Consider the following 52,071-nt stretch of genomic DNA (forward strand, 5'->3'; position numbering starts at 1 on the left):
GCAGGTCAATCTGGGCAGCCTCTACGTGAATGACTTCAACCGCTTTGGCCGCACCTACCAGGTGGTCGCGCAGGCGGAGGAGCAGTTCCGCGATGAGGCCGGCGACATCACGCGGCTGAAAACACGCAACGCCGCCGGTGAAATGGTGCCCATCGGCTCGCTGGTGAAAGTGAAGGAGGGTTTTGGCCCGGACCGCGTCACGCACTACAACGGCTACCTCGCCGCCGACCTCAATGGCGCACCGCTGCCGCCGCTGAGCTCCGGCCAGGCGGAGGAGCTCATTGCCGGTCTTGCGAAGGATGGTTTGCCGGGCGGCTTCGAGTTTGAGTGGACGGATCTCACGTATCAAAAAATCATCGCGGGAAACACCGCCATCTACATCTACCCGCTGTGCATCCTGCTGGTCTTCATGGTGCTGGCCGCGCAGTATGAGAGTCTGCGCCTGCCGCTCGCGATCATTCTCATCGTGCCGCTCTGCCTGCTGTTTGCGCTGGCCGGCGTGATGATCACAGGAGGGGACAACAACATCTTCACGCAGATCGGCTTCATCGTGCTCATCGGACTGGCGTGTAAAAACGCCATCCTCATCGTGGAATTTGCGAAGGAGAAGTTTGACCATGGCCTGAGCCCGCTGGAGGCGGCCATCGAATCCTGCCGCCTGCGCCTGCGCCCGATTTTGATGACCTCCATCGCCTTCATCGCGGGCGTGTATCCGCTCGTGGTCTCCACGGGTGCGGGCGCGGAAATGCGCCGCGCCATGGGCACCGCCGTGTTTGCCGGCATGATCGGCGTGACTTTCCTCGGCCTGTTCTTCACGCCGGTGTTCTATGTGCTGGTGATGCTGGGCTACAAGAAAAAGAAGGCCGAGCCCGCCGCTGAGCTGCCCGTCTCCGCCCTGCCAGCCCCCCACTGATTCACGCCATGCGCCCTCTCATCTCATCCCTCCTTCTCCTGGCGACGAGCGCCGTCGCCCAGGTCGGCCCCGACTATGTGCGTCCGGAAACAGTGACGCCGCCGAGCTACAAATCCGCCGTGAACTGGCGCGAGGCGCGCCCGCTGGACACGCTGCCCAAGGGCGCGTGGTGGCGCGTGTTTGGCGATGCAAAACTGAACGCGCTCATGGAGCGCGCCACCGCGCACAACCAGACGCTGAAGGCGGCGATCGCACGGTTTGACACGGCACGCGCAGGCACGGGCATCGCGCGCGCCGCATTCTTTCCCACGGCCGATGTGAACGCCGCGCTGACCACGCAGCGGACTTCGCCAAACATGCCCAGCGCCTTTCCGCTGAACGGCCTGCATTATGTGGGGCCGAGCTACAATGTGCCGCTCGATTTTAGCTGGGAGCTGGACCTGTGGGGCAAGATCCGCCGTCAGAATGAAAGCGCGCGCGCCGATGCCGCCGCGGCGGCGAACGTGATGCAGAACGTGCTGCTGGGCATGCATGCGGACGTGGCCACGAACTACTTCCGCATCCGCGCTCTCGATGGCGAGCTGGCCACCGTGCGTGCCGCCGTGGGCTGGCGCAGGCAGGCGCTGGGCATCGCGCAGGCGCGTGTGAAAGCCGGAGCCGGCAGCGAGCTGGAGCAGGCGCAGGCGGAAACCGAAGTGGCCTCCGCCGAGGCGGAAGTCAGCGCCTTGCAAAATCAGCGCGACCAGCTTGAAAACGCCATCGCCCTGCTGACGGGTACGAACCCCAGCGCCTTCAAGCTCGGTGGGAATGCCAGCATGCTGCCACCGCCGCCGGGCGTGCCTGCCGGAGTGCCCACCGACCTGCTGGAGCGCCGCCCTGACGTGGCTGCCGCCGAGCGCACGCTGGCCTCCACCACGGCGCAGATCGGTGTGACCAAGGCAAACTTCTTCCCCAGCATCCGCCTCACAGGACGCGCGGGTTACCTGAGCGGTGATGTGGCCAATCTGTTTGAGGGCAACAGCCTGAACTGGAACATCGGCCCCAGCATCAGCGTGCCGGTCTTTGCCGGCGGCAAGAACCGCGCCTACATGGAAAAGGCGCGCGCCGCGCACGATGAAGCGCTGGCGAACTACCGGCAGGCCATTCTGGTGTCATTCAACGACGTGGAAAACGCGCTGGCCGCGCTGCGCAATCTCAGTGCGCAGTCGGAGGCGCAGCACCGCGCCCGCGACAGCGCGCAGGAGGCCGCGAAGATCGCCCACGCACGCTATGAAGCTGGCACCAGTCCGTATCTCAATGTGATCGAAGCGAACCGCTCGCTGCTGCTGACGGAGCGCGCCTGCGCCACGCTCGCCGGGCAGCGATTGATCGCCAGTGTGAGCCTGATCAAAGCGCTGGGAGGAGGGTGGGATCAAAGCCTGCCGGTGACGGTGCCTGTCACGACGCCCGATCCTGAAGCCATGGGCTCCACCGCGCCGAAGAAAGGCTTCTTCACCAAGGTGAAGGGGTGGTTTAAGAAGGGGTGACAAGGAGTGGGGGTCTCTGACCCCCACTGAATCCGGAACCGGGGTCAGAGACCCCGGCGCCTTGGGGCGCTGGGACGTTCAACTTTCCTCCAACTTCCGGTACAACTTCTCCATCGCCGCCGCGCTGCGGCACGCAATAGCCGCCTGCGCGAGGATGCTTGCCACATCCAGGCGGGAGATTTTCACGCCCTGCTGAATTTTCTCCCAAGGCGTCGAGCGCATCTTCGCCACGGTTTGGATGCCGAGCAGGAGCGGCAGGGCGGTGGCGTAGCGGAGCTTGGCGTGGGTGACGTGCTGCACGTAGCGCAGGCCGCATTCCAGGTGCTCGGTGCAGGTTTGCAGCCAGAGGCTCCACTCGGTCTGGATGTCCGCGGGCTGGCAGGGCAGGTAGCAGCGGCCATCGCGGGTGTCTTCGCCGATGTCGCGCAGGATGTTGATGAGCTGCAGGCCCTTGCCCATGCGTGCGCCCCATTCCTTCATCTGCTCCGTGGTCACCGAGGGATCGAGCGAGCCGGGGAGCTCGGTGGCGCAGAGCTGCGTCCAGAATTCGCCGACACATCCTGCCACGAGCCAGGTGTACTCATTGAGCTCCTTTTCACTGGCGAGGCTGCGCAGGCGGCCGTCTGCGGGGAAGCGGCGGATGTCCAGCATCTGGCCGTCGATAATATGCTCCAGCACGCTCTGAATGGCGGCGAGGGGGACGGGCGGCATGGTGCGCAGCCAGGCGATGCCGTCGGCGAATTTTTCCATGAGGCGGCGCTCCGCGTGATCGCTCTGCTGCGTGCAGAACTGGGTGAGGAGGGTGGAGGCCAGGCTCTGCACATCGCCGCTGCCGCGCACCAGGGCGCGGTAGCGCTCGAGGCAGTCCAGCCGCACCACCGGGCTGACCATGGCGGTGTCGGCGATGGTGTCCGCCGTGCGGGCGAGCAGGTAGGCCAGGGAGATGGGTTCGCGCAGCTCTTTGGGCAGCGCCTTCAGCGTGAGATAAAAGGAGCGCGAGACCGACGCCAGCAACTGGCCGCCGAGTTCGCGCTCGTGGTGGGTTTCATCAGACATGGAAAGGGGGATTCTAGATTCTAGATGCTAGATTCTAGATGCTGGATGCCGGAGCAAGCATTCTCTGCTAATCTCAGGGAATCCAGTATCCAGCCGCCAGCATCCAGCCCGTGAAGCATCTTTACGTCCATATTCCTTTCTGCCACCGCATCTGCCCCTACTGCAGCTTTCACAAGCACACGCCGGGCGGCACGGACATGACGGCGTTTGTGGATGCGCTGCTGAAGGAGGTGGAAAAGCAGCCGCTGCGGCCGCAGACGATCTTTTTTGGCGGCGGCACACCTACGATGCTCAGTGAAAAGCACATGGAACGCCTGCTGCAGGGGCTGCGGCAGCGCGTGGACATGACGGAGATGGTGGAGTTCACCATGGAGGCGAATCCGCGCAACATCACCGCCTCAAAGGCAGACATCATGCGAGACCTTGGCGTGACTCGCGTCAGCCTGGGTATTCAGTCCTGGGACAATGCCACGCTGAAAACCCTGGGGCGCGATCATACTTATCGCCAGGCCCAGGAAACCTGGGGCGTTCTGTGTGAAGCCCGCTTCCCGAGTTTGAACATCGACCTGATGTTTTCCATTCCCGGACAGAGTCTCGAAGTCTGGCGTGAAACGCTGGAGTACACTCTTTCGTCGCGGCCCGATCACATCTCAGCCTACAATCTCAACTACGAGGAGGACACGGATTTCTTCCGCCGTCTGAAAACAGGCGAGTTCCGTCTCGATGAAGATCGCGACGCGGATTTCTTCCATCTTGCGATCGACATGATGGAAGCGGAAGGCTTCGAGCATTACGAAATCTCGAATTACGCCATGCCCGGCTTCCGCTCCGTGCACAACGAGGCCTACTGGATGGGCGAAGACTACCTCGGCATCGGCCCGGGGGCTTTTTCCACGGTGAATGGCAGGCGCTGGCACAATGTGAAGGACACGCCGCGCTACATGACAATGACGCTGGCGGGCGAGGACACGGCTACGGAAAGCGAGGAGATCACGCCCGACAAACGCCGCACCGAGCGCTTCGGTCTGGAGCTGCGCACCGCGCGCGGCCTGCCGCTGGATTTGATCGCTCCTGAGTCACGCCGGATGCTCGACACCCTGCGTGACCAGGGCCTGCTGACCTGCGATGAAAGCCATGTGCGGCTGACCCGTGCAGGGAAGCCGCTGGTGGACCCCATCGCTGTGGCGCTGATGGGCTGAAATCAGCGTGGTACGCGCATGCCGGACTGCACGGCGGTGATGATCATGGCAAAAAAGGCCACAAACCCAATGATGACCAGGCAAATGCCGATGATGGTCATGATGCCGCTGAACTTCCAGAAGCGGCGCTGCTCCGCCAGCGCGGCATCGAGATCGACCGTGGCGTGGGAACCGATCAACTGCCCGATCCTGTTGGCGTAGTTCCACAGTTTCAGGGCCGGGTAGATCGTGAGGAGCGCAAACACGCCCAGATAGATCGCCTGGCCCAGCATGATCTGCGTCATGAATTTGGGATTGCTCGCGAACATTGGATTGTCTGCGATGCCAGGACTGTTGAGGAATTCGGGGCTGCTAAACACGCCGGAAGTCGCCATCAAGGCAGTGGAGGCGCTGAAAAATCCGAGCAGTCCAAATGCGATCCACATGATCACGGACATGAAGCGGATCCAGGGCTTGGTGCCGGCGAGCTGGGCGATGGTGCTGGCAGCAACGGTGTCCGCGCCGCCGCCCGTGGAGGCACCGTACAAATTGGCGGCGGGAGTCGAGTAGGGATTGGCGGGAGATTCCATGGCGTGGGGGGAGGGGTGGATGGGTGCGGCGGTCATCGCCAGCATTGATAAATCCTACGAAAATAATTCGTGAGTTGTCAAAGCTAAACGGAACCGCTTCATTGTGCGGCAATGGCAGCGGCGCGCGCGGACACTTTGCAATCAGTCGAACTCGCAGACGGTGTGGAGATTCAGCTCCGCGTGGCGGGCCCGGCGGTGCGCAGCATGGCCTTCGCGATCGATCTGCTCATCCGCGTCGGCATTTACTTTGCGGTGGGATTCGGCATGTCCCTGCTGCTGCCCGGGCTGATCGGTCCGGAGATGACCTCCGGACTGCTGCTGCTGTTCGTGTTTTTGATGGAGTGGTTTTACAATGTGTTTTTTGAAGCGGGCGCGAAGGGCGCGACGCCGGGGCAGCGCTCCATGAAACTGCGGGTGATGAGCGTGACGGGAGGGCCGGTGTCCCTGGCGCAGGCGGTGATGCGGAATTTTTTGCGCGTGGTGGACTTCATGCCGTTCTCCTACCTCTGCGGCATCACCTGCATGCTGTTTACCAGGCGGTTTCAGCGCCTGGGGGATCTGGTGGCCAACACCGTGGTGACCTACGCCGACGCTCCCCCGGTCTTCACCCACGAGGTGGAGGTGCGGGCCGAGCGGCGCGTGCCGGCGCAGACGCTGACGCGGGAGGAGCAGGCGGCGCTGCTGCAGTTTCTGGAGCGCGCGCCACTGTGGGCGGATGAGCGGCGGATCGAGCTTTCCACTTTGGCGCAGCCGCTGACGGAGGCGGCGGGCCAGGAAGGGCTGCGGCGCCTGTGCGGCATGGCGCTGTGGCTGCGGGACCCGGAAGACAAAGGCGGGCAGCCGCCGGCGCTGAAAGGAGCGCGGATATTCACCTCATGACACCGTCGCAGTTTGAAAAGCAGATCGAGCCGCGGTGGCAGAAGCTGGAGAAGCTGCTGGATGAAGCGGAGAAGCGGGCGCCCTCGAACGCGGTGGAGGATTTGCCGGCCACCTTCCGCCAGGTGTGCCATGATCTGAGCGTGGCGCAGCACCGCATGGCCCCGCAGCGGCTGACGCAGCGGCTCAATGCGCTGGCCATCCGCGGCTACCGCATGCTGGAGCGCCGCAGCGCCGGGGGCTGGGAGACGTTTGTGCGCCTGTTTCTGGTGGAGTTCCCGCAGGCGGTGCGGGCGGAGTGGAAGCTTTTCTGGTTGTGCACGGCGCTGTTTTATCTTCCGGCTTTCCTCATCGCCGCCATCACGCCTTCTCATCCGGAATGGGCCATGGCGCTGCTGGGGCCGGACGGCATGGGGCAGATGGAGAGCCAGTACGGGGAGGCCAGCAAGCCCTCCGACTATGTGCGGGAGAACTTTGGCTCCGGCTTCAGGGCGTTTTGCTTTTACATCCTGAACAATGTGAGCATCGACTTCAGAACCTTCGCCGGGGGCATTCTTGGAGGGGTGGGGTCGCTGCTGGTGCTGCTGTTCAATTCCTTCCACTTTGGCGCGGCGTTTGGGTATGTGCATTACTCCGGCAATCCGCTGACGCTGTACACCTGGGCCGTCGCGCATGGGGCGCCGGAGTTTACCGGCATCGTGATCTCCGCGATGGCGGGCATGCGCGTGGGCTGGTCGGTGCTGCGCCCTGGCAGGCTGGAGCGGCGCGCGGCGCTGGTGCTGGCCGGACGCAGGGCGATGCCCCTGCTGATCGGCGCGGCGGTGCTGACCAGCATCGCGGCGGTGCTGGAGGGGTTCTGGTCGCCGATGGATCTGCCGCCCACGATCAAGTTCGCCACCGGCGGGCTGTGCTGGGTGGCGGTGGCGGCGTTTCTGATGTTCAGCGGAAGGAGGCAGACGGATGCGGCTTGAGGACATCACCGTCACGCTGCGGCCGCGCCAGCCGTGGGAGGCCGCGGACCTGGGCTGCGCCGTGGTGCGGCGGGATTTTGGCGGCATCCTGGCGCTGTGGGCCTGCACGGTGGTGCCGCTGTGGGTGCTGGTGGCGGTGCTGCTGCGCGCCACGCCCGGGTGGATCCCGTGGATCGTCATCTGGCTGAAGCCTCTCTATGACCGTGTGCCGCTGTTTTTTCTGAGCCGTGCCGCCTTTGGTGTGAGGCCCACTTTTTTGGAGACGTGGAAGCAGTGGCCGCGGCTGTGGCTCAGCAACTGCCTGCCGGCGCTGTTCTGGCGGCGGCTCTCCTTCATCCGCAGCTTTGCCCTGCCTTCGCAGATGCTGGAGGGGCTGCGCGGCGGCGCGGTGAAGAGGCGCATCCGCACGCTGGCGATGGATGGCGGCGGCTCCGGCTCCTGGATGACCTTTGCCTTCGCCAATCTCGAACTGGCAGCCTGGTGCGGACTCGTGTGGGGCACCTACAGCCTGCTGCCGGAGTCCGCCCAGCCGGACTGGGCCGGATTTTTTCGCTCCTTTGATTTCGAGACCTCGATTCCGAATGGTTTCCTCTGGCATGTCGTGGTGTGCCAGATGATCGTGGTCACGCTGGTGGAGCCCTTTTATGTGGGCGCCGGTTTTGCGCTGTATCTGAACTGCCGCACGCGCATCGAAGGCTGGGATGTGGAGCTGGTGTTCCGGCGTCTGGCCGCGCGCCTGACCTCCGCCGCGGCGGCGCTGGCCGCCGCGCTGCTCATCATGTCCGGGGCCGCGTCTCCGGTGCAGGCTGCGGAGAGAGACCCAGCGAAAGTGGTGCGTGAGCTGCTCAATGAACCTGAGTTTGAGATTTACAAGGCTCCCAGCCGGGAATGGGTGTGGGATGAGCCCAAAGAAAAGGAGAAAAAGCCGGATGACGGCTCCCGGAAGGGGTCAGACACGGGCACGGACCTGTTCACCCTCTTTGGATTGCTGCTGCGCTGGGTGCTGGTGGGCGGGCTGGCAGCGTGGCTGGGCGTCTATCTGTGGAAGAACCGCCATCTCTTCATCTCGCGCGGTGTCAGCAGGGCGCCGGTGCGCGCGCCGAAGGTTCTGATGGGCATGAACATCACGCCGGAGAGCCTGCCGGACGACATCGTGAGCGCCGCGCGCGCCGCGTGGGCGGCGGGAGATCTCAAAGAGGCGCTCAGCCTGCTGTACCGCGGGTCCTTGTCCTGGCTGGTGAACCGCCGGCGGGTGCCGATCGCGGACAGTGACACGGAGGAGGACTGCCTGACGCAGGTGCTGCAGGCGGGAGAGAAAGCGGAGGCCGATTACTTCCGCCAGCTCACCGGGGCCTGGGTGCAGGCGGCGTATGCGCTGATGCCGGTGTCGAATGATGAAATGGGCGCGCTGTGCGACCGCTGGCCCTTTGTGGAGAAAGGAGGCGCGGCATGACGCGGCACCTGCTTCGCGGATTGATGGCGCTGGCTGCTGCGCTGACCCTGTGCGGCTGCGGCGACAGCGGCCACTGGGAGAACGTGGAAAAAACCACCGGCTACAAAGGCAAGGCGCGGGTGAACCCTTTTCTCGCGGCGGAGCGCCTGCTCAAGGAGCTGGGGCACCAAACCCGTGTCTCGAAGGCGCTGACGAAAATGCCGGCGTATGACGGGGTGATTTTCACCTCCGGGGAAGGCGGGCTGCCTGAAGGGCGGGCGAAACAACTGCTGCGCTGGGTCTTCAGCGGCGGACATCTCATCTACTGCCTGGACGGCACCCGGCCCTACAACGACTTTGAGACGCCGTTTGGCTCCTACATCTCCGCCCTGTTTCTGGAAGAAGAGAAAGACCCGGTGCTGCAGCAGCTCGGCATCGGGCTGCAGAAACGGCTGGGGGATGAGGAGGCTTTCGAAAAACTGGAAGGGTTCCATGGCGAGGAAGCGGATGCGAAGTCCGGAGCCGGCCCGAAAGACGCGAAAGAAAAGAAAAGGATCAAAGGAAACGAGGAGTGGCTGGAGTCCGAGGAGGAGGTGAACTGGAATGGCAGGACCTACCAGCTCAGCCTCGGCGGCTTCCAGCGCATGGTGCTGAAGCGCAAGCTGCGGCCGGGGGAATTTTCCGCGGGCTCCAAAAACGACTCCCTGGCGCTGCATCTGCAGCATGGCATGGGCAGAGTCACGCTGCTGGCGCATGCGCGGCCTTTCCGCAATCACTGGATCGGCGAGATGGACCATGCGGACTGGCTGGCGGCGCTCGTGGGTGAGTACGGCTCCAGGGAGGTGCTGTTTGTCTCCACCGCCACGGGCAGTTTCATGGGGCTGCTCTGGCAGCATGGCTGGATGGCGGTCGTCACGCTGGCGGTCTGCCTGCTGTTCTGGCTGTGGCAGCAGATGCCGCGCTTCGGGCCGCTGGCGGAGGTGGAGCTGGACTCCACGCGGCATTTTGCCAGCCACATTGGCGCGCTGGGGGAGTTTTTCTGGCGCATGCGGCGCGGCCCGCTGCTGGTGAATGCGGCGCGCGATGCCGTGTGGGAGCGCGTGCGGGAGCGGCTCCGCCCGCTGGATGACGGCAGCCGGCAGATGAGCGACCACCTCGCAGAGGAGATCGCCCGCCGCAGCGGCCTGCCGGCCAAAAGAGTCGCCGCCGCGCTGGATGTGGCGCCACCGGACAGCGCGCACAACTTCGTCCTTCTCATGCGCGATCTCCAGGCCATCCGGCGCGCCCTTTAAATCTCCTTTTCCATCCTCATCTCCATGAACCCGATCCTTCCCGAACCAGACGTTTCCAGCCTCTACACGCCGCCGCCTCCGCCGCAGCCCGACAGCGGTTTCGCGCCGCCGACGGTGCCGCGGAGCACGGAGATCTTCCGCCAGATCCGCGCCGCGGTGAGCCAGGTGTTTGTGGGTCAGGAGGAGGTGCTGTACCAGGTGCTGGCCGCTTTGCTGGCTGGCGGGCACGTGCTGCTGGAAGGCAAGCCTGGGCTGGGCAAGACGCACCTCGTGCTGGCGCTGTCCCACACCTTTGGCGGCAGCTTCCGCCGCATTCAGTTCACGCCGGACCTCATGCCCTCGGACGTGTGCGGCCACACCTTGTTTGACATGAGCAGCAGCACCTTCCGCGTGCGCCGCGGCCCGGTGTTTGCCAATCTGCTGCTGGCGGATGAAATCAACCGCGCGCCGGCCAAGACGCAGTCCGCGCTGCTGGAAGTCATGCAGGAAACGCAGGTGACGATCGACGGCGAAACCCACGCGCTGGCGCCGCCCTTCATGACCTTTGCCACGCAAAACCCCATCGAGCAGGAGGGCACCTATCCACTGCCAGAAGCGCAGCTCGACCGCTTCCTGCTCAAGGTGCTCATCGACTATCCGGATGTGGCCAACGAGACGTGGGTGGTGAAGGCGGTGTCCTCGCGTGCCGCAGGGGGCGGGCTTTCCACGGAGGCGGTGCCGCAGGTGTGCACGCCGCAGGACATCCTGGCCGCGCAGGAGGAGGCCGCCGCCGTGCAGGCGGTGGAGCAGGTGGTGGACTATGCGGTGAAAATCGTCCGCGCCACGCGCCAGCACAGCGCCATCTCCCTCGGAGCCGGAACGCGCGGGGCCATCAGCCTGGTGCGCGTGGCCAAATCCTACGCGCTGCTGGAGGGGCGCAGCTACATCACCCCGGCGGATGTGAAGCGCGCCGTGCTGCCGGTGCTGCGGCACCGCGTGCAGCTCGCGCCGGAAATCGCCATCAGCGGGCAGAGCGTGGATGACATGCTCAACTCGCTGATCAAGACCATCGAGGCACCCCGCGTCTGATTTTTTTTCATGCGCCCCACCGCTCTGCTGCTCCGACTGCTCATCGCCTGGTTCATCCTGGCGGTGGCGGCCTGTCTGTGGGACAGCTTCATCGTGGTGTGGCAGTCTGCGGGCGGCCTGCTGCTGCTGGTGCTGGGGGTGGATGCGCTCACCCTTCCGCGCCGCGGGCGCATCACCGCCCAGCGCTCGCTGCCGGGGCGCTTTGCGCTGGGCGTGGAGTCCTCCGTGACGCTGACGGTGACGCACACGGCCCGGCGCAGGCTGACGCTGGAGGTGTTTGACGGCATCCCGACGGCGGCGGAGGCCGAGGGGCTGCCGCACCGCGTCAGCATTCCCGCGGGCGAATATGCCGCGATCTCATATCAGGCGCGCTTTGTGCGCCGCGGGCAGCATGTGTTCACGGCTGCGCATGTGCTGGTCCACTCGGCCTTCGGGCTGTGGAGGCGGCTGCATTTCGTGGCGGGAGAGAGCCAGACGCGCGCCTATCCCAACTATGAGCCGGTGGTGCGGTTTGCGCTGCTGGCCATGGCGAACCGCGTGGAGCAGATGGGCATCGTCAAACGCCGCCGCATGGGCGCTTCGCTGGATTTTCATCAATTGCGGGACTACCAGGACGGCGATGTGCTCTCCCGCATCGACTGGAAGGCCACCTCCCGGCGCTCATCCCTTGTGAGCCGTGACTTTGAGGAGACGCGCAACCAGACCATCCTGCTGGTGCCGGACTGCGGCCGGCGCATGCGGGCGCTGGACGGCGGGCTCAGCCAGTTTGACCACTGCCTCAACGCCATGCTGCTCATCTCCTTCATCGCCCTGCGGCAGGGGGATGAGGTGGGCGTGGCGGGGTTTGGCGGCGTGCAGCGCTGGCTGCCGCCGGTGAAGGGGGCGCACAGCATGCCGAAGCTGCTCAACCACCTCTACAACTACGAGGCCAGCAGCGAGCCCAGCGACTTCATCGAGGCGGCGGAACGCGTGATGACGCTGCAGCGCCGGCGCGCGCTGGTGATCCTGCTGACGAATCTGCGCAGCGAAGACGGCAGCACCCTGGCCTCGGCCGTGGCCGCCATGCAGCGTCGGCATCTGGTGCTCACCGCGACCTTGCGTGAGCAGGAGCTGGAGCAGCGCGCGGCGGCGCCGATCGACCACCTGCACGATGCGCTGCAATACGGTGCGCTGACGCATTACTTTGGCGAACGCCGGCAGCTGCTGGAGTCGCTGCGCGCGCGCCGGGTGCTGACAGTGGATGAGTCCGCGCAGATGCTGCCGGTGGCGCTGGCGAACAAATACCTGGATGTGAAGGCGGGCGGTCTGCTCTGAGGCAGAGAGGGGCCCAAAGCTCTCATCCGCAGGCGCTAAGCCGGGCATTTAACCCTTGTGGCGGTTTTTGCCACGCGTAGCGTTATTTGCGACAAATTTGTCGTGCCGGAGAATGCCGCATGTTGAGCGCCTCTCCATCCTGGTCGTTGCTGTACCCGCAGGCGGATCAGCGCGCACACAGCGCGGAGCTGGCCGACGCCATGCAGCGTGTCTGCGACAGCGGCAGCTACATTCTGGGCGTGGAAGTGGCGGCGTTTGAGAGGGAGTATGCCGCATTTCTTGGCGCGGCGGAGGTCGTGGGCGTAGCGAGCGGGACGGACGCAATCGAGCTGATGCTGCGGGCGCTGGAGATCGGGGCTGGCAGCAGGGTGGTGGTGCCTGCCTTTGCGCCCTCCGCCGTGGCGGCGGGGGTGACGCGCAGCGGCGCGGAGCCGGTGTTTGCTGACATTGAGCGCGACACGTTTACTCTCTGCCCTGCGTCATTGGATGCCCTGCTGCGCTCCCCGCGTGGTTACGGGGTGAAGGCGGCGGTGGTCGTGCATCTGTATGGGCATCCGGCGGACTGGGCCGGCCTGCAGCGGGTGGCGGATGAGCATGGCATCGTGCTGCTGGAGGACTGCGCGCAGGCGCACGGCGCGCGGTGGCATGGGCGGATGGTGGGAACGCTGGGGCGGGCGGTGGCGTTCAGCTTCTACCCCACGAAAAATCTGGCGGCTCTGGGAGACGCGGGCGCGGTGGCCACCAATGATGCGGTGCTGGCGGAGCGGCTGCGGATGATCCGGCAGTACGGCTGGCGGCAGCGGCATGTGAGCGAATGCGCCGGCGTGAACAGCCGGATGGACGAGCTGCAGGCGGCGGTGCTGCGGGTGAAGCTGGGCGCGCTGCGCGCAAACATTGAGCAACGGAGAAAGCTGGCGGCGCAGTATGACGCGCGGCTGGGAGGGAGCAGGGTGGTGACGGCGCCGCGGGTGCGGAAAGGCTGCGAGCATGCCTATCATCAGTATGTGGTCCGCGCCGAACGGCGGGACGCGCTGATGAAGCACCTGCAGCAGGAGCAGATTCCGGCGGCGGTGCACTACCCGCTGCCTCTGCACCGGCAGCCGGCGTTTGGCGGCAGCCAGGATTCGCTGCTGGAGTCAGAGCGCGCCGCGGAGATGGTGATCTCACTGCCGCTGCACCCCTACATGTCTGAAGACGCGGTGGAGACGGTGTGTGAAGCGATGGAAAGGTTTGGCCATGCGTGAGGCGGAGTACGATCTGATGCGCGCGGTGGAGGACCGCCACTGGTGGCATGCGGTGCTGCGCAGCCTGGTGCAGCACGCGCTGGAGGGCAGGCTGCCGCCGCACGGGCGGCTGCTGGACGCGGGATGCGGGACCGGCGGGATGCTGGAGTTTTTGCGGGGGATGAAGAGGGAGCTGGAAGTGGCGGGCATCGACGCCGCGGAGCAGGCGGTGCGGCACTGCCACCAGCGCGGGCTGCACGCGGTGCAGATGGGCTCGGTGGAGGCGCTGCCGTTTGCGGATGCCGCCTTTGACGCGGTGCTCAGCCTGGATGTGCTCTACCATGCGGGCGTCAGTGAAGAGCGGGCGCTGGCGCAGATGGCGCGGGTGCTGCGGCCGGACGGCCTGCTGGTGCTGAACCTGCCCGCCTTTGCCGGACTGCGGGGCGCCCATGATGCGGCGGTATGCGGAGCGCGGCGCTATGCCGTGGGGGAGGTGCGCGCGCTGCTGGACCGCTCCGGCTTTGTGCCGGAGACCATTCACTACTGGAACGCGTGGCTGTTTCTGCCGCTGCTGGTGTGGCGGCGTCTGAGCCGGCTGAAGACCAGCCGGAGCGCGGCGGCGTCTGACCTGGAGCTGACTCCTGCCTGGATGAACCGGCTGCTGGCGGACATCGGCCGTGTGGATGCGGGGATGTGCCGGCAGTTCCGCCCGCCCTTTGGTTCGTCAGTCTTTGCCGTGGCGCGGAAAGTGGGACATCAAGGGGAAGGGAGGCCGTATGACCGCTACTGACGCCGCTCCTGAGCTGAGCTTTGTGGTGCCCCTGTACAACACCGGGGAAGGACTGCGCCCGCTGCTGGATGCCTTCCGCGCGCTTTCCCTGCCGGAAAAGTGGGAGCTGGTGCTGGTGGATGACGGCAGCACGGACGGTACCTTTGCAAAGGCGGCGCAGATGATGGCGGACTTTCCCATGCCGGTGACGCTGGTGGAGCTGGCGCGGAATTTCGGCGAGCATGCGGCTGTGCTGGAGGGCTACCGCCGTGCGCGGGGCGAATGGGTGGTGAACCTGGACGACGACCTGCAAAATCCCCCCGGCGAGGCGGTGCGGCTGCTGCGGCACCTGCGTGAATCCGGGGCGGAGGTGGTGTACTCGCGCTACCTGGAAAAGCAGCACCCGTGGGCGCGCAACGTGGCGAGCTGGCTGGCGAACCGCTGCGCGGGTTTCCTGCTGGGAAAACCACGGGGACTTTACCTCTCCAGCTTCCGGGCGCTGCGGCGATCCCTGATCGACCGCATCGTGCTCTATCGCGGGCCCTATCCCTACATTGACGGCCTGATCCTGGGCGCCACCAACCGCATCGCCACGCTGGAGGTGGACCATGTGGAGCGCCGCGGGGGGCAGAGCGGGTACACGCCGCGCAAGCTGGTACGCCTGGCGATGAACCTGCTGTTTGACTTCAGCATCATGCCGCTGCGCCTGGCCAGCGTGCTGGGCTGCCTGCTCTGCGGGCTGGGAGTCGTGGTGCTGGCGGAGGTGGTGCTGGAAACCGTCCTCGTGGGGCAGCGGCAGCTCGGCTGGGGATCGCTGATGGGAGCGCTGGCGGTCTTCAGCGGCGCGCAACTGCTGATGCTGGGGCTCATCGGCGAATATGTCGGGCGTGCTTTCATGACGGTCTCCGGCAAGCCGCAGTCCCTGGTGCGCACCCTGATGACCCATGAACAACCTCTTTCCGCATGATCCACGAAACCACCATCGAAGACTGCACCGTGCAGGGCGTGCGCCTGTTTGAGATGCGCCATGTGGTGGACCGCGTGCGCGGGGACCTGACGGCGCTGGAGTTCACGCGGGACCTGCCCTTTGTGCCGCAGCGCATCTTCATGACCTACGGCATCCCCTCTGAATGCACGCGGGGGGAGCATGCGCACCGCCAGTGCGCGCAGTTTCTGGTCTGCGTGCACGGGCAGTGCCACCTCGGCGTGGACGACGGGAAAAACCGCGAGGAGTTCTGCCTGAACCGCCCGACGCACGGCGTGCTGGTCCCGCCCATGGTCTGGGCGCGGGAGCACCTGCATTCCGCGGATTCCGTGCTGCTGGTGCTGGCCTCCCACCCCTACGAGGCGGGGGATTACATTCGTGATTACAGTGAGTTTCTGGGTATAGTGAAAGGATGGAAGAAGACGTCATGACTCCCGCCACTCTCAGTGACCCATTCCCGCCGGAGACGCAGAATGCGTGGCAGGTACTCTGGGCAAGACTCACAAACGCCATGCGCGCCCAGCCGGCGCTGATGACAGCGCTGGTGACTTTGCTCATGACCTTGGCCATCGGCTGGATGGACCACATCACGGGTTTTGAAGTGACGTTTTTTGTCTTTTACGGCGTGCCCATTTTCCTGGCGGTGTGGTGGGCGGGCTCGCGGACGGGGCTGACCATCGCGGTGATATCCGGCCTGGTCTGGTGGCTGGCGAACATGAGCACCACGCCCTATGAGACCCAGCTCGGCTATGCCTGGGCGCTGGCAAACCGGACGGTGTACCTCTGCGTGATGGTGTTTGCCGTGGCCGCGCTGCGCAACAAGCAGGAGGCGGATGCGGCGCGCATCCAGATGCTGGAGGAGCGCAGGCAGCTCGAGAAGGACATTGTGAGCGTCAGCGAACATGAGCAGCAGCGCATCGGCCAGGATCTGCACGACGGCATCTGCCAGCAGCTCGCGGCCATCGGCTGCGCCGTGCGCGTTCTTTCCGAGGACCTGCAGGCGCAGGGGTTGCAGTCCGCGCATGACGCCAGCCTGATCGAAGGCTCCATCCAGCAGGTGGTCATGGAGGCGCGCGACCTGGCGCGCGGCATCTTTCCCGTCCATGTGGACCGCAGCGGCCTGGCGGCGGCGCTGGAGGACCTGGGAAAGATGATGAGCCGCCTCACGGGCATCTCCATCGTGGTGAGCGACTGCGTGGACGTGCCGCTGGACGCGCCGGAGGTCTCGATGCACCTCTACCGCATCGTCCAGGAGGCCGTGGCCAATGCGGTGAAGCACAGCGGAGCGACCAAGATCACCATCGCGATGAAACTCGCGGACGACATGCTGGAGCTGCGTGTGGAGGACAATGGCAGGGGAATGCCGCCCACCACGCGCCTGAGGGCCGACGGCATGGGCCTGCGCACGATGAACTACCGCGCGCAGGCACTGCAGGCCAGCCTTTCGATCGAACCACGGCCCCAGGGCGGAACCCAGGTGAACTGCCGGGTGCCTCTGGAACAGCTTACCCCCCCCAACGACCATGAAGAAAAATGAAATGAAAACTGCAAACGGCTACAAGGTGCTCCTGGTGGAGGACCATCCCATGTTCCGCGAACACCTGGGCCAGCTCATTGACCGCGACCTCGGCATGTCCATCTGCGGAGAGGCCGACAACATCCGTGACGCCATGCGGCTGATCCTGGAGACCAAGCCCGACATTGCGATCGTGGACATCACGCTGCACGGCTCCAGCGGGCTGGAGCTGCTGAAGGACATCAAGGCGCAGGGGCTGGACCTCAATGTGCTGGTGCTCTCCATGCACGACGAGGAGCTGTATGCGGAGCGGGCGCTGCGCGCGGGCGCGAAGGGCTACATCACGAAAAACGAAGCCTCCGCCGAAGTCATCGAGGCCATCCGCTGCGTGATGAAAGGGGACGTGTACGCCAGCCGGCAGATGACGGCCAAGCTGCTGGAGCGCATGACGCAAAAGCGCGGCAACAGCGAGCTGGCGGGAATGGAAACGCTGGCGGACCGGGAGCTGGAGGTGTTTCAGATGCTGGGCCGCGGCAAGAGCACGCGGGAGATCGCGCAGACGCTCAACCTGGGGGAATCGACGGTGGAAACCTACCGCGCCCGAATCAAGGAGAAGCTGCAGCTTCGCAGCGCCGCGGAATTGTATCTGCGCGCCGGACAGTGGGTGAGGGATCACGGAGCTTGAAGTTGGTAATTGCTTTAGGCTGTGTAGGGTGAGACACCACAGGGGGTGTCACTTGCTGAAAAGGAGCGTTTCAAGGCAAAGTACGGTTTCAAAAAAAGAAACCCAGCACCCCCGGCACTATGTCCAAACGCAGCCACAACAAACGCTCCAAGGGCAGACACGCGACAAGGCCTGCCAAGAACGATTCCCTACCCGCCCGGGAATCATCCGTACCTGAGGCGGTGGAGCAGGCAGCCGAGCAGGCCGCCACTCCCCCGTCGTCTCCTTCGTCCCCGTGGTGGGTGCATGCGCTCGCGGCGCTCGTGCTGGCCGGGCTCTGCGCCAGCCTGTATGTGTGGACGGCGGATTTCCCGATGGCGTTTGATGACCACACGTATCTCAAGGACAACCCGTTTTTCCGCACAGACACCACTCTGGACTACCTCAAGGATTTCAAGGAGTTCGCGACCCGCCCGCTCAAAATGGGCTCCGACCCTGACTACGCGGTCAATGCCATCCTGCGTCCGGTCGCCTATGCGAGTTTTCGCATGAACTACCAGATGGATGGGTTTCAACCGCACGGGTACCGGCTGGTGAACATCGTTATTCATGCGCTGAATTCGATCCTGATCTATGCGCTAGTGACTGTGCTGCTGAGGCGGCCGGCGAACGGGCTGCCTCTGCAGCGGGGCTCGGTGCTGTTCATTTCGGGCGCGGCGGCGCTGCTGTTTGCGGCGCATCCGCTGGCCACGGAGTCGGTGACATACATTGTCCAGAGGTTCACTTCGCTGGTGGTGCTGTTTGCGCTGCTGAGCCTGTGCCTGTACTTTGCGGCCTTGTCCGTGAAGGCGCGCTGGGCCAGGCGGCTGCTGCTGGGCGGGGCCGTGGTGGCGGTGCTGCTGGCCATGCAGACGAAGGAGGATGCCTTCATGGTGCCGCTGCTCGCCCTGCTGCTGGACTGGCTAGTGGTGGGCACGCGGCTGCGGCCCGCCCTCCTCCGCGCGCTGCCGCTGCTGCTGTGCATGCCGCTCATTCCGGTGCTCGTGTTTATGACCGCCGCGGCGCAGGCGGGGGGGCTGGACCTCCATGCCGCGATGAACATTGTGAACTCGCGGGACGCACCCCTGAACCACTGGCACTACCTGGTGACTGAGCTGACGGTGATGACGCACTACCTGCGGCAGATGTTCTGGCCCAAGGGAATGAACCTGGACCCCGAATGGCCCATCTATGGCTCCCTCTTTGAGGGGCCTGTGCTGCTGGCGGCGGCGGTACTGGGCGGGATGCTGGTGTCGGCGTGGGCGCTGTTCCGCCGCTACCGTGGGGATGTGCGTTTCGTTCTGGGCTTCGTCGGGGTGCTCTGGTTTTTTCTCACGGTGTTTGTCTCCTCAGGGCTGGTGCCGCTGCCGGACCTGGTGGCGGAGCACCGCTCCTACCTGCCCTCCATCGGCATCTTTATGCTGTTCGCATGCCTTCTGGACTGGCTGCGAGTCAGCCTGCGTGCCGGTGCGCTGCGCGGTGCCGTGCGCATAGGCGTGCCGGTGCTCGCCCTGCTGTGTGTCGCTGCGCTGTCCTGGAAGACCTGCATCCGCAACAATGTCTGGCGCACACGCGAAAGCCTCTGGGAGGACACGGTGGCCAAGAGTCCGGGCAAATACCGCACCTGGGGCAATCTGGGCGCGGCCTATTCCGACGCGGGCAAGAACGAGAAGGCGGTGGAGTGCTTCCGCGAGGCGCTCAAAGTGGAGCCCCGCTTCCAGAACGGCCTGCTCAACCTGTCCAACTCCCTGCTCAAGCTCAACCGGCCCAAGGAGGCGCTGGACACCACCCTCCAGCTCATCAACCTCGACAAAACCGCCACCACCAAGCCGCCGGTGGCCTTCACGCTGGGGCTCAGCCTCGCGGGAGTGGGCAGGTATGATGAAGCCGTGGCCGTCTTCCGCGACATCCTGCAGGCCGTGCCTGATGACCCGCAGACGCACAAGGCGCTGGGCCTCGTCTATTACCACACCGGCCTGCCGCAACGCGCTCTGGACCACTACGAGCACGCGGCGCGCGTGCAGCCGGAGGACCCCCAGCTCGAGAGGTTCATCGAAGCGGCCAAAGTATCGCTGGCTCAAAAAGGCCGGAGGTATTGAGGTGGTCCCCCCTGCGCGTGGCCCTGTCAATTCTTGGGTTCGTCAGCGAAGCCTTTGACGCGGCAGCGACGCCGGCCTCAGACCTCGAACAGATGCAGCGGTGAGCTGTTCGTCTTGTACTCACCGTTCTTGCCGAGGCTGCGGCCGTTGCCATTGCTGTCGCGGTTGGTGGAGGTGACGATGAAATGCTTGCCGTCGGGGTGCAGCGCCAGGGAGTGGCAGTTCGGCATCTTCGTGTTCACGTGGAAGGGCTCCTTGTCCGCCGGGTTCGTCAGGAACAGCATGCCGCTGCCGGGCGTGCCCGCGGTCACCGCCATGAGACAGCCCTGGGGATGCTGCACCAGATCGTGAATGAAGCCCTCTTTGTTCGCGCCATGGGTGAAGGTCCTGGTCAGCGTGCCGCCGGCGAAGTCGAAATGCAGGATGGTGGGGACGCTCTGCGGCGTGGCGCCGTTTTGCGGTGTGGTGCCGGCGGCCAGCAGAGTTTTGCCACCATCGATGAACAGCAGCACGCGCAGGCCGCCGAGATCCTGGATGCGGTCCAGCTTGTAGAGCGCGGAGGCGTCCAGCGTGCGCTGGGCCTTTTTGAGATCACGGTCCATCACCACCAGCCGCCCGCGCATGTCGCCAAAGACGAGATGCTGGCCATCGGGTGAAAAGGCGAGCGCATACACGTCTTCGCCGGCAGCGTGCTCGGCCAGCTTTTTGCCTGTGGCAGCATCCCACAGGCGCACGAACTGATCTTTGCCGCAGGTGGCGATCCGGCCGCCATCGGGCGAGACGGTGACCTGACGCAGCCAGCCGTCGTGCGCGGCATCGTGCTGCCAGAGCGTCTTTTCTCCCTCGCAGCAGCGCAACTGCCCCCAGGAGTCCGCGCAGTACAGATATGGCAGCTTTGGATGAAACGCGATGGCAGTACTGTAACCATGAAAGCCCTCGAGCGAGGGCAGGGGAGCCAGGGTCATGCCATCCAACTGCCAGCGTCGCACCACGGGCTCGTAGCCTGCCGTGACGAGCACGCTGCCGTCGTGACTGAACCGCGCGGCCGAGATTTGATGCTCGCTTTTGATTTCAGCGATCTGTTTGGGTTCGCGATTCATCATGCCAGCGCCTCCTTGATCGGAATCATTTCATCATGCGCGATGGGCAGCGGCTGCCCGGCGTTGTCGAACTCCGTTCTCAGCGGGTCGATGCCCAGGGCGCGATACCAGGTGTGAAACATGGAGCCGATGTCATAGGGCTGCGATTTCACCCACGTGCCCTTGTCATTCGTCTCTCCGACGACAGTGCCGTGGCGCACGCCGTGGCCAGCCATGGCGATGCTCCAGGCCTCCGGCCAGTGGTCGCGGCCCACATGGCCGTTGATGCGCGGCGTGCGGCCAAATTCGCTGAGGCAGATGACGAGCGTGGTTTTGAGCAGGCCGCTGGCTTCCAGGTCTTCCAGCATGGCGCTGAAGGCCTGGTCAAACTTGGGCACCATGGTGGCGTGCGCGTTGAAGTTGTCCCCATGCGTGTCCCAGCCGTAGCTCGTCACTTTGACGAAGCGCACGCCGGCCTCCAGCATCTGCCGCGCCACGAGCATGTGCTGGCCAAAATCATTCCGCCCGTAGCGTTCGCGGTCCCGCTCCGGCAGCCGCGAGGTGTCAAAGATGTCCGCGCGGGCCATGAGCTTTTCCGCCATGTCAAACACGGACGCATTGGCCTCCACCACGCGCTTCTCGCGTCTGGAGGCGAAGCGCTGGTCCAGCATTGTCCGCAGTTCGTTGCGCGCGCTGTCCCGCTCCGCGCTGACATCAGGATGGCGCAGCAGATTTTCCGGCGGCTTGCCATCGCCGAAAGCCAGCGAGCCGTACTTCGGGCCGAGGAACCCGGCGTCCTCCGCACGGAAGCCACCGCTGCCGGGTTTGATCCAAACATAGGGCGGCAGGCCGCTCGCGCCAGGTCCCAGGAGCTTGGCCACGCCCGCGCCGAAATGCGGATAGGGCACCCCGCGATTTTTAGGATCTCCGCGCTGGATGCGGTCCACGCCGGAGGAGTGCGCGTTGTCCTTCGTGCACATGCTGCGCACCACGCAGAGCTTGTGCATCTGCTTCGCCAGCTTTGGCATCAGCTCGCAAAAGTGCACGCCGGGAACGCTGGTCTGGATGCTGCGGAAGGGGCCGCCGAATTCGGTGTTCGGTTTCGGGTCCCAGGATTCAAGCTGCGACATGCCGCCATCCATCCACACAAACAGCACCTGCTTGTCCTTCTGCCGCATGGCCTCGGCCAGCACCGGCGATGCGAGCAGGCTCAGACCGCCGCCGAGAAAAGCGCGGCGGGAGAGCCGGTGGTCGCCTGGGGTGCAGAGAGGATTCATGGAAAGCGCAGGTCAGTGGTTCACGAAGAACTCGGTGGAGCTCAGCAGCGCCCAGGCGAAATCGCTCAGGGCCTGGGCTTTGTCCGACGAATGAGCGGCCAGCCACGACTTCAGCCGCGCCTTCTCCTCGGCGTCCGGCAGGCGGGTGAGCGTGCTGAGATAGAGGTCTTCGGCGGGATCGGGCTGGGTGGCGAGGCGGGCGATGAGATTGCCCGGACGCGGTTTCAGCGCCCAGGTCACAGGATCGCTGTTGCGGAAGAAGAGCGCGCTGCGCAGCGAGGGGTTGGCGGCGAGCTCGGGTTCCTTAGCAGGGTTGGCCAGCGCGGCGGCGAAGGCTTTCTGGAAATCGGTGAGGCTGTACTTCGCGGCATCCACCTTCACATCGGGTTTCTTATCTTTTTCCAGGCGCTCACGCTCGCCGGTGGCCGTGAGGAAGGCGCGGAGCTGCTGCTCGGCGGTGAGGTGACGCTGGTGCGAGGCGGCGTCGGTGCTGCTGCGCTGATAGGTTTTCGTATGGGCGATTTCACGAATCAGCCAGCGCAGATCGAACTGATGGGCGGTGAGTTCTCGGGTCAGGAGGTCGAGGAGCGCGGGATTCGTCGGCGGATTGTCGGTGTGGTGCAGGTCCAGGGGCTCGACGATGCCTTTGCCAATGAGCAGGAACCAGACGCGGTTGGCGATGTTCCGCGCAAACAAAGGGTTTTCAGGCGCGGGCAGGCGCTCGGCGATCTCATGCAGCGGGCTGAATTTCGGCTGGCCGACCTCCTTGGTTTTGCGGTCGGGTTTCACCAGCCAGGCATCCGCCGCCGTGGAAACGGGAATCATCACCTCCTGTCCGAACGGCACCCGTGGCGCGGTCTGTGCCTTCTTACTCGTGAGCACGGAGGCAAACTCGTATTTGCCGGTGAGCACGCCTTCGCTGACCCACGGTGTCTTGTGCTTCTCATCGGCGGTTTGCAGCTTGAGATTTTGATACACGGCAAAGAGGCCGTTGAAGTCGATCTGCTTGTAGTCATCCACGCTGAGATGGCGGTGGCACTGGCAGCACTGGAGATCGATGCCCATGAACATGCGGCCCACATCGCGGGTGAGGCCGGGATAGTCAGTGTCCTGCTGCCCCACTTTTTCCAGGCGGCGGGTGATGAAGTACCCAGCGCCGCGCTGCTTCTCATCCAGGAAATCCGGCGCCAGCATCTCCCGCACCATGGCATTCCAGGGTTTGTTGGATCGAAAAGCGTCTGCCAGCCAGGCCTTCCAAGCGGCATTGTCTCCGCGGCGCTCCATGAGCATCACATCAAAGGCCTCCGCCATGCGCTCCGCAAAGCGCGGTGCGGCGATGAGCTTGTCGATCAACCTGGAGCGCTTGTCCGTCGCGTTGTCGGCAAGGAACGCCCGCGCCTCGTCAGCCGTCGGAATGCCACCTTCGAAATCCAGCCACACGCGGCGGAGAAACTCCGCATCATCGGCGGGAGTCATCTTTTGTCCTTCGGACTTCGCAAGCACCAGGGAGTCGATGCTTTGCGACAGGGACGGGTCCACCGCAGCCGACGGGACGGTCAGCAAAACCAGGCTGGCTGCGCATGAAACCCAGGTCCGATGCATGCAATCAAGTACGAAGGAGAGCCAGCCTTGTTTCAACGTGGGGCGGCGGCTGCCGGGAACGATTGAAGCCAGTTGGTCACCGCTTTCAGCACCTCGGAACGCTGCCGAAAAAACAGGAAGTGATCTTCACCGTCAAAGCACCGGGAGGTGACCTCCAGCCCTCCTGTCCTCAGCTTTTCCGCATAGCCGGACACATAATCCCACGGTACGCGGTCGTCGCTGCCACCCGACAGGACCAGAATCCGGCGCGGTTGCAGCCGGGTGGCGAGATCGCCTGGCTTGATGCGATTGTGAAAAACCGCGGAGAGAAAAATCAGCGAGCGGAACCTGGGGCCGGCGGCTGATTCGGCCAGGCAAAGACCTTTGCCACCATTCGAAAGGCCCATCAGATGAATGTGATCAGGCGCGATGGCCGCGTGTTTTCCAGCATCGTCGATGGCCCGTGTAATGACCTCATAAGCGCCGCGCTTCTCCCAGTTGCCCATCCCAAACGTGGGGGCGATGACGGTGATGCCCAGATCATCCGCGATCTTGGAGAGCAGCCAGACATAGGCTTTGAAGTTTCCGCCGCTGCCGTGCAGAAAGACGAGCGCCGGAGCAGGTTTGGTGCGGTCCACCTTCGTTGGGATGTAGTGGAAGTAATGGCCGTCACGGAACTGCCCGAAGCTCATTTCATGGTAGATCATCGGCAGCGCGGAGCCTGCCGCGGTGAAGTCCGCATCCGCCCGGATCTCATGATAAATGCCGTCCGTCATCGCCGAAAGGTCGCGCCGCTGCTTTTGATTGAAGAACGGATCGAAAGCGGAAGCCACGGCATAGCCCAGATGAATCTGGTCAATCTCCGGCAGCAGCCCGCCCAGGGAAAAGCGGTAGTAGTGCCAGCCGCCATCGGCATAGCGTGAGTGAATCCGCGCCGTCTCCGGCGTGTGGCCGTCAGGCGTGTGCCAGACCACAAGCGCAATACCCGCGCAGGCCAGGGCGGGCAGAACTTTTCCCAGCCGCATCTGCAGCACCGAGCCCCGCTCGTCGCCGATCCAGTAGAGCAGCGGTGCGATGCCAAGCAGGCCCATGGACGCGCTGAGCACCACGCCCGCCCAGGTCACCACGCAGCACAGGCCGAAAAGGCTCAGCGGCAGCAGCACCAGCGCTAAGACGAGCGCGATGCTTTTCAAAAGAACCTGCGGAGAGAGCATGCCACCATGCAATCACGAGTGGATCAGGGAACGCAATGAAGAACGTGCCCCCATGATCATTTCTTCGAAATGGAGTCGATGATCTTGTCCCACACTTTGGCGGCTTGTGCTGCTGAGAAATCGGCTGGAGGGCTTTAGAATCCGGGCCGGTGCTGGTGAATTTCCATTGAGCAGGACGAGGATTTTGTGAATGATCAGGTCCGCTGGTATGTCTCACCAGAGCCGAGAGCCCTTATTGAAGTGCCATGTCATTCCATCTCCACGCCATTGTCTTTGCCGGTCTTTTGTTTGGAGGACTCGTCCAAACATCGCCCGCCGCTGATGCCGCTCCGTTGAACCAGGAGGTCGTCCAGGGATTGTCCTTGGAGGCTCTTTCCAAAATTCTGGCCTCAACGGATTTGCGCCGTTTGCCTCTGCGTCTGGTGCTGGATGAGAAAGTTTCGTCAGGGGATCAGGAAGCTCCCGAGATCAGGCATCACGTGCTCATGTTTGATCCCGGGTCCAAACGCCTGCGCTACGACAGACTGGACTATGGCCCTTCCGGCAGCGCTCCTTTTGTGTGCAGTTCATTTACCGACGGGGTTCACTCAGGCCGCTGGGAGAGCGGACTGAAGCCGGAGGACGTCCCGCGGATTCTGAAGGGAGATTCCGCACTGGTCGAGCGCCGCGGCATGTTCTATACCGGTCCGAATGTGTGTTACTCTGCGGACATCCTTTTCAGAGTGATGGGGCTGACGATGCTTGGCAAGCCTCTCGCTGCCTGGGTCGGGGACCTGGGTGACACCACGGCGATAACCCCGGATGGCGCGGGGGACGGTTTGGTCTTGGAGACCTCGTCCAAGAAGATCATTCTGGATGCCCATGGCGTGCTGAGGCAGTTCCTGTTTTATTCCCAGCCCAAGGAAGATAAGGTCACGATTCTGGAAAGCATCCTCGTCACTGAAACCGGCCTTGTCGGCGCCATTCCCGTTCCCACGAAAATGCACCGCCGCGTCAGCTTCAAAGGGATGGCGGAGGAGTCGGACTTTGAACTGAGAGTGGCGGACTGCAGGGTGATAACCACCCAGGAACTGGCAGAAGCCACCAATCCATGGATCTCCACGGGCTCCGTCGTGATTGGCGGCAAAAACGGACTCACGCTGGGCAAGCCAATGCGCGCCTTCGGTCCGGTGCCGGCAGCCGCGCGGTAGCATTGGGCAGCGCTGGCACCGGCAGGGAGCCCTCCCGTTCCGCCTGCCTATTTCTTCGAAATGGACTCGACGATCTTGTCCCACACTTTGGCCGCCTGCGCTGCTGAGAAATCCGCCGGAGGACTGTAGGAAAGGTAGATGCAGTTGCTCTCGATGTTCGTGGCAATGTAGGCCGAGTAAACCGGGCGGCGGCTGCCGTCCTCCAGCTTGAAGTTGACGATGGAGGCAAACACCGCAAAGCCGCCGGCATCGCGCCTTTTCTGAACGGCGAGCTGATGCCCCGCAGCGGCCAGTTGGGCCTTGAGGTCGTCTTCGTGGGAGAACTTTTTCTGCTCTGCCAGCCAGCCCACGTCTAGAGAGATCTTGCCCCAGACGTAACCGGTTTTCGGGAGATCACCGCTTTCAGCCACCGGTTTGATTTCCTTGGGCAGCATCCAGTACGTGTAGCCTTCATCCACTTCGAGACCCTTGGCATGGACGTAGTCCTTGGGGACGTCCAGCTTCAGAGGCAGCGGCTGCAACTGGCCCGCGAAAAAGTCGTCGATGCTGACGGTCTTCATTTCAACCTCCGCCGCATGAAGCGACGCGGCCGCCAGCATGGCGAGGATGGTGGCTGCGCGGAGGAATGAGATCATGAGGTGCATAAAGGGAAAAGAAAAGTCGGCGGTTTTCGGCGGCGGTGACGTGCCCGGGGCGAGGTCACAGATCGTCATCGCATACGTTATGAAACGGGTCGTCGTGCGGTTCGATGCCGTTCTGCACCCACTCGCGCGCCTGACGGGCGGCGTCTCCGAGCTTGGAATGAAAGCGGAGGTAGAGATCGGGGAGTTCGCCAATAAGCGCGTCGATCACGGTGGGCATGCCATCAGACAGGCGGCGAATGTTTCCCTTGTGGAGATCGCTGAGCAGCCAATAACGGTTGCCGGCATAGAAAACCCATATCTCGTTGCCGCCGTAAGAACCTTTGGGCGAGACAGCCTTCATTTGTCTGGTGGCTTCTTTGCGATCAGCGTCGAGATCTTCGAAGGCTTTGCAACGCGGCTGCTTGGCGATGAGATATTTTCCGTCCTCCGACAATCCGGCAATCTCGGTGGGGCATGCACCTGCCTCATGAAGGACGCAAAGTTTTTCGAGGATGTGATCCAGATCAGCGGGCAGTTGCGAGACATCTGGCTGTTCTGTATTTCCGGTCATCTCCAGCTTCAGTCCAATGGAATACCGCTCTTCGGCGTCCATTTTCACATCGAAGAGCTTGTAAACGGAATTGCTCTCCCGATCCACCCATGCAGAGGCCTCCCTGCCAATGCCTATGTTTCCTAGCAGACGGGAGCTCATGCACTCGGCGTCATCCTCAACGAAGCCGAGACCGTCCAGACTGATCAACGGCACTTCGAGATATCCGGCTCGGCGCTTAAGGGAGGCAAGCCAGCCATCGCGCGAAATCTGTTCGCCGGGTGGATAGTCTCTAAGCGCTTCCTTGATTCGACTCGTGCGGAGTCGATTGAGCTTAGCACAAGCTTCCCAGTGGCTTCGCCCTGGTGTTCCATGACAAATGAAAGTTGGACGGCCGGTCCGGTAATCGAACTCTGGTTGGATGGCATTGGAGTCATTCACAGATGAAGGTTGAAAGCCGCACTGCTATTTAATGAATATACGAAAAGTTCCCCAATTTAGGGAAGTGCGAAATTCGTGCCAAAATGGCAGATCAATAGTACTTCACCAGCCCGTCGCGCCACAGCGGCTTGAGCTGATCCACCGGTGAATCGATCAACGTTGTGCCATTGTGGGAGATGTAAAGGTAAGGCTCGCGGGTGGAGTCGCCGATGATCGTGAGGCCGGCGGCTTCCGCAGCGCTGACATGCTCGGGCGCGATCTCCACGAGGAGGCGGCCGGGTGTTTCGCCAAAGAGGAGCTCCGCCGTGGTCAGACCCGCGGAGGCCAGAGGCATCTTGTCGGTGGAGACACGGATGCCCGCCTTGCCGCTGAAAGACATTTCCGCCAGGGCGACGGCGAGGCCGCCTTCGCCGATGTCATGCGCGCTGAGGACGGCGCCCTGCTTCACCAGATCGTAGTAGCGGCGGTAGGCAGCGAGGCTTTCGTTTTCGCAGAAGTCAGGGGCGGCGTCCATGCCGATGCCCTTGGTGTACTTGGCGACGATGCTGCCGCGCAGGCCGGTGCTGGCCTTGCCGAGGATGGCGATCTTGCTGCCGATGCGGCGCAGGGAGGCACCGACGACGTGCTTCGCATCTTCCACGATGCCGAAACCACTGAGCAGCAGGGTGACGGGGATGGACACCGGACCTTCGTCCGTGACGAAGTAGTTGTAGAAGCTGTCCTTGCCGGAGACAAACGGGGCGGCGTAGGTGGTGGCGGCCTTGGCCATGCCCTTGGTGCACTCCACGAGGGCACCGAGCTCGCGCTCGTTGTCGGGGTTGCCCATGCAGAAGTTATCCAGGATGGCGATGCGGTCGGGGTTGGAACCCATGGCGACGAGCTGGCGCACGCACTCATCGACCACGGCGCGGCCCATGAGGTGCGGGTCGGTCTTGCCCCACTCGGGGAGAAGAGCGCAGGCGAGGGAGACGAGCTGATTGCTGCCATCCACGCGGATGACGCTGCCGTCCTGCGGCGCATCGCCCGAGGCACCGGCGAGGGGCTTCAGCACCGTGTTACCCTGCACTTCGTGGTCGTACTCGCGAATGATCGGCTCGCGGGAGACGATGGAGAAATCGGCGAGGAGGGTCTTCAGGGTCTGCGTCCAGGATTCCGGACGCACGGGCACGGCGGGCTTCACCGCGGGCGGGGTGCGCCACTTGGCCTTCATCTCGCGGCGCGGGGCCTCATGCAGCGCGGCGACGTGGAGATCGCACACGATGGTGCCATGGTGGGAGACTTTCAGGCGCTGGGAGCCGTCGGCTTTGGCCAGCACGCAGAGCTCCGTCTGGTAAATGGCGGCGAGTTCGTGCATGGCGGCCAGGTCTTTTTCCTCGATGGCAATGACCATGCGCTCCTGGGATTCGCTGATGAAGACCTGCCAGCTTTCGAGGTCGGGGGCCTTGAGCGGGGCGTTTTCCAGCCAGACTTCGCCGCCGGTCTCGCGCAGCATTTCACCAGCCGCAGAGCTGAAGCCGCCCGCGCCGCAGTCAGTCACAAACTGGATCAGTCCCTTCTCACGCGCGGCCAGCACGAAATCGGCGGCCTTCTTTTCTTCGATGGGATTGCCGATCTGCACCGCCGTCTGGTCTTCCTCGTGGGAATCCGTGGTAAGCTCTGCGGAGGAGAAGGTAGCTCCCTTGAGGCCGTCCTTGCCCGTGCGGCCGCCCGCAGCGATGAGCAGGTGGCCGGGCTTCACTTCCTTCGCGATGTCCTTGATGGGGATGATGCCCGCCGTGCCGCAGAACACGAGGGGATTGTAAATGAAGGTGTCGTCAAACTGGATGGCACCATTGACGGTGGGGATGCCCATGCGGTTGCCATAATCGCGTACGCCGCGCACCACGCCGCGCATGACGCCGAGGGGATGGATGACGTCCTTGGCTTTGATCTGGTCCTGCTCGATGTCGGGCGGGCCGAAGCAGAAGACGTCGATGGAGGCGACGGGCTTGGCGCCTTTGCCTGCGCCGAGGATGTCGCGAATGACACCGCCGAGGCCGGTGTTTGCGCCTGCATAAGGCTCGATGGCGCTGGGGTGATTGTGGGTTTCGACCTTGAGGCACACGGCCTTGTCGGCGTCCAGGCGGACGAAGCCGGCGTTGTCTTCAAAGGCGCTGAGCACGAAGTCGGGTTTGTTCTTGCAGATCTCCTCCGTCACGTTGCGGATGTAGGTCTTGAAGAGGCCGTCCACGGTCTCCTCCTTGCCGTCCAGCACGTGGGTGATCTTCGCGCCAAAGATGCGGTGCTTGCAGTGCTCGCTCCAAGTCTGGGCGATGACTTCCATCTCGACATCCGTCGGCTCACGACCTTCGTCCTGGTAGATCTTCTGCACGGCCAGCATGTCGGCACGTGAGAGGGAGAGCTTCATGCGCTTGGAGAGGTCAAGAAGCTGGTCGGCGTTGAGTTCGCGGAGGGGGATGTGACGAAAAACGGCTTTGGACATGGGTGGGACCCCCTGACTTGGCGAGGAATCCGCCGGGTTCAATGCCGGAGGCGGGATTTGGGGGCGAAAAATGCCGGGGACCGTAGAAAGGCCGGGCGGATTATTGCTTCGCCATTCTTGGCCATGAGCCTCCAATTGAGCCGTAGTGGCGGACCAATTGATCCAGATAAAGGGAGCCGGGAATGGGTGAGACGGGCCGGCTCGTCTGTGGATCCAAATACAAACATCCGATTTCGGACGGTGGCAATTTTTCAACGAGCTGACGTCCTTCCTCTATGGCCATGGACCATCTTGCCTTGAGATCTTCAAGACGGAATTGAGCGGCGAGGTGCAGGCTGTCGATGTCGGCCTGGCGGTAGCGGGCGAAACGATCCGCGAGATCGAGAATAAGACGCGGGTTAAGGCCCTCATCCTTGCCCGCGGCCGCCCAGGCCAGCGTCCCCAAAGAGAGGTAGTTCTCGTGCAGATGGATGGCATCCACAAAGTCGCGAGGCTCGGCACGTCCTGAGAGGGCAAGCAGCTTGTTCGTGGCGGCATCCGCAAAATGCAGCCGCCATCCGAGTTCATCATCGGGTTCAACGGGATAGAAGCGAAAAGCGGAGTCATAGACCCATTCCAGCTTCACGCTGCCATCGTGCCGTGTGACGGTGGCGCGCTGAAACAGAGGCTGACGAAGCTGCCAGGAGACCGTGTACCCCGCGGCAACCAGAGCTGCTTCATCCGCTGCGGCTGATTCGGCCACGGCCGTTTCCAGATCGTGGCAGATGTCGATGTCCTTCGAATAGCGCGGAGTTTGCGCAGATGCATTGAGAACGGTGGCGCCAAAGATGAAGCTGTTGGGGCTGCGGCCGCGACGGAGAGTGGAGAAGACTTCGTGCTGGAAAGCAGTTAACGGCATAGCTGGGCGGCGATCTGAAATGCGGTGCGATCCCCGTGTTTACGCAATCCTGCAATGACAATGGGCAGAGTGGATTCGTCCACCACGAAGTCGGGGGCCAGAGACCAAAAGCAGCGCGTACGATAGGTTTCAAACGCTGTTTTGGCGATGCGAAGCCGGTCCTGAGGGGACACTGGGTTCGATGAAACTGGAACTGTCGCTGGCATGACGGGCAAGGTGGTATGCTGTCCTACAGTGTCATACGCCGGCACAAAAGGCACGAGGGATTTTTGGGTGTCTCACCCCGTCAACCCCGGTGCACTCCGGATAGGAGCAGGTGTGAAATGGTTGCTGTTCTTCCCCGGCCCGCTTTTATCCTGCCCCATGGCAACCATCGCAGTCCTCGGCACGCTCGACACCAAAGGTCAGGAACACGCCTATGTGGCGGAAATCATCCGCGCACGCGGGCATCAGACCCTCCTCATCGACACCGGCAGTGGCGATGTGCCGCAGGTGCCGCCGGATGTCACGCGCGAGCAGGTGGCGGCGGCGGGGAAGGTGGATCTCGCCGGCATCATGGCGCGTCAGGATCGCGGCGAGGCTGTCACCGCCATGGCGGGCGCGGCGGCGGCGTTTCTCTCCGCGCTGGTGGCCAGCGGCAAGGTGCAGGGCGTCATCTCTCTCGGCGGCGGCGGCGGCACCGCCATCGGCACAGCGGCCATGCGCGCGCTGCCAGTAGGTTTCCCGAAGGTCATGGTCTCCACGCTGGCCGCAGGCAATGTGGCGCCGTATGTGGGCACGAAGGACATTGTCATGTTCCCCAGCATTGTGGACGTCAGCGGCATCAACCGCATCTCCCGTGTGCTGCTCGCCCGCGCAGCAGGTGCCATCTGCGGCATGGTGGAAACGACGGTGCCATCAGGCGAGGACAAGCCGCTCATCGCCGCCTCCATGTTTGGCAACACCACGGAATGCGTGAACCGTGCGAAGAAGATTCTCGAAGACGCCGGCTACGAAGTCCTCGTCTTCCACGCCACCGGTACGGGCGGCAAAATCATGGAGTCGCTCATCGAAAGCGGCATGTTCGCCGGCGTGCTGGACATCACCACCACGGAGTGGGCGGACGAACTCGTGGGCGGCATTCTCAGCGCCGGACCGACACGCCTGGATGCAGCTGGCAAGGCCGGCATCCCCGCCATCATCACCCCCGGGTGCCTGGACATGGTGAACTTCGGCGAGCGCGCCAGCGTGCCATCGAGGTGTGAGGGGCGGCATTTCTACATTCACAATCCGCAGGTGACTCTGATGCGCACGGATGCTGCCGAGTGTGCGGAGCTGGGCCGCATCCTCGCCTTGAAGGCAAATGCGTCTCGCGGTCCCGTCACCGTCCTGCTTCCGCTTCGCGCCATCAGCATCATCAGCGCGGAAGGGAAGCCGTTTCATGATGCCGAGGCCGATGCCGCGCTGTTCGACGCCATCCGCCAAAATCTCCGCCCCGGCATTCCGCTGGTGGAAATGGACTGTGAAATCAATGCGCCGGAGTTTGCGGCGGCATGCGCGAAGGCGCTGCTGGAGAACATCTCCAAAGCGGCCGCCTGATTGCAAATTCGCACCTGTTCTGTCGTTGCGCACCCGGGCCATCGGTCCACAGTGGCGGCGTCATGAACTACCCGCTCACCTTCCGCTTCAAGCTTCTGGCTTTTTCACCGCAGATCTATGTGACGGACGCGGAGGGCAGGACGGTCTGCTATGTGAAGCAGAAGCTGTTTCGCTTCCGCGAGAAGGTGGAGGTGTTTACGGATGACTCCCGGCAGACGCTGCTGGCCACCATCGAGGCGGACCGCATCATCGACTGGTCGGCGCGCTACACGTTCAGGTCTCCCTCCGGGCAGGAACTCGGCGCGGTGGGCAGGCGCGGCCTGAAGTCCCTGTGGCGTGCGCATTACGATGTCTTTGCCCCCGGGGCGCAGACACCCACGTTTGCGATTCAGGAGGCGAACCCGTTCGTCAAGATGCTGGACGGCATGGTGGGAAACATCCCCGTCATCGGCATGTTCACCGGCTACATGCTGCATCCCAGCTACATCGCCACGCGTGGGGAGGGCGGTGCGCCTGTGGTGACGCTCACGAAGCAGCCCGCCTTCCTCGAAGGCCGCTTCGGACTGACCCAGCAAAGCCCCGCCGATGATGGCGAGCAACTGGCCCTGCTGCTGTCCTTTCTGATGATGAATCTGCTGGAGCGGGCGCGGGGTTAAGGCGGGACGGAGGAGCTGCTGCAAAGTTTGGGCGGAGGCATTGATCGTCGGGACCGATTGCAAATACCCTGCTGTTCTGTCATTGCAGGCGCATGCCGTCGGCTCACAATGACCAACGCATGTACTATCCGCTGACCTTCCGCTTCCCGATTCTGTCCTTCACGCAGGAGATTTACGTGACGGATGCCTACAGCGGGGCGATTTGCTTTGCGAGAGAGCATGTCTTTCAACTTCGTGAAAAAGTGGAGGTCTTTGCGGATGATACGGAGAGGTCGCTGCTGGCCTCCATTGAGGCGGACCGCGTCATCGACTGGTCGGCGCGCTACACCTTCCGGGCTCCCGACGGGCGAGAGCTGGGATCCGTGGGCAGGCGGGGGATGAAGTCGCTCTGGCGAGCGCACTACGATGTGTTTGCTCCGGGAGCCCGGACGCCCACTTTCGTGATTCAGGAGACGAACCCCTTTGTGAAGCTGCTGAACGACCTGGTGGGGGAGATCCCAGTGCTTGGCCTGGTGACGGACTTCGTGCTGCACCCGGGCTACCTGGCCACACGCGTCGACGGCGGAGCGCCCGTGATGAAGCTGACCAAGCGGCCCTCGTTTGATGAATGCCGCTTTGTGCTTGCCGAGAAAGGCCCCGCCACAGAGGGGGAGCAACTGGCGCTGCTGCTGTCGTTTTTGATGATGAACCTGCTGGAGCGGGACCGCGGGTGAGGGGGGGAGGGGGGAAGTTTGCGGTTGTTGGCGATGGTTTGCAGTTGTTTGCAGTGGTTGCCGGAAGAGGGAGGGCGCGATTGGGGTTCAGTTCGCCACGCGCTCACTCAGCATTGCGGAGTCTTGTCCGCCTCGCGCACGATGCTGGCGCGCTGGAGCAGGAGCTGGCCTTGCTTGATGGTGAAAAATTCGAAATGCGGATCCTCCTGGTCGTCGTCGATCTCGCAGCGCAGCTCGCCTTCGGCATCCACCAGGGTTTTGGCAACCTCTATGAAGACTTTGAGGATCGCACGGTCACGCTCCCGGCCCATCCAGGAGAAATCCAGGGACTGCAGGGCCAGGTCCACCTCCAGGCCGCTTTCCGCAAACACTTCATCCAGATGGTCCGCCTTGTCGCGGGCCAGCATGGTGAAGCTGAAGCTGCCGTCGTAAGTTCTGATTTCGTTCATGTTCCGCATGCTTCGCAGCTTTTTCCCGGCAGGCCACTTTTAATACCAGGCACAGTTGAAAATGAGTCTGCGCGAGTGGTATTCGATTGAGATGAAAGTGATGGGTGATGGCGGAAGAGGAGTGAGGCGGGATGCGTTGCAGACGCTGCTGGCACCCGGCGTGGTGTTGAGGAGCGCTGGATTTGCTGACCGGATTTCGCGTGCGCGACCCAGGGCTTGCTCGTTCCTCGCGGCGCCCTGGGCTGAATCCGCCGCCCCTTTGGGGCTGGTGAAAGTTTGGGGCGGTGTGGCTGAAGAGAATCGCCTCGTTTTCAATGGATCGTTGTATAAGCCTGAGCCGTGTGGAAAAACCGGCACTCGGACAGCCGGTGCGTGTGGAAAAAGCTTCTCAGGGCTGCGCCAACACGTTAGAATGGGCACATGGTGATGAAGGCTGTGCCAGACATCCGGCCGAGGAAGATGCGAGGGCTCCCAGCCCTGGTCGCGTTTTTGGTGGTGCCGCTGGTGCTCTCACCCATCGCGTTGGGGCTGCATCTCACGGGCGTGCTGCTGCTGCCCGCGGGGCTGCTTTATGGCGTGGCACTGCCCATGACGGTGCTCTTCGTGGCATGCCTCATCAAGTTTTCCTGGGAGGCGAGAATCCTCATGGTGCTCTGTACCGGTGGTTTGTTTGTGCTCGCTCTGCAGGTGATGAAAACGATTCGCGAAAAGCAGCGACGGGCGGACGATGCGCGGCAGGAAAGGGTGGTGTCGAAGGCCTCCGCTGTTTTTGGTGATGACTCTGCATCATGAAATCCGCGCTTCGACTGGTGGCTCTGATTGGCGGCCAAATGGCGGTCGTGCTGCTTCTGGCCCGAGTCGTGAGATGCAAGCCAGTTTGGCTCGATGACGTCAGTGTGAACGTTTGGGCCGCGTGTGTTTATGGCATTCCGGCGATTCTTGGGTTTCTGTGCGGGCTGCGTTTTGTGCGGCTGCCACCGGCGGGGTGGCGGGGGAGGGTTCTCAGTGTTGGGGCGTCATTACTCGGCGTGTTCGTTGGTTTCCATGCGGGCATTGTCGTCCTGCAGCAGAGCGACATGTGGCTCACGTCCCGGTATATCCAACGAATGCAGGCGCAGCTACGGGCGGACGCACGGTTCAAGGAGGTACGGCTGATCGGTTACAGCTGTGATTTCATCCTGTTTCCCTACATTCCAGTGGGGGGAAGTGTTGCGAGTGAGGAGGATCGCAAGGAACTCAACCGACTGCTGAAGGCGGGCCATCCTCCCGGGTATGCGCATGGGGGATCGTATCTTGTGCGAAAGGTGACAGGGGTGCAGTAGGCCAGGCTTTTGACTTCATCTCGTCACGGGCGTCAGATCGTTCGAGGGAGAGGGCTCTTGTTCCGCAGGAACGAGGCTACTTTGGCAGGCGCTCCATCACGGCGGCGGGGAGTTCCACGGTCTTCTGCCGGCTCGATGTGCCGCGCAGGAGGGTGATCTGGCCCTTGGGGCAGTCGAGCTCTTCGGCCAGGAAGCGGATCAGTTCTGTGTTGGCTTTTCCATCCACCGGCGGCGCGGCCAGTTTCACCAGCAGCACCGGGCGGCCTTTCTCATCCGCCGTCCATCCGGCGAAGGCGGATTTCCTGGCGTTCGGTGTCACGCGGACGGCGAGCTGGGTGTGAGCAGTGGAGACGGCCATGATCAGACGAGTTTCAGCCGCTTGCGCATGAGCCATTCGATGGTGAGCAGCAGGATGGCGGCGCTGAACCACCACCAGCTCGACCAGAGGATGGTCTCTTTCGTGATCACCTGCTTGCGGTCGATGCTTTGCAGCAGGCTGGGGAGATCGGTGGCGGCCTGCTCTTCGCGCAGGAAGCGGCCGCCGCTGTTGGTGGCCATGGTTTCCAGCAGCATGCGGTTCATCGTCAGCGTGGCCCACTCGGGATTGCCCGTGTCAGACACATGCAGGGAGAGGCGGGCATCGCTGCGTGGCGCGCTGGGGCTTTCCGCTACGGCGATCTCATAGGTGCCTGCCTTCAGCGGCGGGGTGAGCGCCCGGTAGATGCCGATGTGAGTGGGGTCGGCCTCGAGCTGCAGCGTGGCGACTTCGGTGCCGTCGTGCAGCAGATAGGCGCGCGGCTGCGCATCGGTGATGATGTCGCCTTTGTCATTGCGCACGCGCACACGGATTTCAGAGGCTTCGCCGGGGGAGTAGCGCAGGCGGTCGGTGCCCAGGGAGAGTTTTTTCTGGTCGATCTGAAACGGCGGCGCGGCGATCCACGCGGCGAGCTGCATCCACAGGCGCTGGTGGTACAGGTCCGCCACCTGGAAGCGCCAGCGCCAGAGCTCATCGGTGCCGAGATAAAGCACCGCGCCGGCGCCCACCTGGCGGAAGACGATCGCAGGCTGCTGCGCTTTGGCGAGGGTGATGGCCGCGGGCAGAGGCTCCACGTTGGAGTGCCAGTTCACTTTGGAGAGCGTCGGCCACAGGGCGGTGTTGGCGCTGGGGCTGTCGCTCAGGCGCAGGGCTTCGAAGCGCTGGCCGTCGGTGGTGAGCTCGAGGCCCGTCGGGGCGGGCTTGGTGGTCTTGCTGTTGAATTTGACGGGGATGAGCGGGGCGGTTTTGCCCTTGCTCCAGTCGTGGAGCTTGCCGCGCTGGCCGTCGATCATGATGAGGCCGCCGCCGCGTTTTTCCACGAACTCGATGATCCAGTCGAGGCTTTCCGGCTTGAGGCGGTTGATGGCGACCTCGCCGAGGATGATGAGGTCGTAGCTCAGGAGATCGTCGCGGGTCTTGGGGAAATCCTTTTGCAGGGTGCCGTCGGCGGGGTTGTCGGCCATGTCGTCAAAGATCATGGTGGCCTGCCAGCGCTCATCGCGGTCAAAATGGCTGTGGATGTAGCGAAACTCCCAGCGCGGACGGCCGTCCATGATGAGCACCTTGCGCTTCTTTTCCAGCAGGTGAATGGAGAGCTCGCGGGCGTTGTTGGAGCGGGTCTTTTCCAGGGCGGCACGGTCGCCGCTGGCGGAGATGAGGATGTTGACGTTGCGCAGTGTTTTATCGCGCTGACCGGGCGCGGGCGGCGGCAGCTCGGCCACGGGAAAGACGAAGTCGAAGCCCTTCTCGCCTTTGCCATCCGTGGTGAAGTCCTTTTTCCACAGCACCTTGCCCTGGCTTTCGATGCGGACATTGGCGGGCACGCCGGAAGGCATGCTGTCATTGACGGTGAGACGGCCCTGGAAGTTTTCCTTGGAAAAGACGGACTCAGGCGCGGTGACGGCCAGCAGGGAAAGGTCCGCCGGCGGGATCTCCGTGCCAAAGCCGATGGTGAAGATGGGGGTGCCGCTGCTCTTGAGCGCGGTGCTGAACTCCTCCGGGGAGCCGGTGGAGTTGTGCTGGCCGTCTGAGAGAAGCACGAGGGCGGTGCCTGCGGCGGGAGGGCCGAGCGCGGCGCGGAGGGTTTGATCAAGATTGGTGATGGGCGAGGTGGCGGGGAGCTCGAAGGCGGCGGGCATGTCGCCGGAGGTGTCCTTGCCGCCCTGGCGGTACCACCAGAGGCGCTGGGTGTTCATGCCGCGCAGGGCCACGAGCTCGACGTCCTGCGTTTCGGCCAGCTTTTTCAGCAGGGGTGTGGTGCCTTTGAGCAGGAGGTCTTCCGCGCGCTGAAAGCGGGCCTTGGAAGTGCCCGCGGGGGCGCCGGGCGCCTCATCGGTGAGCTGCATGCTGGCGGAGCTGTCCACCGCGACGACAACGCGGCCGAGCTGCCGGTGGGTGGTGACGTGGCGCAGAATCGGACCGGCCAGCGCGAGCACGAGAATGAAGACTGCCAGCGAACGCAGCACGGCCGACATCTGCGCAGCGCGGCTGTCCACAAACTTCAGCTCACGGCGGTAAAGGAACCACATGAGCGTCGCGAGACCGAACGCGAGCAGGATCACCGGAAGCGGCGGATAGCCGCCGGTGAAGCGCAGGGTGGTTTCGGTCTGGAGATTCATTTAGAAAGGTGAGGTGGACGGAGTGTGGCGGGCAGGCTCAGGGCTTGTAAGGGACGATCTGGCCGCGATCGGCAAGGGCGGCGAGCGTCCCAAGATAATAACCACCCTGGCGGCCGGGAGGCAGAATGGCCGCGATCTTTCCCTCTTTGGCGTTATACACCGCGGCAGGATGACGTGTGTCATCAAAGTTCATCCCGAAATAGCGCAGGCGCTTGAGGATATCAGGGGAGGTCATGCCGGGTTTCAATCCAAGCCGTCTGGCTCCCTCTGCGCTGATGCTGGCCATTGAGAAATAGGCCATGCCGGCAGTGTGGTCGCTTTCGATGAGCTGCTCGAGCTGCAGCCGCAAGCCATCACCGTGGTAACCACGGATGTGGACACGGCTGCTGGCCAGCTCGGAGATGTAGCGGATGATCTCCATCGTGGGCACGTCCTCGAGGTCGAGACTGATGAGCGGTTCTGGATCTTTCTTGGGAGAATACCAGTCAGGACTGATCATCTGCGGAGGTTTGCCGGTGGCCTGAATCCAGATCTGTTCCAGCGCTTGGGTGGCGGGCAGTTTTTCGACCTTGTAGGTTTTCAATTTTTGGGTGAACACCATCAGATCAGATTGCTGGGTCTTTTGGATCTTCTGCTCGAACTGATCTGGCGCGACGAGCTGAAAGTAATCTTGGAAAAGTTCAAAAACGTTGGCGGTCAGCCGCGAAAAATCAGATTCGGTGCCGGGTTGGAAGCGGACAAGCTTCTCCAGTTCGAGGTCAACGGCGGCTTCTGGGGAGGCCAGCAATGTGCCGAGGTGCCTGAGGGCATCATAAATTTGAGTGCCCGCTTTGAATGCGTTCTTTTCCAGCGGTGTCCCTTTTTCGAGTGGCAGGAGCAGCGGCAGCAGCTCTTTCTCGTAGGTTTGCCTGAGTTTGTCTCCATCCTTGAGTCCCGAGACACCCAGTTTGGAAAAGGTGCCCGTCCAGGATTCGAGATAGTTGAGCGCTTTTTTTCGAGATTCGACCGGGAGCTTGGCAAACCCCTCTGGATACAATTTGCCAAGGGCGTTGTGGCGCTGCCCGGGCTCATCGGCAGCGATTGCATTCACGCAGGACATAAGAAGCAGTCCCACAAGGCATTTCAAAATGGAATGGCGGGCGCGCATCTGTCTCAGCCTTTGGCAATGTGTTGTTGCAGCAGCACTTCGGCGAAGAGCAGCAGCAGCAGCGCGATGAGCAGCGGCTGCCAGAGTTCGCTGCCGTGGCGGCGGGTGCGGTCCAGCGCCTGGTAGGCGGGCAGGGTGTCGGCAAAGGCGGCGTCGTGGCGCTGGGCGATCTTTTGAATGTCCGCCACTGGCAGCGCTTTCAGATCGGACTCGGTGCCGTCGATGTTGAAGGCCAGCAGCGTCGTCTTTTCCGTGCCGACCTTTTGCAGTTGGAAGATGCCAGGCTGGGCGATCACCGGGCTCTGTACGAAAACAGAGTCGCCTTCTTTGACCGACTTCAAGGTTTGCGTCTGGCCGGTGGGGTCTCGCAGCGTGAACTCCGAACCGATCTCCGCTTTCTCCAGCGGCAGGCGCACGGTGGAACCGACGAGCTGCCAGGCGGGCGCGCTGCCTTCGGTGGCTAGGTAGGTCGTGAGGCGCTGCATCAGCGGCACAAAGAAAGGCTGCAGCGGCAGATTGCTCCACTCCGCATTGGCCGTCGTCGCGGCGGCGATGACGCGCCCGCGGCCGTGCTTTTTCTCGATCATCAGCGGCACGTTGCGGTCGAGGTTGAAGATGCGCTGCGTCTTGTCTCCCTGCGGCACGAACTCCAGCCAGTGGCGGAATTCGGCGTCCTGCAGGCGTCCGGAGCGGGCGTCGTTGAAGTACAGCGCGGAGGGATGGGTGAAGCGCTGCATGAGGATGCGCGCGGGCGGGGAGTCGGAATCAGCGCGGCCCTGTCCTTTGATCGCGGCGGGGTACAATCCCTCGCCTTTGCGGAAGAAGTCGCGGTTGTACCAGTCGATGTTACATTCGGGACCGGCGAAGACGAGGAGGCCGCCGCCTTCTTTGACGAATTTGTCGATCTCATTCAGCGTGTGGGCCTGGAGTTTCTCCACATCGGCCATGATGATGACCTCCTGCTGGCGCAGGTCTTCGTTGCGAATTTTACGCAGGTCCACCTTCTTGGTGCGGATCAGGTCCTTCAGCGTGGCGGCGGCGAGGGTGTGGGGCTCCAAAGCGATGTCGATGAAGTCTGCGGCGCCCTCGAGCGGCTCGTTGCTGGGCTTGCCATCGATGAGCAGGACGTTGAGCTGGTTGCGCACCTGCACGATGGAGAAGAAGGCGTTGTCGTCGGCAAAGCTGTCTCCTTCCAGACGCACGGAGAGCGAGTGGTCGCCCACCTTGTCAAAGGCATGCGTGAAGGAGAGCACGGCCTCGCCTTCCGGGGCCAGCGAAACACGCGCGGTGCGCAGGCGCGCGCCATCCGCTTCCAGATGCACGGGAATGTCCTGCCAGGGGCGCTTGCCATGGTTTTTGATGCGCACGCGCAGACCCACGGGCTGGGATTCCGCGGCGACGAGCGCGGAGATGTCAGCGCTGGCGATGCTGAGATTTTCCGCCAGGTCGCTGCCCACGCGATAAAAGGTGATCTGCGGCCTGGGCTCCTGCTTGGAGAGATTGTCGAGGGCGGGCAGCGCTGCGCCTTCCGCCACGGCCTTCCAGTCGGCCTCCTGGAAATCGGAGATGATGACGACTTCGCGCGCGGCATTGGGCGAATCCTTCAGGGCGGAGGTGGCGGCCTGAAAGGCGTCATTTGCCGAAAGCGGGCCGGCCATGGAGGGTACGTCGCCGAGTTTCTTGGGGACGAGATCGCGGTCCGTGGTGGGCTGGTCGAGCAGCTTGCGCGGGGTGCCGCCGGAGAGAACGACCTGCGCGCTGGAGCCCTCCGGCAGATCGGTCAGCATCGTCTGCAGGTCCTGCCGCGCCTGCTGCATGACGGTGCCGCCTGCCAGCGTGGTCTGCGCCGCGGGCGCGCGCATGGAGAAGGAGTCGTCCAGCATCACCACGAGCGAGGAGCTGCCGAGCCCGAGGGAGCGCAGCGCCGCGAGCACCGGCCGCGCCAGGCACAGCGCGAGCACGATGGGAATGGAGATGCGGACGAGGAGCAGCAGAAGCTGCTCGATCTTCATCTTGCGCTTCCGCTGGCGGATCACCTCATGCAGCAGATGCATGGCGCCCCAGCGCACGGTGATGACCTTCCGCTTGTTGAGCAGATGGATGATCAGCGGGATGAGGAAGGCCAGGCCGCCCGCCAGGAGAATGCCGTTGAGGAAACTCATTTCGGATTCCAAATATGGCGCATGGCCTCGGCGTTGACCGCGGAATCAAAAACGGCCCTCACGGGCATCTCGAATCCGGGAATGACTGTGCTGCTGAGCAGGCCGTCTTTTTGAGCCTCCACAGGCGGATAGCTGCTGCCCTCCAGGCGGTAAAGCTCCACGGTCTCAGCGACGGTATCGACGATCCAGTATTCGCCGACACCGTGCAGCGCGTAGTCTTCGAACTTGATGCCGCGGTCACGATGTTCCGTGGAGGGCGAGAGCACTTCGACAATGAGGTCGGGGATGGGAAACCTGAGTGTGTCAGGCGAGATGAGGCCCGTTTTGCCAACGCCGAAAAACATGAGGTCCGGCTCGTAATCGTTGCGCGGAAAGCTGGTCATGGCTTTCTCAATCTGCACATCGCCCAGCTTGTGATTGCTGACATGGCTTTCCATGAGCTTGAAAATGGCCTTGGTGGCCTGCAGGTGCTGGTTGAGCGCCGGCGAGTGCATGATGATCTCCCCCTGAATGAACTCCCATTTGTGCTCTGGCGTGATGTCCGCGTAAAACTTCTCCCGCAGCTTCCGCTCAGCGGCCAGTACACCCAGGGCGTGCTGGATGATCTCCGGCAGGTCGGGGGATTGAAGGACGGCTTCGAGAACGGCGGCGCTCATGAGTGAAGGTGGTTCATGGAGTCGGAAAAGGCAAACAAGGTGTCAGCGCATGCGCAGGGAGAGATAGCTGCGCAGCGCGGCCGAGTGGGACTCATCCGTGGGCAGGCTCAGGTAATCGACCTGATGTTTGCGGAAGCCGTCCTTGAGCTGGGCGGCGAAGTTCTGCTGCGCCTCCATGTAGCGCAGGCGGATGGTGGCGGGGTCCAGGAGGAGGAAGTCATCGTTGTTCTCCAGGTTTTCAAAGCGGGCCCAGTTGCCGAAGGGGAAGTCGATCTCGTCGCGGTCCCAGAGCTGGACGGCGATGATCTCGTGGCCCTGCTTGCGCAGGATGCCGATGGAGCGCAGGAGCGCCGCGGGATCATCAAAGAAGTCGCTGATGAGGATGACCAGTCCGCGGCGTTTGAGGCGCTGGGCCAGGGACTCGATCACCGGGGCGAGGCTGGTGTCCTTGCCAGGCTCGGTTTTCACCATCGTCTCCAGCAGCAGATGCAGGTGCGTGATCTTGGTGCGGCAGGGGATGATTTCGCGCACCTTGGAGTCAAAGGTGATCAGGCCCACGGCGTCCTGCTGGCTCATGAGGAGGTAGGCCAGGGAGGCGGCCAGCTTGCGGGCGTAGTCAAACTTCTGGACGCCCTTCTGGCCGCGGTAGGCCATGCTGCCGCTGGCATCCAGCACCAGCGTGGCGCGCAGGTTGGTCTCTTCATCAAACTCGCGGATGTAAAAGCGGTCCGTGCGGCCAAAGATCTTCCAGTCCAGCCGGCGGATCTCATCGCCCTGCACATACGGCCGGTGCTGGCGGAACTCCACGCTGAAGCCTTTGTGCGGAGAGGCATGCTGGCCGGTGGTGAAGCCCTCCACGACGGTGCGCGCAAAGAGCTGCAGGGACTGCAGACTCGTGATGTCTTCGGCCTGGAGAATGTCGGAGAGCGTGGCCACGGGGGATGTGAATTGGGAGGCGTGGAGTGCGGCGGGGGAGAATGACGAAATCAGAATGAGGAGTGACGAATTAAATCCGAAACACCAAGGCCGAAGTTAGTGGCCTGCGCTTCTTCGTCATTCGGACTTCATCATTCATTCGTCATTCCTCATTCTGGTTTCGTCATTGTGGCGCAGCCATCAAAGCACTCGCGTTTCTCCCTTCTTCGTCTTCTTCACCAGCTCGGCGATGATCTGATCCACCGTGATGCCTTCGGCTTCGGCATGGAAGGTGGGGACCAGACGGTGGCGCAGGGCAGGGGCGGCGAGGGCTTCGATGTCGTCCGTGGTCACATGCGTGCGGCCTTGAAGCAGGGCGCGCACTTTGCCCGCGAGCACCAGCATCTGGCTGGCGCGCGGGCCGGCGCCCCAGCTCAGCATGCTTTTCACATACTCAGAGGCATCCGGTTCCGTGGGCCTTGTGGCACGCACGAGATCGAGAACGAAGTCGATGACATGATCCGGCACGGGCACCTTGCGGGCGAGCTGCTGCGCGGCCTGCAGCTCTTCGGCAGTGATGACGGCCTCGATCTCCTGGGTGTCGCCGCCGGTGGTGCGGGCGATGATTTCGCGCTCGTCATTGCGGGTGGGGTAGTCCACTTTGATGAGGAAAAGGAAGCGGTCCTTCTGCGCTTCCGGCAGCGGGTAGGTGCCTTCCTGCTCGATGGGGTTCATCGTGGCCAGCACAAAGAAGGGCTTGGGCAGCTCATGCGTGACCTGGCCCACGGTGACATGCTTTTCCTGCATGGCCTCCAGCAGGGCCGCCTGCGTCTTGGGCGGCGTACGGTTGATTTCGTCCGCGAGGATGATCTGGGAGAAGATGGGGCCGGACTGGAAGACCAGCTTGCGGCGGCCGGTGTCGGCATCTTCCTGGATGATCTCGGTGCCGGTGATGTCCGCGGGCATCAGGTCAGGCGTGAACTGAATGCGGCGGAAGCTCAGGTGCATCGCGTCGGCCAGCGATTTCACCAGCAGCGTTTTCGCCAGGCCCGGCACGCCTTCCAGCAGGCTGTGGCCGCCGGCGGTGATGGCGATGAAGACCTGCTCAATGACGGCCTCCTGCCCCACGATGCGCCGGCCAAGGGCGGCTTTGAGTTTGTTGTAACCAGAGACGAGGGCGGCAGCGGCGGCGGAGTCGGACATGAGGGGAGGGCGGAATGACGAATGAGAGCGTGAGAAATCGGCGGCGGGTGGCGTCGTGGTGAACACGAGGACGGAACGCGGGTTCTTTCCGCTCTTCTGCACATGGTGGCAAGAAGACAAAAAAGAGAACAATCCGGGCGGCGGGGCCGGACTAGATCTTGCTGACGCAGGCCACCGCCATGGCGGCGATGCCCTCCTCCCGCCCCACAAAGCCCAGGCGCTCGTTGGTGGTGGCCTTGACGCCCACCTGGTCGGGCTGAATGCCGAGCGCCGTGGCGATGTTCTGCTTCATGGCGGCGGCATGGGGCTTCACACGGGGGGCCTCCGCCACGAGCGAGGCGTCCACGTTCTCAATGCGCATGCCTTTCCCCGTTGCGATCTCCGCGCACTTTTCGAGAATCTTCAGGCTGCAGATGCCCTCGATGCTGGGATCGCTGGGTGGAAACCAGTGGCCGATGTCCGGCTCACCCAGCGCGCCCAGCACCGCGTCTGCGATGGCGTGGCTGAGCACGTCCGCATCCGAGTGCCCTTTGAGCCCGCGCGAATGCGGAATGGTGACTCCGCCGAGCACCAGCGGGCGGCCTGTTTCAAAGGGATGGACGTCGTAACCGATGCCAGTGCGAACCATAGGAGATCAGGCGTTGTGGTCCGCGGCCTTCTTCAAGCTGGCGAGCACATCGGAGATCTGCAGGTCGATGCGCTGGCGGTTGAGGAAGTAGCTGACTTTTTCGTAGCCTGCTTCGGTGAGGTGGTTCAGGGCGGTGACAAAGTGCTCGCCCACGCGATTGGAACGGTGGGAGTCAGAACCGACGACGACCGGGATCTTGCGCTCCGCCATCATGCGCAGCATTTCGAGGCCCGGATTCATTTCGGAGTAGCTCTTGTTCAGGCCGGAGGTGTTGAGCTCCATGGCCACGCCGGTGGCGGCGATGCGGTCCAGCGCGGTGGCCACGGTGTTTTTCACGATGGCAAAGCACCAGGAGTCCGGGTGGTAGTTCTTCACCAGGTCCGGATGCGCCAGGGCGTCATACAGGCCGGACTCGGCGGATTTGGCAAGGTGGTCGAAGTAGGTGCGGCGGAAGTTTTCGATGGTGCCGGTCTCAAACTTGTTGAGGTACTCCTTGGCCTGCCAGTGCACAGCACCGAGCACGTAGTGGAAGTCGGCGCGCTGGTGCAGGTTGGCGATGTACTCCTCGCAGCCGGGGAAGAATTCGCTCTCGATGCCGAGGCGGATGTCGAGCTTGCCCTTGAAGGCGTCCGCGGCGCGCTGAACCAGGGCAACGTAGGTGTCGAACTCGCTTTCCGCCATGCGCACGGTGGGCCAGAAGCCGTTGGGCATCGGGCAGTGGCAGGTGAAGATGATGCCCTTCAGCCCTGCTTTCAGGGCCTGCTGGGCATATTCTTCCGGCTCGCCCCAGGCGTGTTTGCACAGCGGGGTGTGCATGTGGGAGTCGTAAAACAGCGCGCCAGACTTGGTGGGCCCGGGAGGCGGCAGTGGCTGGGAGGGGATTCTTTTGGCCGGCAGCGGCGGCGGCGCGGCCACCACTTCCACCGGCGGTTGAGCAGCCTTTTTGGCCGGTGCGGCAGGAACCTTGGCAGGGGCGGGTACCGGGGCGGGCTTGGCAGCGGGAGCAGCCGCGGGAGGCTTGGCCGGAACGGCAGGGGCGACCGGTTTGGCGGCAGGGGGCTTGGCGGCGGCGGCGGGTCTGGCAGGCACCTGCGGCTTCGCGGGTTTGGCCGCCGGCTTTGCAGCGGGTTTGGCGGGAGCAGCCTTGACGGGGGCGGCCTTCGTCGGCGCGGATTTGCCCTTCGGCGGGGAGGCCTTGGCCACCGGCTTTTTCACCGCATCCTTGCTAGGCGCCGCCTTTTTGACGGGCTTCTTCGGAGCCGGCTTTGCAGCAGCCTTTTTCGGAGCAGGCTTCTTGGCGGGCACCGGTTTCTTTTTGACCAGTGCTTTCTTGGCCGGCGCGGCTTTGGCCTTCTTGAGGACCACCGTCTTTTTCGATTTTGCCGCAACAGGCCTGGCCTTGCCTTGGGCCGCCTTTTTCGTGTTTCGTTTAGGTTTGCTCACAGTCTAGCTCCTGGTTCCGTGCAATATCAGCCAGCCCTTGCCTTCGACGTCCGCGATCCGCGCATTTTTGCCGTTCCCGGTGGGGCCGGGGAAGCAAAGGCGCAGGGTCAGCGGGACGTCCTTCCAGTTTCCGGTCTGCAGTTGCTGGAGGAGAGGTTGGAATTTAGGATCTTTACGATCAAAGTAGGCATAAATGACGTCATTATCGTCAGGATGCTTGATTTCCAGCACCTCGCTCCCCATCGGGGAGGCCTCAGGCGGCAGGTTCTGCGGTTTGGAGGCGATGACGCGGAAGAGCTTTGGCGCGGTCGGCTGGGTCTTGAGAAACACCTCCCAGTCCAGCTCGCTGTAGCGGACGGAGCTCTCCCAGTCCACCCGGAAGCTGCCGTCCGTCATCTCCTCAATGATGAGGCTCACCGGATCGGCATTGGCAAAAACCGCCTGGGCGTAGGCGAGGCGGTAGCCGGGCTCCTCCACCGGAAGCACCCAGCCCAGGGCTTTCCACTCCAGCGGGGTGTGCGGATGGCCGCGGTAATAGTATTCCATTAGCGGCCGCACCCGCTGCGGGTCGCGCGCAAAGGCGAGCCGCTGGTCCACATTGGCGGCTTCAAAAAAACCACGCACCGAGAGCTCGATCTTGGCGCGTTTGTGCTCGATGTCCTGAATGGAGGAGGGGGGCGCGACGCCTGCCGGGTTCTCGGCATTCGCCCCTGGAGATGCAACGGCACGGGCGGGCGCGGCTTCGGCGGCGGGGGCCGCCGCCACCCGAGGGGTGCTGCCAGACTGCGACTGGGCTCCGCCGTCGCTCAGCAGGGAAGGCTGCTCCTTGATGTTGCCTGACCAGCGGCGTTCCAGATCCTTGTCATACACGGACTTCACGTACTCGGGATTCACGCGGGCGGATTCCCAGAGCTTTACCATGACCACGCGCACCACGGTGGCGATCATGACCACCAGCGCCATGCAGCCTAAAATCGTGGCGACAGCATTGATCATGGCCTCCCGCCGCCGTGCTCGGCTGCGGCGTGGCGGATCATTGTCAGCGATGCTCGGATGGGTCATGACAAACACGCGTTGGTGGAGCCGAAGGCGGGATTTGAACCCGCGACCCTCGCATTACGAATGCGATGCTCTACCACTGAGCTACTCCGGCTTAAACGTGTGACTTTAAGCCGTCATTATATAAGGGGTGCTCAGACCTTGTCATTTGCTTTCTTTAACGGGCCGAAAAAATCATGGGAAATCCAGGGGCGCCGGACGCCACGGCGCCGCCCTGCGCCGCGCCATCGTGGCAGCTTGCACTTGAATCTGGGGCGGACTGCATGGATCAGTCAAAAAATGACCAGCCCCACGATGCCCGCCCCCCTCGGAACACCCTATGGTGAATTCCTCGCTGAACAGGAGGAAATCCTGCGGCTGAAGTGGCTGGCCAGCGAGCGCCAGGGGCACGACATCGGCTTTGAGTACGCGCTCAATGACTGGGCGCGCAACCACCGTGCGGAGTGGCGCAGCATGCGCAACAAGCTGCTGCGTCAGCCGGCCTGAGTTTTTGCCCCCGTGGCGGAGAATGGCGGGCAATATTGCCGCCCCTGGCGCGTTATCCCCGGCCATGATTTTCCGCGCCACCGTCCTCGGATTCCTCTCTCTCCTAGCCGCTCCGCTGCTGCATGCCGCGGCGCGCACCAATGTCCTCTTCATCATGGCGGATGACCTGCGGCCGGAGCTGGGCTGCTACGGCTCGGTGGCGGTGACGCCGCACCTGGATGCCCTGGCCGCGCGCGGCATGCTTTTCCGCCATGCCTACTGCCAGCAGGCCGTGTGCAATCCCTCCCGCTCTTCCATGCTCACCGGCCTGCGTCCGGACACCCTGGGCCTCTACGTGAACGGCACCCACTTCCGCGAGCTGAAGCCCGGCGTGACCACCCTGCCGGGGTGGATGAAGGACCAGGGCTACACCACCCGCTGCGTGGGCAAGATCTTCCACAACTGGCACACCAAGGAGCATGGCGACCCGCGCTCATGGAGCGCCCCGGAATTCCTGCACTACGCCAATCATGGCGATGACGCGCCCCAGGTCAGCGGAGAGCTGCCGCCAAATCTGGCCACGCTCTCCAGCACCCTGCGCCAGTATGGCAAAGTGCCCCTCTGCGAATGCCGGGACGTGCCGGACGAGGCCTACTACGACGGCCGGGTGGCCGCCGAGGCCGTGCGGGTGCTGGGAGAGGTCAAAGACCAGCCCTTCTTTCTGGCCGTGGGTTTCTGGAAGCCGCACGCCCCTTTCAATGCGCCTAAAAAGTACTGGGACCTCTACCAGCGCGACCGCCTGCCGCCCTTTGACCCCGCCCGGCCTGCCGCCGCGCCCGAGATCGCCTTTCATGCCAGCACGGAGATTCTAGGGCCGGCGGAAAATCAGAAGCGGCCCACGGCGGAGCAGGCGGCGGAGATGCGGCATGGCTACTTTGCCGGCATCAGCTACATGGACGCCCAGGTGGGGAAGGTGATGGCCGCCCTGGAAAGGCACGGCCTGCTGGACTCCACGCTCATCGTGTTCTGGGGGGACCACGGCTACCATCTGGGCGAGCACGGCCTGTGGGCCAAGACCTCAAACTTTGAGCTGGATGCGCGCGTGCCCCTCATCATCGCACCGCCCAAGGCCCGGCACGCTGGCACCAGCACAGAGGCCCTGGTGGAGATGGTGGACCTCTTTCCCACCGTCACCGCCCTGTGCGGGGTGCCGCAGGCTTCAGGGCTCGATGGCGTCAGCCTCGTTCCAGTGCTGAACGACCCGAAGGCCAGGGTCAAAGACGCCGCCTACACCCAGTTTCCACGCCCCGCCTACCCGGACCGCACCCCGCGTGGAAAACCGGAGGTGATGGGCGTGAGCGTGCGCACCCCCACGCTGCGCTACACCGAGTGGCGGGACTACGACACCGGCAGCGTGGTGGCGGATGAACTCTACGATCACACCCGCGATGAGGCGGAAATGAAAAACGTGGCCTCCAGTCCGCAGGAAACCGCCGCCCTGCAGCAGGCGCGCCAGCTTCTGTACCGCCAGTTCCCGCCAGGGAAGCGATAAACACGCAGAAAGGTGTCAAAAAAGCGCAACTTAATGGTTGCCAAAGACCCGTAAATTTTGTTAATCCTCATTAAGCCACATGAAAAATCGTTTTCTATTCCTTGCCGTCACCCTCTGCGCTCTTTCCAGCATCGCTTATGGTGACATCCAGTCCCCCCCCGGCCATCATTTTACCTGGAGCCGGAAACTCAGCCGTGGCGTGGGCAACATCCTCTTTGGCTGGTTTGAATACCCCGCCGTCTGGCGCAAGACCAACCAGTCTGACGGCTCCATCGCAGCCGCTTCCGATTTCATTGTTGAAGGCACCAAGCGCACCCTGGTGAGAGCTGGCTACGGTCTCTATGAGATCGCGACCTTCCCGATCCCGAGCTGGAAGCGCACCTACCGCCCGCCCTATCATCACAAGGAAAACGTTGACAGCTGGTGGGGCTACACCGAGTTCGCTCCTGAAGTGGGCTTCCGCTCGGAGATTCCGTATTCTTCCTTCCAGGGCTGGTAAATCCGCCGTCAGGCAGGCTTTTTTCGAGGCACAGACTGCAAACAGTCTGTGCCTTTTGCGTTGCAAAGCTTCTGTCCCGCTGGCAAGAAAGGGCCGTCTCCTCATGCCTGAAGACCATCAGATAAACATCCTCCATGTGGCCAGGCTGGCCCGTCTTGACCTTTCGGAAGAAGAAGCCAGCCATTATGCCGCCCAGTTGGGCAACATTTTGACCTACATCGACACCCTCACCCGGTATGATCTGGAAGGCGTGGAGCCGACGGCGCACGCCATCCCGGTCTATGATGTGCTGAGGGCGGATGAACCCCGCCCAGGCTTCACCCAGGAACAGGCGCTGGCCAATGCACCCAAACGTGTCGCTGATCAGATCCAGATCCCCGCGGTGATCGAGTAAACCGATCTCGCCCGCACCGTCACCGCCGCAGCCGCCGCCGCTTTTTTCCCGCTCCTTTCCTATGCTTGCCTCCTCCACCATCGCAGCCCTGCGCAAAGGGATCACTGCGGGTGAAATCACGCCACGAGACATCGTTCTGGATGTCGCCAAATCCATCGAATCACGCAATGCGGAGATCGGCGCCTACCTGTCCTGGGATGTCGATGCCGCCCTCGCGGAGGCGGATCGTGCGGACACCACCAAGCCATTGGGCGGCATCCCCATCGCGATCAAGGACAACATGAACGTCACCGGCCAGCCCTGCACCTGCGGCTCGCGCATTCTCTCAGAGAATTACAAGGCCCCCTACGACGCGGGTGCCATCGAGCTCATGCGTGCCGGCGGTGCCATCCCCTTCGGCCGCCTGAACATGGACGAGTTTGCCATGGGCTCCAGCACGGAGAACTCCGCCCTCGGCGTCACGCGCAATCCGCGCGACCTTTCCCGCGTGCCTGGTGGCTCCAGCGGCGGCAGCGCGGCGGCCGTGGCCGGAGATCTGGCCGTCGCCGCCCTCGGGTCTGATACCGGCGGCTCCATCCGCCAGCCCGCGGCCCTCTGCGGCTGCGTGGGCATCAAGCCCACCTACGGCCGCGTCTCCCGCTTTGGCCTGGTGGCCTTCGCCTCTTCGCTGGATCAGATCGGCCCCGTCACCAAGACCGTCGAAGATTCCGCGCTGCTGCTCAACCACCTCTGCGGCCACGATGCCCGGGACTCGACCTCGCTGAATGTCGAAACGCCGGACTTCACCGCCGCTCTCGGGCAGGACATCAAGGGCCTGCGCATCGGCCTGCCCAAGGAATATTACATCGACGGCATCCATGCCGGTGTCTCTGCCAGTGTGCAGGCCGCCATCCGCAAGCTGGAGTCTCTTGGTGCCATCATCGAAGAAATCAGCCTGCCGCACACGGAGCTCGGCGTGGCCACGTACTACGTGCTGGCACCCGCGGAAGCCTCGGCCAATCTCGCCCGCTTTGACGGCGTGCGCTACGGCCACCGCACCGGCAGCGCCAAGGACTTGCTGGAGCAATATACAAAATCCCGCTCCGAAGGCTTCGGCCCTGAGGTGAAGCGCCGCATTCTCCTGGGCACCTACATGCTCAGCTCCGGCTACTACGATGCCTACTACATCCGCGCGCAGAAGGCCCGCACGCTGATCCGCAATGACTTCACCGAAGCCTTCAAGAAGGTGGACGTCATCCTCTCCCCCACCAGCCCTACGCCCGCGCACAAGCTGGGAGAGCTGAAGGACAATCCCCTCGCGGCCTATCTGGAGGACGTCTTCACCATTCCCGTCAATCTCGCCGGCCTCCCCGGCATCAGCCTGCCCTGCGGCAGTGTGGAGGTGGAGGGCATCGCCCTGCCCGTCGGTCTGCAGATCGTCGGCAAAGCCCTGGATGAAGCCACCGTGCTGCGCGTGGCCCATGCCTATGAGCAGTCACGCTGAGTGCCGCGCACGAACTGAATAAAATCTGCCCGGATTGATTGACAAAAGAATGCACTGGTCTATTCTCGTTGCCCGCTGTTTCCGAACAGCGGCTTGAACAGGTTTCAACGCACCCGTAGCTCAACGGATTAGAGCATCTGACTACGGATCAGAAGGTTTCAGGTTCGAATCCTGACGGGTGCGCCACTCATTATGAATGAGTTAAATCAATGCTCTAGTTGGCGCGTTATTTCCTCGTGTGCACTT

The 52,071-nt window shown here is 63.2% G+C and carries 48 protein-coding genes and 2 tRNA genes (1 of these 50 cut by a window edge); 28 read left to right on the forward strand and 22 right to left on the reverse strand.

All coding sequences use genetic code 11. From position 1 onward, the window contains the following. Both ACILSQ_RS30560 and ACILSQ_RS30565 read left to right on the forward strand, forming a co-directional pair. Window positions 1–913 carry the 3' portion of an efflux RND transporter permease subunit gene (locus tag ACILSQ_RS30560; RefSeq protein WP_395747503.1) on the forward strand. It extends 2,267 nt beyond the left edge of the window, so only the last 913 of its 3,180 coding nucleotides appear in the window; its start codon lies beyond the left edge, outside the window; it ends in the stop codon at window positions 911–913. Window positions 914–921: 8 nt separating this feature from the next. Beyond that, window positions 922–2,439 (forward strand): efflux transporter outer membrane subunit, encoded by a 1,518-nt coding sequence (locus ACILSQ_RS30565; RefSeq protein WP_395747504.1) that lies wholly within the window; start codon window positions 922–924, stop codon window positions 2,437–2,439. 78 nt (window positions 2,440–2,517) lie between these two features. On the opposite strand, the gene ACILSQ_RS30570 is transcribed toward ACILSQ_RS30565, so the two are convergent. Next, window positions 2,518–3,495 carry a phytoene/squalene synthase family protein gene (locus ACILSQ_RS30570; protein ID WP_395747505.1) on the reverse strand — a complete coding sequence of 326 codons (978 nt, stop codon included), beginning with the start codon at window positions 3,493–3,495 and terminating at the stop codon, window positions 2,518–2,520. Between the two features lie 110 nt (window positions 3,496–3,605). Between ACILSQ_RS30570 and hemW the strand changes: the two genes are divergently transcribed. Beyond that, window positions 3,606–4,694, forward strand: coding sequence for a radical SAM family heme chaperone HemW (hemW, locus tag ACILSQ_RS30575; RefSeq protein WP_395747506.1), 1,089 nt, complete (start codon window positions 3,606–3,608; stop codon window positions 4,692–4,694). Window positions 4,695–4,696: 2 nt separating this feature from the next. Here hemW and ACILSQ_RS30580 read toward each other — a convergent pair whose 3' ends face one another. After that, complete coding sequence (locus ACILSQ_RS30580) at window positions 4,697–5,263, reverse strand: DUF5362 family protein (RefSeq protein WP_395747507.1); 567 nt, start codon at window positions 5,261–5,263, stop codon at window positions 4,697–4,699. A 111-nt stretch (window positions 5,264–5,374) separates the two neighbouring features. Between ACILSQ_RS30580 and ACILSQ_RS30585 the strand changes: the two genes are divergently transcribed. The 13 genes from ACILSQ_RS30585 to ACILSQ_RS30645 all read left to right on the forward strand — a co-directional run bounded on the left by ACILSQ_RS30585 (window position 5,375) and on the right by ACILSQ_RS30645 (window position 19,511). Next, the gene (locus tag ACILSQ_RS30585; protein WP_395747508.1) at window positions 5,375–6,142 is read left to right on the forward strand and encodes an RDD family protein; all 768 of its coding nucleotides are present in this window, start codon (window positions 5,375–5,377) and stop codon (window positions 6,140–6,142) included. Continuing rightward, on the forward strand, window positions 6,139–7,110 hold the full coding sequence (locus ACILSQ_RS30590; RefSeq protein WP_395747509.1) for a stage II sporulation protein M: 972 nt from the start codon (window positions 6,139–6,141) through the stop codon (window positions 7,108–7,110). Before ACILSQ_RS30585 ends, ACILSQ_RS30590 begins: the two co-directional genes overlap by 4 nt. Then, complete coding sequence (locus tag ACILSQ_RS30595) at window positions 7,100–8,563, forward strand: DUF4129 domain-containing protein (RefSeq protein ID WP_395747510.1); 1,464 nt, start codon at window positions 7,100–7,102, stop codon at window positions 8,561–8,563. The genes ACILSQ_RS30590 and ACILSQ_RS30595 overlap by 11 nt, the downstream gene beginning before the upstream one ends. Continuing rightward, entirely contained in the window at window positions 8,560–9,834 is a 1,275-nt protein-coding gene (locus ACILSQ_RS30600) for a DUF4350 domain-containing protein (RefSeq protein ID WP_395747511.1), read from the forward strand. The genes ACILSQ_RS30595 and ACILSQ_RS30600 overlap by 4 nt, the downstream gene beginning before the upstream one ends. Before the next feature lie 24 nt (window positions 9,835–9,858). Then, window positions 9,859–10,902 carry an AAA family ATPase gene (locus tag ACILSQ_RS30605; protein ID WP_395747512.1) on the forward strand — a complete coding sequence of 348 codons (1,044 nt, stop codon included), beginning with the start codon at window positions 9,859–9,861 and terminating at the stop codon, window positions 10,900–10,902. 9 nt (window positions 10,903–10,911) lie between these two features. Beyond that, the gene (locus tag ACILSQ_RS30610; RefSeq protein ID WP_395747513.1) at window positions 10,912–12,216 is read left to right on the forward strand and encodes a DUF58 domain-containing protein; all 1,305 of its coding nucleotides are present in this window, start codon (window positions 10,912–10,914) and stop codon (window positions 12,214–12,216) included. Between the two features lie 119 nt (window positions 12,217–12,335). Further along, on the forward strand, window positions 12,336–13,460 hold the full coding sequence (locus ACILSQ_RS30615; RefSeq protein WP_395747514.1) for a DegT/DnrJ/EryC1/StrS family aminotransferase: 1,125 nt from the start codon (window positions 12,336–12,338) through the stop codon (window positions 13,458–13,460). Continuing rightward, window positions 13,453–14,229: a class I SAM-dependent methyltransferase gene (locus ACILSQ_RS30620; RefSeq protein ID WP_395747515.1), complete on the forward strand. Its 777-nt coding sequence runs from the start codon at window positions 13,453–13,455 to the stop codon at window positions 14,227–14,229. Before ACILSQ_RS30615 ends, ACILSQ_RS30620 begins: the two co-directional genes overlap by 8 nt. After that, window positions 14,216–15,175, forward strand: a complete 960-nt coding sequence (locus tag ACILSQ_RS30625) for a glycosyltransferase family 2 protein (protein WP_395747516.1) — start codon at window positions 14,216–14,218, stop codon at window positions 15,173–15,175. Before ACILSQ_RS30620 ends, ACILSQ_RS30625 begins: the two co-directional genes overlap by 14 nt. After that, complete coding sequence (locus ACILSQ_RS30630) at window positions 15,172–15,624, forward strand: sugar 3,4-ketoisomerase (RefSeq protein WP_395747517.1); 453 nt, start codon at window positions 15,172–15,174, stop codon at window positions 15,622–15,624. The genes ACILSQ_RS30625 and ACILSQ_RS30630 overlap by 4 nt, the downstream gene beginning before the upstream one ends. 80 nt (window positions 15,625–15,704) lie before the next feature. After that, the gene (locus tag ACILSQ_RS30635; RefSeq protein ID WP_395747518.1) at window positions 15,705–16,730 is read left to right on the forward strand and encodes a sensor histidine kinase; all 1,026 of its coding nucleotides are present in this window, start codon (window positions 15,705–15,707) and stop codon (window positions 16,728–16,730) included. Continuing rightward, on the forward strand, window positions 16,717–17,394 hold the full coding sequence (locus ACILSQ_RS30640) for a response regulator (RefSeq protein WP_395747519.1): 678 nt from the start codon (window positions 16,717–16,719) through the stop codon (window positions 17,392–17,394). The genes ACILSQ_RS30635 and ACILSQ_RS30640 overlap by 14 nt, the downstream gene beginning before the upstream one ends. A gap of 119 nt (window positions 17,395–17,513) precedes the next feature. Beyond that, window positions 17,514–19,511: a tetratricopeptide repeat protein gene (locus ACILSQ_RS30645; protein WP_395747520.1), complete on the forward strand. Its 1,998-nt coding sequence runs from the start codon at window positions 17,514–17,516 to the stop codon at window positions 19,509–19,511. A 77-nt stretch (window positions 19,512–19,588) separates the two neighbouring features. Here ACILSQ_RS30645 and ACILSQ_RS30650 read toward each other — a convergent pair whose 3' ends face one another. From ACILSQ_RS30650 to ACILSQ_RS30665, 4 genes are read right to left on the reverse strand one after another with little or no spacing between them, the layout of a single operon-like run. Beyond that, complete coding sequence (locus ACILSQ_RS30650) at window positions 19,589–20,614, reverse strand: WD40 repeat domain-containing protein (protein WP_395747521.1); 1,026 nt, start codon at window positions 20,612–20,614, stop codon at window positions 19,589–19,591. Beyond that, on the reverse strand, window positions 20,611–21,867 hold the full coding sequence (locus ACILSQ_RS30655) for a DUF1501 domain-containing protein (RefSeq protein WP_395747522.1): 1,257 nt from the start codon (window positions 21,865–21,867) through the stop codon (window positions 20,611–20,613). Before ACILSQ_RS30655 ends, ACILSQ_RS30650 begins: the two co-directional genes overlap by 4 nt. 12 nt (window positions 21,868–21,879) lie before the next feature. Continuing rightward, a complete protein-coding gene (locus ACILSQ_RS30660) occupies window positions 21,880–23,469 on the reverse strand; it encodes a DUF1549 domain-containing protein (protein WP_395747523.1) in 1,590 nt (529 codons plus the stop codon). A 32-nt stretch (window positions 23,470–23,501) separates the two neighbouring features. Further along, entirely contained in the window at window positions 23,502–24,662 is a 1,161-nt protein-coding gene (locus ACILSQ_RS30665) for an alpha/beta hydrolase (RefSeq protein ID WP_395747524.1), read from the reverse strand. A 245-nt stretch (window positions 24,663–24,907) separates the two neighbouring features. Here ACILSQ_RS30665 and ACILSQ_RS30670 point away from each other — a divergent pair, with 245 nt between their 5' ends. Next, entirely contained in the window at window positions 24,908–25,852 is a 945-nt protein-coding gene (locus ACILSQ_RS30670; protein WP_395747525.1) for a hypothetical protein, read from the forward strand. Between the two features lie 47 nt (window positions 25,853–25,899). Here the strand turns inward: ACILSQ_RS30670 and ACILSQ_RS30675 are convergent, their stop codons facing one another. The 4 genes from ACILSQ_RS30675 to ACILSQ_RS30690 form a co-directional block, all read right to left on the reverse strand. Next, window positions 25,900–26,487, reverse strand: coding sequence for a hypothetical protein (locus tag ACILSQ_RS30675; protein WP_395747526.1), 588 nt, complete (start codon window positions 26,485–26,487; stop codon window positions 25,900–25,902). A 64-nt stretch (window positions 26,488–26,551) separates the two neighbouring features. Next, entirely contained in the window at window positions 26,552–27,466 is a 915-nt protein-coding gene (locus tag ACILSQ_RS30680; protein ID WP_395747527.1) for a hypothetical protein, read from the reverse strand. Window positions 27,467–27,557: 91 nt separating this feature from the next. Then, complete coding sequence (gene purL, locus ACILSQ_RS30685) at window positions 27,558–29,948, reverse strand: phosphoribosylformylglycinamidine synthase subunit PurL (RefSeq protein ID WP_395747528.1); 2,391 nt, start codon at window positions 29,946–29,948, stop codon at window positions 27,558–27,560. Between the two features lie 100 nt (window positions 29,949–30,048). Then, entirely contained in the window at window positions 30,049–30,846 is a 798-nt protein-coding gene (locus ACILSQ_RS30690) for a nucleotidyl transferase AbiEii/AbiGii toxin family protein (protein ID WP_395747529.1), read from the reverse strand. Window positions 30,847–31,209: 363 nt separating this feature from the next. Here ACILSQ_RS30690 and ACILSQ_RS30695 point away from each other — a divergent pair, with 363 nt between their 5' ends. The 3 genes from ACILSQ_RS30695 (at window position 31,210) to ACILSQ_RS30705 (ending at window position 33,793) form a co-directional block, all read left to right on the forward strand. Next, window positions 31,210–32,424, forward strand: coding sequence for a Tm-1-like ATP-binding domain-containing protein (locus ACILSQ_RS30695; protein ID WP_395747530.1), 1,215 nt, complete (start codon window positions 31,210–31,212; stop codon window positions 32,422–32,424). A 62-nt stretch (window positions 32,425–32,486) separates the two neighbouring features. Beyond that, window positions 32,487–33,080: a hypothetical protein gene (locus tag ACILSQ_RS30700; RefSeq protein ID WP_395747531.1), complete on the forward strand. Its 594-nt coding sequence runs from the start codon at window positions 32,487–32,489 to the stop codon at window positions 33,078–33,080. A 92-nt stretch (window positions 33,081–33,172) separates the two neighbouring features. Beyond that, a complete protein-coding gene (locus tag ACILSQ_RS30705; protein ID WP_395747532.1) occupies window positions 33,173–33,793 on the forward strand; it encodes a hypothetical protein in 621 nt (206 codons plus the stop codon). A 107-nt stretch (window positions 33,794–33,900) separates the two neighbouring features. Here the strand turns inward: ACILSQ_RS30705 and ACILSQ_RS30710 are convergent, their stop codons facing one another. After that, window positions 33,901–34,242, reverse strand: a complete 342-nt coding sequence (locus tag ACILSQ_RS30710) for a hypothetical protein (protein ID WP_395747533.1) — start codon at window positions 34,240–34,242, stop codon at window positions 33,901–33,903. A 420-nt stretch (window positions 34,243–34,662) separates the two neighbouring features. Here ACILSQ_RS30710 and ACILSQ_RS30715 point away from each other — a divergent pair, with 420 nt between their 5' ends. Together ACILSQ_RS30715 and ACILSQ_RS30720 are read left to right on the forward strand one after the other, a co-directional pair. Continuing rightward, window positions 34,663–35,034 carry a hypothetical protein gene (locus ACILSQ_RS30715; RefSeq protein ID WP_395747534.1) on the forward strand — a complete coding sequence of 124 codons (372 nt, stop codon included), beginning with the start codon at window positions 34,663–34,665 and terminating at the stop codon, window positions 35,032–35,034. Further along, on the forward strand, window positions 35,031–35,564 hold the full coding sequence (locus tag ACILSQ_RS30720) for a hypothetical protein (RefSeq protein WP_395747535.1): 534 nt from the start codon (window positions 35,031–35,033) through the stop codon (window positions 35,562–35,564). Before ACILSQ_RS30715 ends, ACILSQ_RS30720 begins: the two co-directional genes overlap by 4 nt. Before the next feature lie 76 nt (window positions 35,565–35,640). Here ACILSQ_RS30720 and ACILSQ_RS30725 read toward each other — a convergent pair whose 3' ends face one another. The 11 genes from ACILSQ_RS30725 to ACILSQ_RS30775 form a co-directional block, all read right to left on the reverse strand. After that, a complete protein-coding gene (locus tag ACILSQ_RS30725; RefSeq protein WP_395747536.1) occupies window positions 35,641–35,922 on the reverse strand; it encodes a DUF167 domain-containing protein in 282 nt (93 codons plus the stop codon). Window positions 35,923–35,924: 2 nt separating this feature from the next. Continuing rightward, a complete protein-coding gene (locus ACILSQ_RS30730; protein WP_395747537.1) occupies window positions 35,925–38,219 on the reverse strand; it encodes a VWA domain-containing protein in 2,295 nt (764 codons plus the stop codon). A gap of 37 nt (window positions 38,220–38,256) precedes the next feature. Beyond that, the gene (locus ACILSQ_RS30735; RefSeq protein WP_395747538.1) at window positions 38,257–39,309 is read right to left on the reverse strand and encodes a hypothetical protein; all 1,053 of its coding nucleotides are present in this window, start codon (window positions 39,307–39,309) and stop codon (window positions 38,257–38,259) included. Between the two features lie 62 nt (window positions 39,310–39,371). After that, a complete protein-coding gene (locus ACILSQ_RS30740; RefSeq protein WP_395747539.1) occupies window positions 39,372–41,528 on the reverse strand; it encodes a BatA domain-containing protein in 2,157 nt (718 codons plus the stop codon). After that, the gene (locus tag ACILSQ_RS30745; RefSeq protein ID WP_395747540.1) at window positions 41,525–42,184 is read right to left on the reverse strand and encodes a Uma2 family endonuclease; all 660 of its coding nucleotides are present in this window, start codon (window positions 42,182–42,184) and stop codon (window positions 41,525–41,527) included. Before ACILSQ_RS30745 ends, ACILSQ_RS30740 begins: the two co-directional genes overlap by 4 nt. Window positions 42,185–42,226: 42 nt before the next feature. Then, the gene (locus tag ACILSQ_RS30750; protein WP_395747541.1) at window positions 42,227–43,120 is read right to left on the reverse strand and encodes a DUF58 domain-containing protein; all 894 of its coding nucleotides are present in this window, start codon (window positions 43,118–43,120) and stop codon (window positions 42,227–42,229) included. Window positions 43,121–43,300: 180 nt separating this feature from the next. Further along, on the reverse strand, window positions 43,301–44,302 hold the full coding sequence (locus ACILSQ_RS30755; protein ID WP_395747542.1) for an AAA family ATPase: 1,002 nt from the start codon (window positions 44,300–44,302) through the stop codon (window positions 43,301–43,303). A 151-nt stretch (window positions 44,303–44,453) separates the two neighbouring features. Continuing rightward, complete coding sequence (gene ispF, locus ACILSQ_RS30760) at window positions 44,454–44,930, reverse strand: 2-C-methyl-D-erythritol 2,4-cyclodiphosphate synthase (protein ID WP_395747543.1); 477 nt, start codon at window positions 44,928–44,930, stop codon at window positions 44,454–44,456. A gap of 6 nt (window positions 44,931–44,936) precedes the next feature. Further along, the gene (locus ACILSQ_RS30765) at window positions 44,937–46,295 is read right to left on the reverse strand and encodes a histidinol-phosphatase (protein WP_395747544.1); all 1,359 of its coding nucleotides are present in this window, start codon (window positions 46,293–46,295) and stop codon (window positions 44,937–44,939) included. An 81-nt stretch (window positions 46,296–46,376) separates the two neighbouring features. Further along, window positions 46,377–47,435 carry a hypothetical protein gene (locus ACILSQ_RS30770; protein ID WP_395747545.1) on the reverse strand — a complete coding sequence of 353 codons (1,059 nt, stop codon included), beginning with the start codon at window positions 47,433–47,435 and terminating at the stop codon, window positions 46,377–46,379. Between the two features lie 16 nt (window positions 47,436–47,451). Then, window positions 47,452–47,526 (reverse strand) — tRNA-Thr (locus tag ACILSQ_RS30775). A 200-nt stretch (window positions 47,527–47,726) separates the two neighbouring features. Between ACILSQ_RS30775 and ACILSQ_RS30780 the strand changes: the two genes are divergently transcribed. The 6 genes from ACILSQ_RS30780 (at window position 47,727) to ACILSQ_RS30805 (ending at window position 52,011) form a co-directional block, all read left to right on the forward strand. Next, window positions 47,727–47,918: a hypothetical protein gene (locus tag ACILSQ_RS30780; protein ID WP_395747546.1), complete on the forward strand. Its 192-nt coding sequence runs from the start codon at window positions 47,727–47,729 to the stop codon at window positions 47,916–47,918. A 64-nt stretch (window positions 47,919–47,982) separates the two neighbouring features. Next, window positions 47,983–49,449 (forward strand): sulfatase, encoded by a 1,467-nt coding sequence (locus tag ACILSQ_RS30785; protein WP_395747547.1) that lies wholly within the window; start codon window positions 47,983–47,985, stop codon window positions 49,447–49,449. 79 nt (window positions 49,450–49,528) lie between these two features. Further along, window positions 49,529–49,948 carry an exosortase system-associated protein, TIGR04073 family gene (locus ACILSQ_RS30790; protein ID WP_395747548.1) on the forward strand — a complete coding sequence of 140 codons (420 nt, stop codon included), beginning with the start codon at window positions 49,529–49,531 and terminating at the stop codon, window positions 49,946–49,948. Between the two features lie 103 nt (window positions 49,949–50,051). Further along, window positions 50,052–50,342: an Asp-tRNA(Asn)/Glu-tRNA(Gln) amidotransferase subunit GatC gene (gatC, locus tag ACILSQ_RS30795; RefSeq protein WP_395747549.1), complete on the forward strand. Its 291-nt coding sequence runs from the start codon at window positions 50,052–50,054 to the stop codon at window positions 50,340–50,342. Window positions 50,343–50,403: 61 nt separating this feature from the next. Beyond that, the gene (gene gatA, locus ACILSQ_RS30800) at window positions 50,404–51,825 is read left to right on the forward strand and encodes an Asp-tRNA(Asn)/Glu-tRNA(Gln) amidotransferase subunit GatA (protein ID WP_395747550.1); all 1,422 of its coding nucleotides are present in this window, start codon (window positions 50,404–50,406) and stop codon (window positions 51,823–51,825) included. A 109-nt stretch (window positions 51,826–51,934) separates the two neighbouring features. Continuing rightward, window positions 51,935–52,011, forward strand: a tRNA-Arg gene (locus tag ACILSQ_RS30805). Window positions 52,012–52,071: the final 60 nt, after the last annotated feature.

Origin of the sequence: Prosthecobacter sp., assembly GCF_044227185.1 — a bacterium.
Taxonomy (GTDB): domain Bacteria; phylum Verrucomicrobiota; class Verrucomicrobiia; order Verrucomicrobiales; family Verrucomicrobiaceae; genus Prosthecobacter.

Coding starts and splice junctions, on each gene's coding strand:
- ACILSQ_RS30610 (WP_395747513.1), top strand. CDS start 10,912: ATGCGCCCCACCGCTCTGCTGCTCCGACTGCTCATCGCCTGGTTCATC.
- ACILSQ_RS30660 (WP_395747523.1), bottom strand. CDS start 23,469: ATGCATCGGACCTGGGTTTCATGCGCAGCCAGCCTGGTTTTGCTGACC.
- ACILSQ_RS30615 (WP_395747514.1), top strand. CDS start 12,336: ATGTTGAGCGCCTCTCCATCCTGGTCGTTGCTGTACCCGCAGGCGGAT.
- ACILSQ_RS30790 (WP_395747548.1), top strand. CDS start 49,529: ATGAAAAATCGTTTTCTATTCCTTGCCGTCACCCTCTGCGCTCTTTCC.
- ACILSQ_RS30620 (WP_395747515.1), top strand. CDS start 13,453: ATGCGTGAGGCGGAGTACGATCTGATGCGCGCGGTGGAGGACCGCCAC.
- gatC (WP_395747549.1), top strand. CDS start 50,052: ATGCCTGAAGACCATCAGATAAACATCCTCCATGTGGCCAGGCTGGCC.
- ACILSQ_RS30645 (WP_395747520.1), top strand. CDS start 17,514: ATGTCCAAACGCAGCCACAACAAACGCTCCAAGGGCAGACACGCGACA.
- ACILSQ_RS30640 (WP_395747519.1), top strand. CDS start 16,717: ATGAAGAAAAATGAAATGAAAACTGCAAACGGCTACAAGGTGCTCCTG.
- ACILSQ_RS30695 (WP_395747530.1), top strand. CDS start 31,210: ATGGCAACCATCGCAGTCCTCGGCACGCTCGACACCAAAGGTCAGGAA.
- ACILSQ_RS30755 (WP_395747542.1), bottom strand. CDS start 44,302: ATGTCCGACTCCGCCGCCGCTGCCGCCCTCGTCTCTGGTTACAACAAA.
- ACILSQ_RS30665 (WP_395747524.1), bottom strand. CDS start 24,662: ATGCTCTCTCCGCAGGTTCTTTTGAAAAGCATCGCGCTCGTCTTAGCG.
- ACILSQ_RS30675 (WP_395747526.1), bottom strand. CDS start 26,487: ATGATCTCATTCCTCCGCGCAGCCACCATCCTCGCCATGCTGGCGGCC.
- ACILSQ_RS30585 (WP_395747508.1), top strand. CDS start 5,375: ATGGCAGCGGCGCGCGCGGACACTTTGCAATCAGTCGAACTCGCAGAC.
- ACILSQ_RS30710 (WP_395747533.1), bottom strand. CDS start 34,242: ATGAACGAAATCAGAACTTACGACGGCAGCTTCAGCTTCACCATGCTG.
- ACILSQ_RS30565 (WP_395747504.1), top strand. CDS start 922: ATGCGCCCTCTCATCTCATCCCTCCTTCTCCTGGCGACGAGCGCCGTC.
- purL (WP_395747528.1), bottom strand. CDS start 29,948: ATGTCCAAAGCCGTTTTTCGTCACATCCCCCTCCGCGAACTCAACGCC.
- ACILSQ_RS30625 (WP_395747516.1), top strand. CDS start 14,216: ATGACCGCTACTGACGCCGCTCCTGAGCTGAGCTTTGTGGTGCCCCTG.
- ACILSQ_RS30705 (WP_395747532.1), top strand. CDS start 33,173: ATGCCGTCGGCTCACAATGACCAACGCATGTACTATCCGCTGACCTTC.
- ACILSQ_RS30730 (WP_395747537.1), bottom strand. CDS start 38,219: ATGAATCTCCAGACCGAAACCACCCTGCGCTTCACCGGCGGCTATCCG.
- ACILSQ_RS30605 (WP_395747512.1), top strand. CDS start 9,859: ATGAACCCGATCCTTCCCGAACCAGACGTTTCCAGCCTCTACACGCCG.
- ACILSQ_RS30690 (WP_395747529.1), bottom strand. CDS start 30,846: ATGCCGTTAACTGCTTTCCAGCACGAAGTCTTCTCCACTCTCCGTCGC.
- ACILSQ_RS30785 (WP_395747547.1), top strand. CDS start 47,983: ATGATTTTCCGCGCCACCGTCCTCGGATTCCTCTCTCTCCTAGCCGCT.
- ACILSQ_RS30570 (WP_395747505.1), bottom strand. CDS start 3,495: ATGTCTGATGAAACCCACCACGAGCGCGAACTCGGCGGCCAGTTGCTG.
- ACILSQ_RS30715 (WP_395747534.1), top strand. CDS start 34,663: ATGGTGATGAAGGCTGTGCCAGACATCCGGCCGAGGAAGATGCGAGGG.
- ACILSQ_RS30595 (WP_395747510.1), top strand. CDS start 7,100: ATGCGGCTTGAGGACATCACCGTCACGCTGCGGCCGCGCCAGCCGTGG.
- ACILSQ_RS30740 (WP_395747539.1), bottom strand. CDS start 41,528: ATGAGTTTCCTCAACGGCATTCTCCTGGCGGGCGGCCTGGCCTTCCTC.
- ACILSQ_RS30700 (WP_395747531.1), top strand. CDS start 32,487: ATGAACTACCCGCTCACCTTCCGCTTCAAGCTTCTGGCTTTTTCACCG.
- ACILSQ_RS30720 (WP_395747535.1), top strand. CDS start 35,031: ATGAAATCCGCGCTTCGACTGGTGGCTCTGATTGGCGGCCAAATGGCG.
- ACILSQ_RS30780 (WP_395747546.1), top strand. CDS start 47,727: ATGCCCGCCCCCCTCGGAACACCCTATGGTGAATTCCTCGCTGAACAG.
- ACILSQ_RS30745 (WP_395747540.1), bottom strand. CDS start 42,184: ATGAGCGCCGCCGTTCTCGAAGCCGTCCTTCAATCCCCCGACCTGCCG.
- ispF (WP_395747543.1), bottom strand. CDS start 44,930: ATGGTTCGCACTGGCATCGGTTACGACGTCCATCCCTTTGAAACAGGC.
- ACILSQ_RS30580 (WP_395747507.1), bottom strand. CDS start 5,263: ATGGAATCTCCCGCCAATCCCTACTCGACTCCCGCCGCCAATTTGTAC.
- ACILSQ_RS30670 (WP_395747525.1), top strand. CDS start 24,908: ATGTCATTCCATCTCCACGCCATTGTCTTTGCCGGTCTTTTGTTTGGA.
- ACILSQ_RS30725 (WP_395747536.1), bottom strand. CDS start 35,922: ATGGCCGTCTCCACTGCTCACACCCAGCTCGCCGTCCGCGTGACACCG.
- ACILSQ_RS30630 (WP_395747517.1), top strand. CDS start 15,172: ATGATCCACGAAACCACCATCGAAGACTGCACCGTGCAGGGCGTGCGC.
- ACILSQ_RS30650 (WP_395747521.1), bottom strand. CDS start 20,614: ATGATGAATCGCGAACCCAAACAGATCGCTGAAATCAAAAGCGAGCAT.
- ACILSQ_RS30600 (WP_395747511.1), top strand. CDS start 8,560: ATGACGCGGCACCTGCTTCGCGGATTGATGGCGCTGGCTGCTGCGCTG.
- ACILSQ_RS30770 (WP_395747545.1), bottom strand. CDS start 47,435: ATGACCCATCCGAGCATCGCTGACAATGATCCGCCACGCCGCAGCCGA.
- ACILSQ_RS30635 (WP_395747518.1), top strand. CDS start 15,705: ATGCGCGCCCAGCCGGCGCTGATGACAGCGCTGGTGACTTTGCTCATG.
- ACILSQ_RS30655 (WP_395747522.1), bottom strand. CDS start 21,867: ATGAATCCTCTCTGCACCCCAGGCGACCACCGGCTCTCCCGCCGCGCT.
- ACILSQ_RS30590 (WP_395747509.1), top strand. CDS start 6,139: ATGACACCGTCGCAGTTTGAAAAGCAGATCGAGCCGCGGTGGCAGAAG.
- gatA (WP_395747550.1), top strand. CDS start 50,404: ATGCTTGCCTCCTCCACCATCGCAGCCCTGCGCAAAGGGATCACTGCG.